This window comes from Sphingomonas sp., from assembly GCF_019749955.1.
Lineage (GTDB): Bacteria > Pseudomonadota > Alphaproteobacteria > Sphingomonadales > Sphingomonadaceae > Sphingomonas.
In genome coordinates, this window is record NZ_JAIEPC010000012.1 from 1 (window position 1) to 55,639 (window position 55,639).

The 55,639-nt window shown below is 64.2% G+C and carries 55 protein-coding genes, 1 tRNA gene and 2 pseudogenes; 35 read left to right on the forward strand and 23 right to left on the reverse strand.

Features of this window, described 5'->3' with window-relative positions; all coding sequences use genetic code 11:
- A pseudogene (locus tag K2W81_RS03840) lies at positions 1–263 on the forward strand (isocitrate lyase); the annotation flags it as partial.
- A 108-nt stretch (positions 264–371) separates the two neighbouring features.
- On the opposite strand, the gene K2W81_RS03845 reads toward K2W81_RS03840, so the two are convergent.
- The 5 genes from K2W81_RS03845 to K2W81_RS03865 all read right to left on the reverse strand — a co-directional run bounded on the left by K2W81_RS03845 (position 372) and on the right by K2W81_RS03865 (position 3,747).
- Positions 372–761, reverse strand: coding sequence for a type II toxin-antitoxin system death-on-curing family toxin (locus K2W81_RS03845; RefSeq protein WP_294101541.1), 390 nt, complete (start codon positions 759–761; stop codon positions 372–374).
- Between the two features lies 1 nt (position 762).
- Positions 763–990, reverse strand: coding sequence for an AbrB/MazE/SpoVT family DNA-binding domain-containing protein (locus K2W81_RS03850; RefSeq protein WP_294101542.1), 228 nt, complete (start codon positions 988–990; stop codon positions 763–765).
- Positions 991–1,044: 54 nt separating this feature from the next.
- The gene (locus K2W81_RS03855) at positions 1,045–1,704 is read right to left on the reverse strand and encodes a DUF4893 domain-containing protein (RefSeq protein ID WP_294101544.1); all 660 of its coding nucleotides are present in this window, start codon (positions 1,702–1,704) and stop codon (positions 1,045–1,047) included.
- A 65-nt stretch (positions 1,705–1,769) separates the two neighbouring features.
- Positions 1,770–2,555 (reverse strand): 3-hydroxybutyrate dehydrogenase, encoded by a 786-nt coding sequence (locus tag K2W81_RS03860; RefSeq protein WP_294101546.1) that lies wholly within the window; start codon positions 2,553–2,555, stop codon positions 1,770–1,772.
- The gene (locus K2W81_RS03865) at positions 2,545–3,747 is read right to left on the reverse strand and encodes a patatin-like phospholipase family protein (protein ID WP_294101548.1); all 1,203 of its coding nucleotides are present in this window, start codon (positions 3,745–3,747) and stop codon (positions 2,545–2,547) included. Before K2W81_RS03865 ends, K2W81_RS03860 begins: the two co-directional genes overlap by 11 nt.
- Before the next feature lie 130 nt (positions 3,748–3,877).
- On the opposite strand from K2W81_RS03865, the gene K2W81_RS03870 reads away from it, so the two are divergent.
- The 4 genes from K2W81_RS03870 to K2W81_RS03885 are packed head-to-tail and all read left to right on the forward strand — an operon-like array spanning position 3,878 to position 6,163.
- Positions 3,878–4,807 (forward strand): neutral zinc metallopeptidase, encoded by a 930-nt coding sequence (locus K2W81_RS03870; RefSeq protein ID WP_294101550.1) that lies wholly within the window; start codon positions 3,878–3,880, stop codon positions 4,805–4,807.
- A 53-nt stretch (positions 4,808–4,860) separates the two neighbouring features.
- Entirely contained in the window at positions 4,861–5,433 is a 573-nt protein-coding gene (locus tag K2W81_RS03875) for a GNAT family N-acetyltransferase (protein WP_294101551.1), read from the forward strand.
- Positions 5,434–5,477: 44 nt separating this feature from the next.
- On the forward strand, positions 5,478–5,708 hold the full coding sequence (locus K2W81_RS03880; RefSeq protein WP_294101553.1) for a type II toxin-antitoxin system Phd/YefM family antitoxin: 231 nt from the start codon (positions 5,478–5,480) through the stop codon (positions 5,706–5,708).
- Positions 5,705–6,163: a PIN domain-containing protein gene (locus K2W81_RS03885; protein ID WP_294101555.1), complete on the forward strand. Its 459-nt coding sequence runs from the start codon at positions 5,705–5,707 to the stop codon at positions 6,161–6,163. Before K2W81_RS03880 ends, K2W81_RS03885 begins: the two co-directional genes overlap by 4 nt.
- A 7-nt stretch (positions 6,164–6,170) precedes the next feature.
- Here K2W81_RS03885 and K2W81_RS03890 read toward each other — a convergent pair whose 3' ends face one another.
- Positions 6,171–7,160: an NADP-dependent oxidoreductase gene (locus K2W81_RS03890; RefSeq protein ID WP_294101557.1), complete on the reverse strand. Its 990-nt coding sequence runs from the start codon at positions 7,158–7,160 to the stop codon at positions 6,171–6,173.
- A gap of 145 nt (positions 7,161–7,305) precedes the next feature.
- Between K2W81_RS03890 and K2W81_RS03895 the strand changes: the two genes are divergently transcribed.
- Positions 7,306–7,381: transfer RNA gene (locus tag K2W81_RS03895), tRNA-Ala, on the forward strand.
- Between the two features lie 8 nt (positions 7,382–7,389).
- Here the strand turns inward: K2W81_RS03895 and K2W81_RS03900 are convergent.
- From K2W81_RS03900 to K2W81_RS03935, 8 genes are all read right to left on the reverse strand, one after another.
- Positions 7,390–8,670, reverse strand: coding sequence for a sugar MFS transporter (locus tag K2W81_RS03900; protein WP_294101559.1), 1,281 nt, complete (start codon positions 8,668–8,670; stop codon positions 7,390–7,392).
- A 9-nt stretch (positions 8,671–8,679) separates the two neighbouring features.
- Positions 8,680–10,185 carry a tryptophan halogenase family protein gene (locus K2W81_RS03905; RefSeq protein ID WP_294101562.1) on the reverse strand — a complete coding sequence of 502 codons (1,506 nt, stop codon included), beginning with the start codon at positions 10,183–10,185 and terminating at the stop codon, positions 8,680–8,682.
- On the reverse strand, positions 10,178–11,107 hold the full coding sequence (locus K2W81_RS03910; protein WP_294101565.1) for an alpha/beta hydrolase-fold protein: 930 nt from the start codon (positions 11,105–11,107) through the stop codon (positions 10,178–10,180). The genes K2W81_RS03905 and K2W81_RS03910 overlap by 8 nt, the downstream gene beginning before the upstream one ends.
- Positions 11,104–13,134 (reverse strand): glycoside hydrolase family 97 protein, encoded by a 2,031-nt coding sequence (locus tag K2W81_RS03915; RefSeq protein ID WP_294101683.1) that lies wholly within the window; start codon positions 13,132–13,134, stop codon positions 11,104–11,106. The genes K2W81_RS03910 and K2W81_RS03915 overlap by 4 nt, the downstream gene beginning before the upstream one ends.
- Positions 13,135–13,162: 28 nt before the next feature.
- Positions 13,163–14,791, reverse strand: a complete 1,629-nt coding sequence (locus K2W81_RS03920; protein ID WP_294101567.1) for an alpha-glucosidase — start codon at positions 14,789–14,791, stop codon at positions 13,163–13,165.
- On the reverse strand, positions 14,791–16,590 hold the full coding sequence (locus tag K2W81_RS03925; RefSeq protein WP_294101569.1) for an alpha-amylase family glycosyl hydrolase: 1,800 nt from the start codon (positions 16,588–16,590) through the stop codon (positions 14,791–14,793). Before K2W81_RS03925 ends, K2W81_RS03920 begins: the two co-directional genes overlap by 1 nt.
- On the reverse strand, positions 16,587–18,101 hold the full coding sequence (locus K2W81_RS03930) for a tryptophan halogenase family protein (protein WP_294101571.1): 1,515 nt from the start codon (positions 18,099–18,101) through the stop codon (positions 16,587–16,589). Before K2W81_RS03930 ends, K2W81_RS03925 begins: the two co-directional genes overlap by 4 nt.
- Positions 18,102–18,167: 66 nt before the next feature.
- Complete coding sequence (locus tag K2W81_RS03935) at positions 18,168–20,888, reverse strand: TonB-dependent receptor (protein WP_294101573.1); 2,721 nt, start codon at positions 20,886–20,888, stop codon at positions 18,168–18,170.
- 275 nt (positions 20,889–21,163) lie between these two features.
- Between K2W81_RS03935 and K2W81_RS03940 the strand changes: the two genes are divergently transcribed.
- From K2W81_RS03940 to K2W81_RS03950, 3 genes are all read left to right on the forward strand, one after another.
- Positions 21,164–22,186: a LacI family DNA-binding transcriptional regulator gene (locus tag K2W81_RS03940; RefSeq protein WP_294101574.1), complete on the forward strand. Its 1,023-nt coding sequence runs from the start codon at positions 21,164–21,166 to the stop codon at positions 22,184–22,186.
- 62 nt (positions 22,187–22,248) lie between these two features.
- A complete protein-coding gene (locus K2W81_RS03945) occupies positions 22,249–23,490 on the forward strand; it encodes a carbohydrate porin (RefSeq protein ID WP_294101577.1) in 1,242 nt (413 codons plus the stop codon).
- A gap of 262 nt (positions 23,491–23,752) precedes the next feature.
- Complete coding sequence (locus K2W81_RS03950) at positions 23,753–25,258, forward strand: MFS transporter (protein ID WP_294101580.1); 1,506 nt, start codon at positions 23,753–23,755, stop codon at positions 25,256–25,258.
- Here the strand turns inward: K2W81_RS03950 and K2W81_RS03955 are convergent.
- A complete protein-coding gene (locus K2W81_RS03955) occupies positions 25,255–25,650 on the reverse strand; it encodes a hypothetical protein (protein WP_294101583.1) in 396 nt (131 codons plus the stop codon). The two genes, K2W81_RS03950 and K2W81_RS03955, sit on opposite strands and share 4 nt — an antisense overlap.
- A 111-nt stretch (positions 25,651–25,761) precedes the next feature.
- Between K2W81_RS03955 and K2W81_RS03960 the strand changes: the two genes are divergently transcribed.
- Together K2W81_RS03960 and K2W81_RS03965 are read left to right on the forward strand one after the other, a co-directional pair.
- Positions 25,762–27,561, forward strand: coding sequence for a diguanylate cyclase (locus K2W81_RS03960; protein ID WP_294101586.1), 1,800 nt, complete (start codon positions 25,762–25,764; stop codon positions 27,559–27,561).
- 46 nt (positions 27,562–27,607) lie between these two features.
- Entirely contained in the window at positions 27,608–28,372 is a 765-nt protein-coding gene (locus K2W81_RS03965) for an NUDIX hydrolase (protein ID WP_294101589.1), read from the forward strand.
- A gap of 199 nt (positions 28,373–28,571) precedes the next feature.
- On the opposite strand, the gene K2W81_RS03970 is transcribed toward K2W81_RS03965, so the two are convergent.
- Both K2W81_RS03970 and K2W81_RS03975 read right to left on the reverse strand, forming a co-directional pair.
- Positions 28,572–29,120, reverse strand: a complete 549-nt coding sequence (locus tag K2W81_RS03970; protein ID WP_294101591.1) for a hypothetical protein — start codon at positions 29,118–29,120, stop codon at positions 28,572–28,574.
- 265 nt (positions 29,121–29,385) lie between these two features.
- Positions 29,386–30,123 (reverse strand): Bax inhibitor-1/YccA family protein, encoded by a 738-nt coding sequence (locus K2W81_RS03975; RefSeq protein ID WP_294101594.1) that lies wholly within the window; start codon positions 30,121–30,123, stop codon positions 29,386–29,388.
- A 194-nt stretch (positions 30,124–30,317) separates the two neighbouring features.
- Here K2W81_RS03975 and thpR point away from each other — a divergent pair, with 194 nt between their 5' ends.
- Positions 30,318–30,860, forward strand: a complete 543-nt coding sequence (gene thpR, locus K2W81_RS03980) for an RNA 2',3'-cyclic phosphodiesterase (protein WP_294101597.1) — start codon at positions 30,318–30,320, stop codon at positions 30,858–30,860.
- Positions 30,861–30,928: 68 nt separating this feature from the next.
- Entirely contained in the window at positions 30,929–32,500 is a 1,572-nt protein-coding gene (locus K2W81_RS03985; protein ID WP_294101600.1) for an MFS transporter, read from the forward strand.
- Positions 32,501–32,652: 152 nt separating this feature from the next.
- Here the strand turns inward: K2W81_RS03985 and K2W81_RS03990 are convergent, their stop codons facing one another.
- Both K2W81_RS03990 and K2W81_RS03995 read right to left on the reverse strand, forming a co-directional pair.
- Entirely contained in the window at positions 32,653–33,189 is a 537-nt protein-coding gene (locus tag K2W81_RS03990) for a superoxide dismutase family protein (protein ID WP_366932203.1), read from the reverse strand.
- Positions 33,190–33,280: 91 nt separating this feature from the next.
- Complete coding sequence (locus K2W81_RS03995; RefSeq protein ID WP_294101603.1) at positions 33,281–34,639, reverse strand: NAD-dependent succinate-semialdehyde dehydrogenase; 1,359 nt, start codon at positions 34,637–34,639, stop codon at positions 33,281–33,283.
- A gap of 101 nt (positions 34,640–34,740) precedes the next feature.
- Here K2W81_RS03995 and K2W81_RS04000 point away from each other — a divergent pair, with 101 nt between their 5' ends.
- The 11 genes from K2W81_RS04000 to K2W81_RS04050 all read left to right on the forward strand — a co-directional run bounded on the left by K2W81_RS04000 (position 34,741) and on the right by K2W81_RS04050 (position 42,755).
- Positions 34,741–34,986 (forward strand): exodeoxyribonuclease VII small subunit, encoded by a 246-nt coding sequence (locus K2W81_RS04000; protein ID WP_294101606.1) that lies wholly within the window; start codon positions 34,741–34,743, stop codon positions 34,984–34,986.
- Between the two features lie 7 nt (positions 34,987–34,993).
- Entirely contained in the window at positions 34,994–35,893 is a 900-nt protein-coding gene (locus K2W81_RS04005) for a polyprenyl synthetase family protein (protein WP_294101608.1), read from the forward strand.
- Positions 35,890–36,396, forward strand: a complete 507-nt coding sequence (gene coaD / locus K2W81_RS04010; protein WP_294101611.1) for a pantetheine-phosphate adenylyltransferase — start codon at positions 35,890–35,892, stop codon at positions 36,394–36,396. The genes K2W81_RS04005 and coaD overlap by 4 nt, the downstream gene beginning before the upstream one ends.
- Positions 36,397–36,492: 96 nt before the next feature.
- Positions 36,493–37,269 carry a peptidylprolyl isomerase gene (locus K2W81_RS04015; RefSeq protein WP_294101613.1) on the forward strand — a complete coding sequence of 259 codons (777 nt, stop codon included), beginning with the start codon at positions 36,493–36,495 and terminating at the stop codon, positions 37,267–37,269.
- A gap of 20 nt (positions 37,270–37,289) precedes the next feature.
- Entirely contained in the window at positions 37,290–37,910 is a 621-nt protein-coding gene (gene tsaB / locus K2W81_RS04020; protein WP_294101616.1) for a tRNA (adenosine(37)-N6)-threonylcarbamoyltransferase complex dimerization subunit type 1 TsaB, read from the forward strand.
- Positions 37,907–38,389: a GNAT family N-acetyltransferase gene (locus tag K2W81_RS04025; RefSeq protein ID WP_294101618.1), complete on the forward strand. Its 483-nt coding sequence runs from the start codon at positions 37,907–37,909 to the stop codon at positions 38,387–38,389. The genes tsaB and K2W81_RS04025 overlap by 4 nt, the downstream gene beginning before the upstream one ends.
- 101 nt (positions 38,390–38,490) lie before the next feature.
- Positions 38,491–38,910 carry a MucR family transcriptional regulator gene (locus K2W81_RS04030; protein ID WP_294101620.1) on the forward strand — a complete coding sequence of 140 codons (420 nt, stop codon included), beginning with the start codon at positions 38,491–38,493 and terminating at the stop codon, positions 38,908–38,910.
- 119 nt (positions 38,911–39,029) lie between these two features.
- Positions 39,030–39,452 carry a Fur family transcriptional regulator gene (locus K2W81_RS04035; protein ID WP_294101621.1) on the forward strand — a complete coding sequence of 141 codons (423 nt, stop codon included), beginning with the start codon at positions 39,030–39,032 and terminating at the stop codon, positions 39,450–39,452.
- Positions 39,436–40,281, forward strand: coding sequence for a 1-acyl-sn-glycerol-3-phosphate acyltransferase (locus K2W81_RS04040; RefSeq protein ID WP_294101623.1), 846 nt, complete (start codon positions 39,436–39,438; stop codon positions 40,279–40,281). The genes K2W81_RS04035 and K2W81_RS04040 overlap by 17 nt, the downstream gene beginning before the upstream one ends.
- A 230-nt stretch (positions 40,282–40,511) precedes the next feature.
- Positions 40,512–41,831: a tRNA (N6-isopentenyl adenosine(37)-C2)-methylthiotransferase MiaB gene (gene miaB / locus K2W81_RS04045; RefSeq protein WP_294101626.1), complete on the forward strand. Its 1,320-nt coding sequence runs from the start codon at positions 40,512–40,514 to the stop codon at positions 41,829–41,831.
- Positions 41,832–42,053: 222 nt separating this feature from the next.
- Positions 42,054–42,755, forward strand: coding sequence for a hypothetical protein (locus tag K2W81_RS04050; RefSeq protein WP_294101629.1), 702 nt, complete (start codon positions 42,054–42,056; stop codon positions 42,753–42,755).
- 278 nt (positions 42,756–43,033) lie between these two features.
- Here the strand turns inward: K2W81_RS04050 and K2W81_RS04055 are convergent, their stop codons facing one another.
- Positions 43,034–43,327: a type II toxin-antitoxin system RelE/ParE family toxin gene (locus K2W81_RS04055; protein ID WP_294101631.1), complete on the reverse strand. Its 294-nt coding sequence runs from the start codon at positions 43,325–43,327 to the stop codon at positions 43,034–43,036.
- Complete coding sequence (locus K2W81_RS04060) at positions 43,324–43,581, reverse strand: type II toxin-antitoxin system ParD family antitoxin (protein ID WP_294101634.1); 258 nt, start codon at positions 43,579–43,581, stop codon at positions 43,324–43,326. Before K2W81_RS04060 ends, K2W81_RS04055 begins: the two co-directional genes overlap by 4 nt.
- Positions 43,582–43,810: 229 nt before the next feature.
- Between K2W81_RS04060 and K2W81_RS04065 the strand changes: the two genes are divergently transcribed.
- The 9 genes and pseudogenes from K2W81_RS04065 (at position 43,811) to K2W81_RS04105 (ending at position 51,252) form a co-directional block, all read left to right on the forward strand.
- Positions 43,811–44,806, forward strand: a complete 996-nt coding sequence (locus K2W81_RS04065) for a PhoH family protein (RefSeq protein WP_294101636.1) — start codon at positions 43,811–43,813, stop codon at positions 44,804–44,806.
- Positions 44,803–45,093 (forward strand): type II toxin-antitoxin system VapB family antitoxin, encoded by a 291-nt coding sequence (locus K2W81_RS04070; RefSeq protein WP_366932204.1) that lies wholly within the window; start codon positions 44,803–44,805, stop codon positions 45,091–45,093. Before K2W81_RS04065 ends, K2W81_RS04070 begins: the two co-directional genes overlap by 4 nt.
- Positions 45,090–45,464, forward strand: a pseudogene (locus tag K2W81_RS04075) (type II toxin-antitoxin system VapC family toxin); the annotation flags it as partial. The gene K2W81_RS04070 and the pseudogene K2W81_RS04075, both read left to right, overlap by 4 nt.
- 32 nt (positions 45,465–45,496) lie before the next feature.
- The gene (gene ybeY / locus K2W81_RS04080) at positions 45,497–46,009 is read left to right on the forward strand and encodes an rRNA maturation RNase YbeY (protein WP_294101641.1); all 513 of its coding nucleotides are present in this window, start codon (positions 45,497–45,499) and stop codon (positions 46,007–46,009) included.
- Between the two features lie 10 nt (positions 46,010–46,019).
- Positions 46,020–46,940 (forward strand): hemolysin family protein, encoded by a 921-nt coding sequence (locus K2W81_RS04085; RefSeq protein WP_294101644.1) that lies wholly within the window; start codon positions 46,020–46,022, stop codon positions 46,938–46,940.
- A 40-nt stretch (positions 46,941–46,980) separates the two neighbouring features.
- The gene (locus tag K2W81_RS04090; RefSeq protein ID WP_294101650.1) at positions 46,981–48,231 is read left to right on the forward strand and encodes a hypothetical protein; all 1,251 of its coding nucleotides are present in this window, start codon (positions 46,981–46,983) and stop codon (positions 48,229–48,231) included.
- A gap of 263 nt (positions 48,232–48,494) precedes the next feature.
- Entirely contained in the window at positions 48,495–49,820 is a 1,326-nt protein-coding gene (locus K2W81_RS04095; protein ID WP_294101652.1) for a sorbosone dehydrogenase family protein, read from the forward strand.
- A gap of 90 nt (positions 49,821–49,910) precedes the next feature.
- Positions 49,911–50,366 carry a hypothetical protein gene (locus K2W81_RS04100; RefSeq protein ID WP_294101656.1) on the forward strand — a complete coding sequence of 152 codons (456 nt, stop codon included), beginning with the start codon at positions 49,911–49,913 and terminating at the stop codon, positions 50,364–50,366.
- 172 nt (positions 50,367–50,538) lie between these two features.
- Positions 50,539–51,252: a trans-aconitate 2-methyltransferase gene (locus K2W81_RS04105; RefSeq protein ID WP_294101659.1), complete on the forward strand. Its 714-nt coding sequence runs from the start codon at positions 50,539–50,541 to the stop codon at positions 51,250–51,252.
- A gap of 78 nt (positions 51,253–51,330) precedes the next feature.
- Here K2W81_RS04105 and K2W81_RS04110 read toward each other — a convergent pair whose 3' ends face one another.
- The gene (locus tag K2W81_RS04110) at positions 51,331–52,290 is read right to left on the reverse strand and encodes a tetratricopeptide repeat protein (protein ID WP_294101662.1); all 960 of its coding nucleotides are present in this window, start codon (positions 52,288–52,290) and stop codon (positions 51,331–51,333) included.
- A 3-nt stretch (positions 52,291–52,293) separates the two neighbouring features.
- Entirely contained in the window at positions 52,294–52,707 is a 414-nt protein-coding gene (locus tag K2W81_RS04115) for a VOC family protein (RefSeq protein WP_294101665.1), read from the reverse strand.
- Positions 52,708–52,784: 77 nt separating this feature from the next.
- Here K2W81_RS04115 and lnt point away from each other — a divergent pair, with 77 nt between their 5' ends.
- Both lnt and metK read left to right on the forward strand, forming a co-directional pair.
- Positions 52,785–54,347 carry an apolipoprotein N-acyltransferase gene (gene lnt / locus K2W81_RS04120; protein WP_294101668.1) on the forward strand — a complete coding sequence of 521 codons (1,563 nt, stop codon included), beginning with the start codon at positions 52,785–52,787 and terminating at the stop codon, positions 54,345–54,347.
- 71 nt (positions 54,348–54,418) lie between these two features.
- Entirely contained in the window at positions 54,419–55,639 is a 1,221-nt protein-coding gene (metK, locus tag K2W81_RS04125; RefSeq protein ID WP_294101671.1) for a methionine adenosyltransferase, read from the forward strand.

Here is a 55,639-nt window from a genome sequence, read left to right on the forward strand (position 1 = left end):
CGCTCGCCGGCTTCCACCAGCTCAACTACGGCATGTTCGAGCTGGCGCGCGGTTACAAGGATCGCGGCATGGCGGCCTATAGCGAGCTGCAGCAGGCCGAATTCGCCGCCGAAGTGAACGGCTACACCGCGACGCGCCACCAGCGCGAAGTCGGCACCGGCTATTTCGATCTGGTCGCGCAAGCAGTCGCGGGCGGCGAAAGCTCGACCACCGCGCTGGCCGAATCGACCGAGGCGGCACAGTTCGCGACCGAAGCGGCCTGATCGCTAGCCTTTCAGTTTCGGGCCGACGCGAAAACGCGCGGTACCGCTTTCCTGGGGAGGAAAGGTGCCCGCCGGAGGACGACTCCGGCGGGCATTTTCATGGGCAACTCAGGCGGAGATATGTTCGCGGAACCAGTCGGCAAGCGCCTCGACGGTGAGTTCACCCGCCGCGAGCGCCAGAAAGGTCGTCACCATTTCAACGTCACTACATGTCAGCTCATACCCATTGAGGACAAGGAAGGTTTCGCTCACGACCGCTGCCGTCCGCTTGTTGCCATCAACAAACGGATGGTTTTTCGCGATCCAGAACGCATAGCTCGCGGCCAGCTCGGCAACGTCAGGCTCCCCATAAGCGACGAGGTTAAGCGGACGCGCCATAGCGCTTTCGAGCATGTTGAGATCACGCACGCCCGAAGCCCCGCCATGTTCGGCAAGCTGCTCCTCGTGCGCGGCCAGCGCGACCTTCAGGTCGACCCAGATCCAGTCTTTGTCGACCATATCACTTGGCCAGTTCGCGCAGCGCATTGCGGCGGCGCGCCATCACCTCGCGCGCAACCGCCATCTGATCCTCAAATTCAGGATCGGTCCGCGAGAGCGAGACGCCCTCGGGCGTTTCGACGACGCTCAACTCATCCCCCAGTGACACACGCAGGCGCGCCAGCACGTCCTTGGGCAGGATGACGCCGGTGGAATTCCCGATCTTGATGAGCTTGAGTGGCTTGTTCATACAAAAGTTATAACATTCAGCCACGCCCTTTGCAACCGGCGCGTTGCCAAACGCCTAGCGCGGCATCGTCGTTGCGGCGGGGCTCGGCGGCGGCACCGCAGTGCTGCCCTCAGGCACCAGCTCGACCACGTCGAGGATCGATTCGAAGCGCGGGTAGGGCAGCACCAGCCGCCAGCGCTTGTCGCCAACGCGCTCGACATAGCCAACCAGATCGCGCGAGGCATCGCGGCCATATTGCATCGCGCGCCGCTCGTCGCCGATCACCAGCGTGCCGAGAAACACTGCGCGCGACGCCGTATCGCGGAAGAACGCTCCCGCTGGACGCTGCGCGCCTTCGAGCTTGTAGAAGGTTGGCAGCGTGCCATCAGTCCCGACCCGACAGGCAAAATCGGGATAGCTCGTGAATTCGGCCATCGCCGTGCCCTTGGCGCCGAGCTTGAAAACGCGGCAGCGATAGCGCCCGGCCGGCGGTATCGCGCCCGAATAGGCGCGGTCGGGGTCGAACAGCGCGCCGCCTGCAACGATCTTGTCGACATTCGCCTTGCGCGCGTGATCAAGCGCTTCGATCCACGCCTGCCGCCAGTTGCGCAGCCGCGTCCGGTCGCTCGCCGTTGCCACGCGCCGCCAGTCGAGTTCCTCGGCGTCCGCTGCTTGTACGGGGGGCACCAACGCGGCACCCGCCAGCAACATTGCCGACACAATCATCCTACGCATTATTCTCCCCCGGCCGCGCGCATAATCAATCACGCGGAATCGGGATTGCCAAGGCGTTTCAACGGTCAGGCGGCGGTCCAGCCACCATCGATCGACAAATTGGTTCCGGTGATCGATTTTGCCTCATCGCGGCACAGATAAAGCGCGAGCGCGGCGACCTGTTCCGATGTCACGAATTCCTTGGTCGGCTGCGCGTCGAGCAACACGTCGTTGATGACCTGCTCGCGGGTCAGCCCGCGCGTCGCCATCGTATCGGGGATCTGCTTTTCAACGAGCGGGGTCCAGACATAGCCGGGGCTGATCGCATTGACGGTAATCCCGAACGTCGCAACTTCGAGCGCAACAGTCTTGGTCAGCCCGATGATGCCGTGCTTGGCCATGACATAGGCCGACTTGTTGGGGCTCGCGACCAGCGAATGCGCCGACGCGGTCGAGATGATCCGGCCCCATTTGGCTGCCTTCATGTGCGGCACCGCCGCGCGCATCAGATACCAGGCCGATGTCATGTTGATCTTGATGATCGCTTCGAACTTGTCGGCCGGGAACTCCTCGATCGGGCTGACATGCTGGATGCCGGCATTGTTGACGATAATGTCGGGGCCGCCCAGTTCGGCATGGCAGCGCGCGACCATCGCGGCGATCGCATCGGGATTGGTCATGTCGGCCGCGTCGTAAAGCGCCTTGGCACCGCTTATCGCTTCGAGCGCGGCACGCTCGGCCTCGATAGCGGCGGCGTCGCCAAAGCCATTGATCATCACGCTGGCGCCTTCGGCCGCGAAGGCCTTTGCGTATTCAAGCCCGATGCCAGACGTCGAGCCGGTAATGATCGCGCTTTTACCTTTAAGGAACATTTGCTGACTCCACAGGTCGGGATTTGCAAGGATTGCTGTGCTTCACGCCATTCAGCGCGCAGAGATCAAACGCCGCCGTCGTCCCATCGGCGATGTTATGGGCGATGAGTTCGGCGCCGAGCATTGTCTGCTCGATCGCGATAACGCCCGCCATCCAGTGTTCGTGCATCGTCCGCGCCGAAAATTCGAAACCGCGCGATCCGCCTTCCCATTCAGTGGGGCGGTGGATGAGCTGGACGAGGCTGACCGGATGTTCGTCGGCCATCGCGGCCAGCGCAGCGACATCGGGGTCCTGGGATAATTCGGGCGGCAGCTTTGCCAGCACCTTGTTGATCGCCTCGCGCTCACGGCGCAGCTTGATCACCTGGTCAGAAATCTGGCGCGTGCGGCTTGAATAGCGGATTTCCTGCTGGCGCGTGACGACGTCCATGATCGTTCGTGGCTGCTCGGCGTTCGCTGGAAACAGGTCGACCTGGAATGCCAGCAACGGCTCCCGTTGATTGTCGAGCACATGGCTGAGCGGGGTGTTCGACACCAGGCCGCCATCCCACCACCAGCGCCCGTCAATCTCCACCGGCGGCAGGCCCGGCGGCAGCGCGCCCGATGCCATGATATGGCGTGCATCGATCCGGTCGGTGGTGGTGTCGAAATACCGGAAATTGCCGCTTTCGACATCGACCGCACCCACCGAAAGCCGCATTGGGCCATCATTCACCAGATCCCAATCGATCAGATCATCGAGCGTCTTTTTAAGTGGCGTCGAATCATAATAGCTTAGCGCCGCGATCGATCCGGGGGTGGCGAAGCTTGGGTGCAGCAACCTTGGGCTGAAAAACCCCGGCACGCCGCCCGCCATCACCATGCCCGCCGACCATTCATGCAAAAATTCGCGGACATGATCATTGGGAAAGATCGGAAAGCTCGGCAGCGCGCTGGTCAGCCTGTCCCAAAAGCTGCGCAATTGCGAGACGCGGCGTTCGGGCGGATTGCCAGCGACGATTGCCGCGTTGATCGCCCCAATGGAAATGCCCGCGACCCAATCAATCTCGATCTCGCTGGCCGCCAGGCCTTCGATAACGCCGGCCTGAAAGCTGCCCAGAGCACCGCCCCCCTGTAGCACCAGCGCGACGCAATCGGGGAGCGGCATTGCCTTGGCGCGGCGCTGACGGCGGGGGGAGTCGGGGGTGGCCATGGCCGCTTCCTTGGCCCCATTCGCAGGGCCAATCAACGCCCGTTCGGCGACCAGCGTCCCAGCCGCGTCTGATCGCTTGCAACACCGCACCGAGTTGCGCATTCATGCCGCTTAACCACAGGGGGCGATGATGCGGCTCGACGATTTCGACAATGATATCGAAGTGGGCGATCAGCGCGGCCAGGGCGGCGGCGGATTCGGCTTTGGCGGCGGCGGGGGCGGGGGCGGCGGGCTGCTGCTTGGGCTGCTGCCGTTGGTGTTCAGCCGCTTCGGCTGCGGCGGCGTGGCGGTGCTCCTCGCGGTACTGTTCTTCGTCGGCGGCGGTCTGCCGTTGCTGTCGACCGGCGGCGGCGCGCCGAGTTCTGGCCCGGTCGCCTCCGCACCGCCCGCTGGCACTGGTCAGGGCGGCGCGGCCGAAGCCTGCCGTGTCGATGCTGCAAGCAAAGCCGCTTGCGACGCCTTCAGCTCCGCCAACCGCACGTGGCGCGCGCTGTTCAAGCAAGCGGGCCAAGCCTATGACCCGCCGATGCTGCAATTTTATGGCGGCTCGGGCCGGTCGGGCTGCGGCGCCGCACAGGCGGCGATGGGGCCATTTTATTGCCCCGGCGATCAAGGCATTTATCTCGACACGAGCTTCTTCGATGAACTTGCCAATCGCTTCGGCGCGAAGGGCGATTTTGCCGCCAATTATGTGATGGCGCATGAATTCGGCCACCACATCCAGAACCTGCTCGGCACATCGGACAAGGTGTCGCGCGCGCAGCGGCGCGCAAGCGAGCGCGAGGGCAATGCGCTGTCGGTACAGCTCGAACTTCAGGCCGATTGCTATGCCGGGGTCTGGGGTGCGGTGAACAAGGATCGGCTCGATCCGGGCGACATTGAGGAAGGGCTGACGGCGGCGAACGCGATCGGCGACGACACGCTGCAACGCGAAGCGCAAGGCCGCGTCGTCCCCGACAGCTTCACCCACGGCAGCAGCGCCGACCGGATGAAATGGCTCAAGCGCGGGCTCGACACCGGCGATCCGAACCAGTGCGATACTTTCAGCGGGGCGAATTGATCGAGCCTACGCTGATCCGGCACTTTGCGACGGGTTGGGCGCGAACGCGTCGCGTGCCGCCGCCGATTGTTGAAGGGCATGCGCTGCGGATCGAGGTGGGTCAGCCCGACCAGATTCGCCGCTTCGTGTTCCCCGACCCGCCCGCCGGTATCGCCGAGGTTGGCGCGCGGATCGACCAACCGGGCATCTTCCTCAAGACATGGATCGTCCCAGAGGCCGTCCAAGCCCTGCTGCCGCCGTGCTGGCATGTCGAGCAGACCGGTACGATGATGACGCTCGACGCGCTGCCGACGGGCGCCGCCCCGCTCGCCGATGGATTCGCGCTCAACCTGGACGATCTTGGAGATGTCGTCGCGGTTCGCGTAACCGCCGCCGCTGGCACGCCCACCGCGCGCGGCTTGCTGACCGTGATCGACGGCTGGGCGCTCCACGACCGCATCCACGTCGAAGCACCCTATCGCCGCCTTGGCCTTGGTCGGGCGGTGATGCAGTCGCTCGGCGCCGAAGGCGCGCGTCGCGGGGCGCAGCACGGCATCCTCGCCGCCACCGACATGGGGCGAGCGCTCTACCAGTCGATCGGTTGGCAGGCACGCGCCCCCTGGACCACGGCGCAGATCATGCCGTGACAGCAGCGGTTGCATATTTTAGGCTTTACCACTAAATTGCTCGAATGGACCGAGCGATCTCAGCAAGTGATGCCAACCAACGCTTTTCAGAAGTGTTGCGTGAGGTAGCTGAAGGCGAGAGTTTCACCGTCATGTCGCGGGGCCGGGCCGTCGCTCGTGTGCTTCCCGTGGACCGCGAAAGCGAACAGCGGGCAATTGAACGGCTGCTCGCGTTCGTCGAAACCCTGCCTTTCTGCACAGCGGGCGATTGGACACGCGACAATTTGTACGAATGAAGCGCGTTGCGCTGGATACGAACATCCTCGCTTATCTGGTTGGGGTCAGGCGTGCTGCCGAAGATGACGGCAAAATTCACGCCATCCGGCGGCTGATTGCCGATCTCGCGCGTCAGACGACCCTCATTGCGCCGGCGCAAACGCTCGGAGAGTTGATCGTCGTGCTTCGGCGCGCAGGCAAAAGTGCCGAAGAAGCACGGGCCATCGTTCTTGAAACTGCTGATGGCTTCGGCACGGCGGCAAGCGAGCGTCAAACCATGGTCGCGGCGACCGACCTGATGGTCGACCACCACTTCCAGTTTTGGGATGCGCTGATCGTAACTGCCGCGATCGAGGCCGGATGCACGTTGCTGTTTTCGGAGGACATGCAGCATGGCTTTGTCGTGCGCGGGTTGACGATCGTCAACCCGCTCGCGCCCGTCCGCCACCCAAAGCTTGCGGCACTCGTCAGCTAAGGCTTGGTCAAACCCGAACCAGCATCTTGCCCTTGTTGCCGCCGCTGAACAGACCAAGAAAGGCGTCAGGCATACTCGCCAGCCCTTCGTGAATCGTTTCTTCGCGCACGAGCTGGCCGCTCTGGAGCCAGCCGCCCATCTCGTTGTAGAATTCGCCCGCCCGGCTCATGTAATCGCTGACGATGAAGCCCTGGATGCGGATGCGCGCGCCGATGATCCGCGCGGCAAAGCGTAGCTCGGTCGGCGCGCCGGTGTTGTACATCTCGATCATCCCGCAAATCGCAAAACGCGCGCGTTCATTGGCGAGGCCGAGCGCGGCATCGAGATGTTCGCCGCCGACATTGTCGAAATAGACGTCGATGCCATTGGGCGCGACGGCGGCGAGCTGCTTGATCAGCGGCGTGCCGTCCTTGTAATCGATCACCGCATCGGCACCGAGCGAGGACACCCACGCGCATTTGTCGGCGCCGCCGGCCGAGCCGATCACGGTCATGCCCTTGGCCTTGGCGATCTGCACCACGGTCGAACCGACCGCCCCCGCCGCTGCCGAGACAAACACGACATCGCCGGGCTTCGCACTCGCGACTTCGAGCAGGCCGAAATAGGCGGTCATCCCCGGCATGCCGAGCTGGCCCAGAAACGCCTGCGGATCGACGCCGAGCGCGGGCACGCGCTGGGCCTGGCTGGCCGGGATCACTGCTTCGTCGCGCCAGCCCGCCATGTGCAGCACCAGATCGCCCACGGCAAAGCCCTCTGCCGCGCTCTCGGTGATTTCACCGACCGCGCCGCCCTGCATCGGCTCGCCGAGCACGAAGGGGGGCGTATAGCTTTTCACATCGTTCATCCGCCCGCGCATATAGGGATCGACCGACAGCCAGTGGTTGGCGATGCGGATCTGACCTGGCTCGAGCGCGGGCGACGCGACATCGATCAGCGCGAAGTTATCGTGCGTCGGGGTGCCGTTCGGACGTGATGCCAAAGTCCATGCCTGTGCCATGCGCTCTCTCCTCAATTTATGATTTCGCCGCCGAGCCTAGGCGCGAAGCGTTGCAGCATGCAACGCAAAAAAGGGGCTGATGGAGCGCGCTGCCGCGCAGTTGCATCGGCGCGAAACTGCCGGTAATGGCGTCCGCTCCGGCGGCGGGGCTGTAGCTCAGATGGGAGAGCGCTGCAATCGCACTGCAGAGGTCAGGGGTTCGATTCCCCTCAGCTCCACCACCGCCCGATCATCCAATCGCCGGGCGGCGCGCATAAATCCCGTAAGCCACAATGATCGCATAGCAGGCCGCCGGCAAGATCAACGCGAACCGCAGGTTGCTCGCATCGGCAATCAGCCCCGTCAGCGGCGGGATGACCGCACCGCCGACGATCGCCATCGCGATGATGCCCGATCCTTCGGCCGCGCGCTTGCCGAGGCCTTCGCTGGCAAGCGAAAAGATCGTCGGGAACATGATCGCGTTCATCAACCCGATCGCCAGCATCGACCAACCCGCGATCTGGCCGGTCGTGCTGGCCGTAACCAGAATGAGCGTGATCGATCCCGTCGCCACCGCCGCGAGCACTAGCCCTGGCGAAACGAAGCGCAGCACGACGGTGCCGATGAAACGCCCAAACATCGCGCCGCCCCAATAGAAGCCGACATAAGTCGATGCCGCGACCGCGCCGATGGCGAACACATCGGCCTGGACCAGATAATTGACGATCAGCGATCCGATCGCGACTTCGGCCCCGACATACAGGAAAATGCAGGCCGCGCCGAAGCCGAAGCGTGGTCGTCCGAGCAGGTTGAACGCCCGCAACACGCTGCCGCTATCCTCCACCACATTGGGCAGGCGATTGCGCCGCGTCCACACCACCCCCGCGACAATCACCAGTGCCAGCGCCAGCGCCAGATAGGTGTTGACGACGACCTGCGTCTCCGCCGTGCGATACGCGTCGAGCGCGGCACCGCTGAGCGTCTTCGGATCGACCTTCGCGAGGCTGCCGAGGATGAGATAGCCGCCGACAATCGGAAAGATCGTCGTGCCGAGCGAATTGAAGGCCTGCGCAAAGGTGAGGCGGCTCGACGTCGTCGCGGGCTTGCCGAGCAGCGAGATCAGCGGATTGGCGACCACCTGCACCGTTGTGATGCCCGCCGCGAGCACGAACAGCGCGAACAGGAACACCGCAAACGTCCCCGACTGTGATGCCGGGATGAAGAGCAGACACCCCGCCGTCATGATGACGAGCCCGATCGACGCGGAGCGCATATAGCCCGTCTTGCGCACGATCGCGGCGGCCGGAATCGAGAAGATGAAATAAGCGGCGAAGAACGCCGACTGCACCAGCAACGCCTGAAAATAATTGAGCGTGAACAAATCTTTGAGCTTCGGGATGATCACGTCGTTCAGGCTGGTGATGCCGCCGAAGATGAAGAACAGCGCGAACACGAAAATCTGCAAGTCAGGCGCGTTCACGCCTTCGCTGGCGGCGTCGGATTGGGTTGGCGCGGACGGGGCTAGAGCCATCAAAAATCCTTACGAATGTGGTGCGCCAAGCGCGGCAAGTTGTTGGTGATGCGGGGCGAAATTGCTGGCGCAACGCGCCATGAAATCGTCGATCCTCTCCATGTCGGCGCCGCCATCGACCACGCGGAGCTGCGCGTCGGGTGGGTAGCTACCATAGCCTGACAACAGGCAATACCAGCTCATCGGCGAATAATAACCCTCGATCCGCTGACGCGCGACTTCGGCGACCATATCGCCGCCTGAATACCAGCAATGCAGCAATGCTTTGAGCGAATCCGACAGATGCGTGTTTGCCGCATTGTCGCGCCAATAGCGCGTGTCGGTGCGCTGATTCACGCGGTAATGGCAGACGATATAGTCGCGGATCCCGTCGTAACGCGCGGCAATTGATGCATTGAACTTGTCGCGGTGGCGCGGCGTGAAGCCTCCTGCAGCCCACGCGTTGATAAAGCCCTCGACCGTCGCCTGGACAATGTGGAGCGCGGTCGCCTCGAGCGGCTCGATAAAACCCTGCGACAGCCCGACCGCCAGGCAATTGGCGGTCCAGCTCGTCTCGACTCGACCAACCTTCATCTTCAGGTGGCGCGCGGCTGGCGCGTCATCGGTCAGCCCCAGATGCGCGCGCAGCTCGGCTTCGGCCTGCTCGGGCGTCAGATAGAGCGAGGAATAGACATAGCCATTGCCGGTGCGATTGGTGAGCGGAATGTCCCAGCACCAGCCCGCCGACAGCGCGGTCGCCTTGGTATGCGCGTTGATCGCCTCGCCCATGCGCGGGGTCGGCATCACCACCGCTGAATCGTTGAACAGATTGTCGGCGAACGACCGGAAGCGCGCACCGAGCGCTTCCTGTGCGATCACGCTCCTGAAACCGCTGGCATCGACGAACAGGTCCGCTTCGATTGCCTGCCCATCCTCGGTCATCAGCGCGGCCACCTGCCCATCGGCGCCGACGCGGACCTCGGTTACCCGCAGCGGAAGATGGACCACCCCGCGCGCGGTGGCATGATCGCGGAGGTAAGCGCCGACCAGATAGGCATCGAAATGATAGCCATAGCTCGGCTCGAACGGGAAATTCTCGCTCGGCTTCGGCCCGCGCTGCTCGGCGGCGAGGCGCGCGGGCAGATAGAAGCGATCGGGATGCGCCTCGGCGGCGATGCCCTGTCGCCGCGCGACGGTGTGGCTGAAGAAGGATTCGCCGGTGTGGACATCGAGCGCGCCGGGGAATGGGTGGAAATAGCTTTCGCACCCTGCCCGCTCCGACCAGCCGTGAAAGGCAATGCCATTTTTGTAAGTCGCGTTGCACGCCGGCATCCAGTCGCGCTCGGCGATGCCAAGCCGGTCGAAGAAGGCCTTCAACTGCGGCGTCGATCCTTCGCCGACGCCGATGATGCCGATGTCGGGACTTTCAATGACCGTAACGCGCGCGCGGGGCCAGGCGTGGGCGAACAAATTGGCCGCCATCCAGCCGGCAGTCCCGCCGCCGAGCACGACAATGCGACGCGCGCCTTCAGTCATTCACATGCGGGCCGAGCAACCAGCCGAAAATCTCGTCGAGCCGCGCATTCCAGGCATTTTCCTCATGCGCGGTGCCGGGGTAGCTGCGCGTCTCATAATCTTGCTGCGGCCGCCAGCCGACCCTGATCAGCGTCGCGTCCACCGCCGTTTGCCACGGCCCATAATATTGGTCGAGCGTTTGGTCGCCATGATCGAACCATATGTAGCGCCCCGACGCCGGGCCAAGCCGCTCGGTCAGATATTTGGTCCATACGCCGTTGATCTCGGCCCGGTTTTCGTCGGCACGGACCGGGTCGATCAGCGGCCAATGGGTGGAGACGCAACCCGCTTTGCCGAAAACCTGCGGATATTCGGCAATCGCATAGAGCGAGATCAGCCCGCCCATGCTCGACCCCACGATCGCGGTATGGTCGCGGTCGGGCTTGGTCCGGTACCTTCTGTCGATCATCGGCTTCAGTTCGCCGGTCAGAAACTTCAGATAGGCGTCCGACCGGATCGGCCCTTGCACGAACGGCTGACCATAGGCGCGAACGGCGGGCGACAGCGCCTCATACACGCGCTGCGGCATGTAGGTGCGCGCCCGATCGGTACCGTGACTGTAGATGCCGACGATGATCACGGGATCGATCTGCTTCGCCGCCACCAGCCGCATGACCGACTTGTCTGCCGCCCATATCTTGTTGAAAATAGACTTCTTCAGAAAGAATAGATTCTCCGCGTCCTGCATATAGACCACGCCGTAGCGCTGCTTGCCGCCAGCATAGCCAGGCGGGAGCCAGATCGTGACGTGCGACGGGCCGATGTTGACGGAGCCGAATTTGGGCAGATCGACGAAGCTGCCGGTGACGGCAACCGGCGCCTTCTTCGCCAGCACGGGACCCGCGAAAAGCATCGCCAGCAGCAGGATCAGCGCACGGATCATTTCTTCCCCTTTGGCGCCACGAAGCGGATCGCCTGCCCGCCGCCGGGTGCCAGCGCGAGCGTCAGCGTATCGGCGGCGGTGACTTTGCGGCTTTCGATCACGATCGCATGGCGCTTGTCGGTGCGATAGTCGGCATCGGGCGCATCGCGATAGATTTGCGCGATATAGGTCTTGCCGGGATCGAGGAAGTCGAGCTTCGCCGTCAGCGTCCGCGCCTCTTCATCGCCGACCGCGCCGAGGAACCAGTCCGCGCCGCCGCGCACCTTGCGCGCGATTACCGCATAATCGCCGGGTTCGCCCGCCAGCACGCGCGTGTCTTCCCAATCGGTCGGCACATCCTTGATGAACTGGAATGCGGCCATGTGCTGCGCGTAATTTTCGGGCGTGTCGGCGGCCATCACCACGGGCGAATAGAGCACGACGTAAAGCGCGAGCTGCTTGGCTTCGGTCGACCATATGTCGCTGTTGTCCTGGCCCGTGAGGCTCAGCACGCCGGGGGTGAAATCCATCGGCCCTTCGAGCATGCGCGTGAATACCAGATTGGCTTCATGCTCGGGAGGGTTCTTGTTGCCCCAGGCGTTATACTCCATCCCGCGCGATCCTTCGCGTGCGACCCAATTGGGATAGGTTCGGTGCAGCCCGGTGCCCTTGATCGGCTCATGGCTGTCGATCGCGACCTTATACTTGGCGGCGGCTTCGAGCACGCGGATGTGGTGGTTCGCCATCCACTGCCCCTCGTGCCATTCGCGCAAGGGCGTGCCATCGGCATCGACGCGCTCGATCTGGCCGGCGTCGGTGACATAGCCGGTCTTCACGACCATCTCGTTGTGATCGGCGGCGAATTTGAACGCCGCGTCGAACTGGTTCTCATAATGACTCGCTGAACCACCGGTCTCGTGGTGGCCGATCAGCCGCACGCCCTTGACCTTGCCATAGGCCGCGAGCGCGTCGGCATCGAAATCCGCCGTTGGCTGGGCGAAGTTCATGTCATTGCCATTGCCGAACCAGTCGCCGTCCCAGCCGACATTCCAGCCCTCGACAAGCACACCGGCAAGGCCATTGGCAGCGGCGAAGTCGATATAGCGTTTGACATTGGCGGTCGTTGCGCCGTGCTTGGGCCCGCGTGCCCAGCTCCACTCGCCCTTGATCAGGTTCCACCACACGCCAACGAACTTGCCGGGCTTGAACCAGCTCATGTCGCCGAGCTTGTTGGGCTCGTTGAGGTTGAGCATCAGGTGGCTCATGTAAATGCCCGGCGCATCATCGGCGAGGATCAGCGTGCGCCACGGCGTATGCCAAGCACCGACACGCGTGACCTTGGGGCGCCCGGCTCCGGCGGTCAGCGCCGCGCGCAGCGTGTTGCCCTCGGTCCGCGCGACCGCCATCCCCGAATAATCGACCAGCGCGGCTTCGTGCAAAGCCACATAGGTGCCGTCGTCGAGCTTGATCGTCACGGGCGTGTCCGCTGTGCCGACCGCGGACAGCGGCGTCTTGTTGTAGAGATATTCCTCGCGATTCCACAGGAAGGCGGGCTTCCACCACGCGGTGCCGCCGCTCGCAAAGGCGAATTCGGTCAGCTCGTCAGCGATATTGGCAGTCTTGAGCGCGGCTTGTTCCGGGAAATCATAGCGAAAGCCGACGCCGTCGTCGTAAAGGCGGAAGACGACGTTGAACTGGCGGCCAAGCGCACCCTTGTCCTTGAAGCGCACCGTGAGTTCGCGGAAGTGATTGCGGATCGTGCGCCATTCACCCCAGGGCTGTTCCCATGTCGCATCGGCGTCACGCGTGCTGGCAGAGACAAACATCAGGTTGCGTTCGATCTTGGGCTGGTCGGTGAACAGGAAACCCAGCCGCGAGGGATTGATTACCGGCTTGCCCCGACGGCTTACGGTATAGAGGACGCGCCCGTCGCCATCGACGTACAACGCCGCCGAGACGATATTACCCGGCGAGCTCACCTGCGCGACGGGCTTGTCCTGCGCCAGCGCCGGACCACCGGTCAGCAGCATCGCCGCCAGCGCCATCATCATCCGCCGCCACATCGTCATTCTCCTGTTACGCAACATGGCGCGCGACCAGACCGGCAAAACCACCGAGCCGCCAGTCATTCACCAATCCCACTGATTCGATCACCCGCCACGCGCCGGGTTGCGCGGGCTGCCAGTCGACCGGCGCCTCGCCCAGATTGAACACGCACAGCAACCGCTCGCCCGCGACCGCACGTTCGAACGCGAGGATGTTGTCGGCGGCTGCCACCACACGCATGTCGCCGACCAGCAACGCATCGCTCGATTGGCGCAGCGCGACCATCCGACGCGTGAGCGCGAGCATCGATTCCGGATCGTCGTCCTGCACCGCCACCGCCAGCGCCGCGTGTTCCTCGCCAATCGGCAGCCACGGCTTGGCCTCGCTGAAGCCTAGCCCGGCGCTGCCCCCGCACCACGGCATCGGCGTGCGCGCGCCATCGCGGCCCAAGGTCAGCGGCCAGTTGGCGATCGCTTCAGGGTCGCGCAACTCGTCAAAGCCGATCGCGACTTGCGGCAGCCCGAGTTCCTCGCCCTGATAGATGAAGACATCGCCGCGCAGGCACAGCAGCAACAGCATCGCCATCCGCGCATAGGCATCGCGCGCATGCGGCGGCGCCCAGCGCGACACGGCGCGCGGCGCGTCGTGGTTCGAAAACGCCCAGCTCGGCCAGCCCATGCCGGGCACGTCGGGCCAGCATTCGGCGGCTTCGCGCACCAGCGCGGGCGTCAGCTGCGCGGCATAGAGAAAGTCGAAGCCATAGGCCGAATTGAAGCGCCGATCATAGGCGGTGAACGCCTTCATCTCGCGGTCGCTGTCGTTGCCGCCGACTTCGGCCACCGTGAAGCGCTCGCCATAGCTATCGAGCAGGCTGCGCAACCGCTCGATAAAGCCCGGGATGTCGGGATGCGACTGGTTGTGGATGTGCAGTTGGAAGTCGAACGAGCGCGTGCGAAGACCATTGCCGGGCGGCGCGGGCGGATTATCGGTCAGCGCCGGATCATGCATCGCGAAATTGATCGCATCGACGCGGAATCCGTCGACCCCACGATCGAGCCAGAAAGCGGCGGTATCGAGCAATGCCTGCTGCACATCAGGATGATGCACGTTGAGCTGCGGCTGGCTGCTCAGGAAATTGTGCATGTAATATTGGCGGCGGCGCGCGTCCCAGGTCCAGGCCGGGCCACCGAACACCGACTGCCAATTGCTCGGCGGCGAGCCATCGGGCTTGGCGTCGGCCCAGACATACCAGTCGGCCTTCGCATTGCTCTGGTCGCTGCGGCTCTGCGTAAACCAGTCATGCTGGTCCGACGTGTGCGCATAGACCTGATCAATGATGATCTTGAGCCCGAGTTCGTGCCCGCGCGCGATCAGCGCGTCGAAATCGGCGAGCGTGCCGAAAATCGGATCGACGTCGCAATAATCGCTCACGTCATAGCCGAAGTCGTTCATCGGCGACGGGAAGAAGGGCGACAACCACACCGCATCAACGCCGAGCGACGCGATATGCTCAAGCCGTGCGGTAATGCCCGGCAGATCGCCAATCCCGTCGCCATTCGAATCGGCGAAGGAGCGCGGATAGACCTGATAGATCGTCGCCCCGCGCCACCATTCGCGCGTCAATCTCGGTCGGGGCTGTCGGGCAAGCGCGTCAGTCATCAGGGGCGTTCTGCCTTGCAGATCATGAAGTCGAGCGGGGCAAGCGTGATCGCGACGCTGCCGGGTGCGATCGGCGCTGCGGGGCAAGTGCCACGCAAGGCGCTGAACCGGGTGGTCGCGGGGTCAATCGCGACATTGGCGCTGATCGGCTTGGTGGTCGTGTTGAACACGAGGAGGACCTCCTGCCCGCTCGCCGCGTCGATCCGCGATACGGCAAAGACGCCAGCCTCTTTGCCGACCGCGCGCACGACCGTGCGCCCCCGCGTCAATGCGGGATGCGCGACCCGCAGCTTCGCGAGATCGGCGATCAACCTGTAGAGCGGATGCGCTTCGTCGAAATTGGCCTGTGCGGTGGTCGATTTGGTGCCGAGCAGGACATTATCGTTATAGACCGCTACCTTCGACGCGAACATGTCCTCGCGCGCGTCCTGATCGCCACCGTCGCCGACAAAGCCCTGCTCATCGCCCGAATAGATCGTCGGCACGCCGCGCAAGGTCAGCAGCATCGCGTGCGCGAGCTTCACCCGCGCGAACAGTTCGTCGTCCGAGATGCCCGGTCGCGCTTTGCGAAGATGCGTCCCCAAGCGCGCAATATCGTGATTGCTCAGAAAGGTCGGCATGTGTCGCGCGGCATCCGGGCCGCCCTCGAACAGGATATCATTGGCGAACAACCGCTCGAGCGCTTCCGATCCACGATTGGTGCCGAGCGATTCGACCACGGCCCAGGTGAAGGCGAAGTCGAGCGAATCATAGCGATCGGTGCGGTTATACCGCGCCAGCGTCGCGCTGTCGGTGCCGTCGACCATGACTTCGGCGAAGATGTGGAAATTGGCGATGCCGCGCGCCTTGGCGCGGGCTTTCATCGCCGGGACGAAGGCCTGCCAGAATTCGGAATTGACGTGCTTCGACGTATCGATGCGAAAGCCGTCGATACCGAAATCGTCGACCCATTGGCCGAAAATGTCGATGAACCCTTGCGCAACGCGCGGATTTTCGGTGGCGACATCGTCAAGCCCGACAAAGTCGCCATAGACGACGCTTTCGCCCTTCCAGTACGAATTGCCGCGATTGTGGTAATAGCGAATGTCGTTGAGCCAATCAGGAACCTTGGCGTGTTCCTCGCCCTTGGGCACGAAGGGCTGATAAGCGAAGTTCATGTCGGTCAGCCGCGCAAAATTCTCCGGCGTCTGCACGGCATCACCCAAGAAGCCCGGGTTGATCGGCGCACCGCCAGCGGCACCTCGGCGCGAAAAGGGGTAGTCGGCCTTGCTGCGATAGGCGCAGTCGCCGGGGCAGTCGCGGTATTGGATGACGTCAGCGGTGTGATTGACGACGATGTCCATATACACTTTCACGCCGCGCGCGTGCGCTGCGTCAACCAGCGCCTTGAAATCGGCATTGGTGCCGAAATGCGGGTCGACCTGCGTAAAATCGGTGATCCAGTAACCGTGGTAGCCCGAGGATTCCTGTCCCGGCGGCCCCTGCACGGGCTTGTTCTTGAAGATCGGCGCCACCCAGATCGCGGTCGCGCCGAGATTCTGAATGTAATCGAGCCGCTTGATCAAGCCCTTCAGGTCGCCGCCGTGGTAGAAGCCCTTGGCCGCCGGATCGAACCCCGTCTTCAACCGGTCGCCGCTCAGGCCGCCCCGGTCGTTCGCCGGATCGCCATTTTCGAAGCGATCGGGCAGCACGAAATAGATGACTTCGTCTTCGGGCAGGCGCGCCCGATAATCCTGCGCGATCGCAGGCACCGCTGCGGTCGCCGCAAGCAGCGCGCTCAGCAACAACCGGCGGATCATGCCGCCACCTGCTGATCGGCAGCGCAGTGCCGCGCGATGAACTCGGCGTGGTCGGGCAGGCGCCCGACCACTTGATCGACATGGCGTTTGGCGAGGCTCATAAATTCGGCAAGCTCCTCGGGGGAAAGCTGGTCGGCGAGTGGATGATAGCCGGCAGGTGTTACACCCTGGCCGACCAGCACCTGCAACCAGCCGACTTCGGTGAACAATTCCTCATGCTCGCGAAACAGCCGCCCGTTCGCGCGAAACAGGTCGAGCTTGGCGGCGAGACTGTCGGGGATCGCCATGTCGCGGCACGCCGCCCAGAACCCACCGTCGCGGGCGTTGGCGTGGTAGTGCAAGATCAGGAAATCGCGGATCGCGCGCCATTCGAAGTCGGTCTGGCGATTGAATTCGGCGATATCGGCGGCGTCGAACCCGCGCGTCGGGAAGAGCTGGAGTAGCCGTGCGATCCCGGCCTGCACCAGATGGATGGAGGTTGATTCAAGCGGCTCCATAAACCCCGCCGCCAACCCCAGCGCGACGCAATTCTTCACCCAGGCAGCTTTCCGCTTGCCCGTCACGAACTTCAGCGGACGCGGATCGGCGAGCGGCGCGCCGTCGAGGTTGGCCAGCAATGTCTCAGCCGCCATATCGTCGCTCACGAAATCGCTGCAATAGACATAGCCATTGCCGGTGCGGTGCTGGAGCGGGATCCGCCATTGCCACCCGGCATCCCGTGCCGAAGCGCGGGTAAAAGGTGTCAGCGGGGCGACGCGCGCGCACGGCACGGCAAGCGCACGATTGCACGGCAGCCAGTGCGACCAATCCTCATAGCCCGCGTGCAGGGCCTCTTCGATCACCAGCCCGCGAAAGCCCGAGCAGTCGATGAACAAGTCGCCGTCGATGCGCGCACCGCTCGCAAGCGTCACGCCTTCGACAAAGCCGTCGTCGGGGCGTAGGTGGACCGCGCCGATCCGCCCCTCGGTCCGCACCACGCCGCGCGCTTCGGCATAACGGCGCAGAAACGCGGCATAGAGCCCGGCGTCGAAGTGAAAGGCGTAATCATAGCCGCTCGGCAACTGCCCCGGTCGGTCACCGGGCGGCGCAAAGCGATGGCGCGCGGCGGCCTGAGCGGCGGACGAGAAGTCCCACAGCGATGCCGCGCCGCCCTGCGCCCGGTGCCGCAGCCAATAATGGTGGAAGGGCAGCAGCCCAAGCGGCCGCCCGACCGACCCAAAGGCGTGGATATAGCGGCTGTCGGCGCCACTCCACCCGGCAAATTCGATGCCAAGCTTGAAGGTACCTTGTGTCGCCCGCACAAAGTCAGGCTCGTCGATGCCAAGCCCGGCGTTGAACAGCTTCAATTGCGGGATGGTCGCTTCGCCGACACCCACGGTGCCGATCTCGTCCGATTCGATCAGGCGGATATCGGCAATCGCGCCCACGAACCGCGCGAGCGCGGCAGCCGCCATCCAGCCTGCCGTGCCGCCACCGATGATGACGATATTCCGCCGGCTGGCCTCGTTCATCATCACACTCTTCGCAAGGTTACGCCCGCTGCCGCACTGCGGCAGCGGGACGGTAAGCCAGGTTCGTCAGAACTTGAAGCCAGCGCCAAGAAAGTAGCGACGGCCATAGACCTGATAATCGCGCACCAGCAGCGGATTGCCCTGAACGATGGTGGCAAAGCGCTCGTTGGTCAGATTCTGCGCCTGGAAGAACACCGACACCCCGGCCAGCGGACCAACCCTGCCAAAATCATAGCCGACCTGAGCGTCAACGAGGGTTTCAGGAACAGCGGTACGCACTTCGCGGTTAGCGCCAAAGCCCGACACCTCGGCGAGGAAGTCCGAGCGATAGCGCACACTGCCGCGCACCGAGAAGCCATATTGCTCCCAGAACAAGGTGCCGCTTGCGGTCCACTTCGAATAGCCGGGGATCGCCTGGATCGCACCCAGATCGTTGCGGATACGCGAAATGCTATAACCGCCGCCACCGGTGACGCCGAAGCCGGTAAGCGCCGGGGTGATCACTTCGAACGGGATCGTCGTCGACAGCTCAACGCCGTACAGCTCGCCGCCCCTGGTATTGACCGGCGCGTTCAGGATGCCGATCGTCGGGGTGCCCACCGGCGTGTTCGGTGGCGTCGGAAAGCCACCATAATTGAAATTATTCAACCGACCGCCGAAGATATAATTTTCGAGCTGCTTGTAAAACAGCTGCACGGCGATGAAGCCTTTGCCGCCAAAATATTTTTCGAAATTGAGGTCAAAGGCATTGGCACGATAGGGCTGGAGCAACGGGTTACCGCCGCTACCCTGGATCAGCTGCGTCTGAGTGTTGTAACCATACTCGATCGCGACGCGCAGATCGTCGAGCCGCGGACGCTGGATTTCGCGTGCTGCCGCAAAGCGGACCACGAAGTCGTTCGGGAAGCGCGCCGAAATGTTGAAGCTCGGCAACAAATCGGTGTAGTTTGCGCCCAGGCTGATCTGCTGGCGCTGGCCACCGGGGAAAACCAGACCCGAAGACCGTTGATTGGTCGTCACGATCTGCAAGCCGAAATTGCCGGTGATCTGTGCCGCCCCAAGCTGCCCCTGCAGATTGCCCTGGATATAGGCCTGCATCAGCTTTTCGGAAATTCTATAGGCCTTGGCCAGAACATCGTTCGCGGTGGTGCGGCTTTCCAGCGTCAGAACGCCGGCGTTGAGCAGCTGGCGGGGATCATAGCTGACGACCGGTCCGAGCCCGAGATAGGAGAGCTGCGTCGGCCGCTGCAGGAATTGCGTCGGGATGGCGAGCGAAGTCGCACCATTGGCCAATCGGATGAACGATTCATCAGGAGTCAGCGATTTGTTGCGATCGATATAGCCCAGGCCGAACTCAACCGACTTGATGAAGAAATCGCTGCCGAATTCATGTTCGACCTTAAGCCGATACTGTTTGAGATCGTCCTGCACGATGCGGTTGTTGAAGTAACCCGCCTGCGGCACCGTGCCGCCGCCCCAGCCGAGCGGATCGGTCAGCCGGACAACATTGGGATCGCTGTAGTTGAGCGTGCTGGAATAAAACGCACCCGTCGGGCGCAGCTCGAACCCGATCGAACCGGCCGGGCTGGTGCCGAGCGGAAAACCGGGCCGTGCATCGTCGCCGTTGAAACCCGTGCCCGAATAGCTTTCAAAGATCAGCTCGTTGCGATCGGTGCGCGAATAGCCGAAGTCGAACGACGCGCTCCAGCCGTCATTGCCCTTCCAGGCGATATTGTAGCCCAGCGACGTCAGCTGTGCATTGCGCTCGGCGGGATCGTTGCGAACCACCCCGCGGACATTGTCGAACCTGCCCGACGTAACGACGCCGTTCACGACCCGCGTGTTGGTGGCCGGCAACACGTTGAAGCCGCCGCCGAAACCGAGCGGCAATTCGATGCCGCGACCAATCGAGTTATCCCTGAAATCCGAATAGAAACCATCGAGCGTCATGGTCAGTTCGGGGCGCGGGCGCCACTGCACCGTGCCGACGAAGCCGAAGCGGCTGAGCTGGTTCGAGCGCACGAACGACCGATTGCCGCCGATCAGAAACGGTGCGCCCGCCGAACCATTGCCAGCATAACCCCAGCTGTTGAATTCCTGAAACTGATCGGGCTCGTTGAGATATGACGCTGCCAGCGAAATGCCGAGTGTGTTGTTGAAGAACTGATCGACATAAGTGGCGTTCACGCGATAGCCGAAGTTTGTCGATCCGGCGTTCAGCGCCCCAAGCTCGGCATTGACGCCGCGCGCACCGATGGCGATCACGCGCTTGTTGACGTCGAGCGGGCGGATCGTGCGGATGTCGACCGTGCCGGCCAGGCCCTGACCGATCAGCGAAGCGACCGGCGTTTTGTAGACCACGACCTGACTGACGACTTCCGACGGATACTGGTCGAATTCGACCGCACGCGCGTCGCCGGTCGAGGTCTGTTCGCGACCGTTGAGCAACGTCGTCGACAGATCGGGACCAAAACCGCGGATCGAGATGACGTTGGCACGGCCATTGAGGCGCTGCGTCGTCAAACCGGGCAGGCGCGCAATCGATTCGGCGATCGATGCGTCGGGCAGCTTGCCGATGTCCTCGGCCGTCACCGATTCGACGATCTGGTCGATCTTCTTCTTGGTGTTGGTCGCGCTTTCGAGTGACTTTTTGAACCCGGTGACGATGACATCGTCTTTTTCCGCTGCGGCTGCATCATCGGCGGGGGCCGGCGCGGTCTGGGCAAAGGCAGCTGAGGCAGTCGTTGCCATCAAGCCGATCGCCAGCGCGCGCAGACCGCCGCGCATCGTTTTTTCAGCGAAAGCGGATTTGCTACGGATCATCTTCTTGTTGCCCCTCCTGATGGCCCATCTCCGCTTCTAACGGTAGATCGGGGCCGTGGTGATCGAAGCGCCTATATGCGCCCCAAATTTCTTCGTGTGCCTGAATGTGGCTATGCGGCCACAAAGCCAACAACATTACATACGTATTCAATAAGCCCCTTCCCCCTGCCGGGGCGGGTGGTTAGCGTGGCGCAACGACCAGGGAGACTGGCGGCACAGGAGAGGCGCAGCGCCGCCGCATGAAGGAAAAACCGACCTCTTTCGATATCGCGCAGCTCGCGGGCGTGTCCCAGCCGACGGTGTCGCGCGCGCTGTCGGGTAGCCCTTCGGTCAGCGAGGCGACGCGCAAGCGGATCGAGGCGATCGCGCGGCAGTTGAACTACACCGTCGACAAGAACGCGTCGTCGCTGCGGCGCGGCCAGTCGAACACGCTGGCGCTGCTGTTTTTCGAGGATCCGACGCCTGACCAGTCACTGATCAATCCGTTCTTCCTGTCGATGCTCGGCATGATCACGCGCACCTGCGCGTTGCGCGGCTATGACCTGCTCACTTCGTTCCAGCAGATGTCGAGCGACTGGCACGTCGCTTATGAAGACAGCCACAAGGCCGATGGCATCATCCTGCTGGGTTACGGCGATTATGAGGAGTATCGCGCGCGGCTCGACATGCTGATCGCGCAGCGCACGCATTTCGTCCGCTGGGGATCGGTGCAGGCGGGCGAGCCCGGCACGGTGATCGGCTGCGACAATTTTTCGGGCGGGCGCGATGCAGCGGCGCATCTGATCGCGAACGGCCGACGGCGGATTGCCTTCATCGGCCAGGCATCGAGCCATTACCCCGAATTCGACGATCGCCATCGCGGATCGTGCACCGCGCAGCGCGCCGCCGGGATCGAACCCGATCCGGCGCTGGTGGTCGATGCGCTCAACACCCAGCAGGCGGGCTATGACGCGGTCGGTGTCCTGATCGCGCGCGGAACCCCCTTCGACGCGATCTTCGCCGCATCGGACACAATCGCGATCGGTGCGCTGGCAGCACTGGAAGAGGCAGGGCTGCGCGTCCCCGGCGATATCGCGGTGGTCGGCTTTGACGATATCCCGGCAGCGAGCCTCACCCATCCGCCGCTGACGACGATCGCGCAAAATTATCTCGCGGCGGGCGAAGTGCTCGTCGACACGTTGCTCGGGCTGATCCGCGACGAACCGGTGGCCAGCGTCACCCTCCCCGGGCGGCTGGTCGTGCGGCGCTCAAGCGGCACCTGAAGGGGACGCAGGTACGCCGCCGCCGCTGGTCGAATCTGGTCGCAACGATTATGCCCACCAGCATGCGAGGGGCCAGCATCCAATCGCGCTCGCGTACCCTGCTCAGCGCCGCTTTGGCGCTCGCCTGCGCGACACCCGCCATCGCGCAGGACCAACGCCCAAGCGGCGGACCCAAATCGGCGAACGAACGCATGGTCGAGGAGAAGACCAAGCCGATTGTGCTGTCGGCCGTCTATACCGCCGAGGTCGACGGCAATGTCGACGGTGGCCTCGCGCGCGGGGTGCGCTATCTCGACAATCTCGACCTGCAGATCGCCGCCGACGCCGACCGGCTGATCGGCTGGCGCGGTGCGCGCGCGTTCGTCTATCTGCTGTATAACAACGGTACGTCCTTCTCGTCATCGCTGGTCGGCGACTATCAGACGGTGTCGAATATCGAGACCGGCATCCGCGCGCTGCGCCTGTTCGAGGCATGGATCGAGCAGGATATCGGCGCATCGGCCTCGATCAAGGCCGGGCTGTACAATCTCAACTCGGAATTCGACACGACCCAGAGCGGCGCGCTGTTCCTGCTGTCGTCGCACGGGATCGGGCCTGATTTCTCGCAATCGGGCCAAAATGGCCCGTCGATCTTTCCGGTGACGTCGCTTGGCGTGCGCGGCGAGTTGCGGATCGGCCAGCGCTGGCGCGCGCGCGTCGCGGTGCTTGACGGCGTGTCCGGCGACCCTGCGCGGCCTGCGCGCACGGCGGTCAGTCTGTCGGGGAGCGATGGCGCGCTGATCGTCGGCGAGGTCGATTACCGGCGCGGCGGCACCAAGGCAGCGATCGGCGGCTGGGCTTACACATCGCGCTTCGATGACGTGCTCGCGGGCGCGGGGGCGCCATCGGGGCGCGGCAATCACGGCGCCTATGCGCTGGTCGAGCATCGCCTGCACGGCGGCATCGACGATGATCCGGCGGGGCTGTCGGGCTGGGTCCGCTTCGGGATCGCCGACCCACGGTATAATCCGGTGGTGAGCTATTTGGGCGGCGGCATCGTCCAGAGCGGCATTGGCAAACGCCGCGACGATCAGGTCGGGGTCTCGATTGCGGTTGCCAACTTCAGCGAGCGATACCGCCGCGCGCAGGCGCTGGCGGGCACCCCGTCCGATCGCCGTGAGGTGATCTTCGAGGCGACCTACAAACTCACACTGACGGACTGGCTGAGCGTCCAGCCGGATCTGCAATATGTCGTCAACCCCGGCGGCCAGCCGACGGTCGGCGATGCAACCGTGATCGCGCTGCGCGTCAGGATCGGGCGCTGACGCAACGCTTGTGTTTGCTCACTCATTCTCAGACCGTTCGTGCTGAGCTTGTCGAAGCTCCGCCCTTCTTCTTCGACCTGATCGCAAAAGAAGGACGGCCCTTCGACAAGCTCAGGGCAAGCGGGTTGTGTGGGGCGACAATTGCTGCAACCTCACAGGCCACGCACGCCACGCATTCGAATTCAGTCAGCACCGGGATTGCCGCTAGGCGCTCACCCTGCCACGCTTGCTGCAACAAAACAGAAAAAATCGGGGAGATACCGTGAGCGAGCGGCCACGCCAGTCAGCCTTGGGGCTTTGGAACATCTCATTCGGATTCTTCGGCATCCAGATCGGCTTTGCGCTGCAAAACGCGAATATGAGCCGGATTTTCCAGACGCTGTCGCCGGATGACCCCAACATCCTCAACAAGCTGCCCGCGCTGTGGGTCGCCGCACCGCTCACCGGTCTGCTGGTCCAGCCGATCATCGGGCACATGTCGGACCGTACCTGGCTTGGCGCGCTCGGGCGACGGCGGCCCTATTTCCTGACCGGGGCAATCCTCGCCGCGCTGTCGCTGTTCATCATGCCGCTCGCGCCCGCGCTGCTGTTTGCCGCCTTCATGCTGTGGATACTCGACGCCTCGCTCAACATCTCGATGGAGCCGTTTCGCGCGTTCGTCGGCGACATGCTGCCCAAGGATCAGCATGCGTCAGGCTATGCGGTCCAGACGGCGTTTATCGGTGCCGGCGCGGTGGTTGGCTCGATCTTCCCCAAATTGCTCGAATGGGCGGGCGTCGCCAACACGGCTGCTGCGGGGACGATTCCCGACACGGTGCGCTACGCTTTCTGGTTCGGCGGTGCCGCGTTGCTGATCGCGGTCGTGTGGACGGTGGTGTCAACACGCGAGTACAGCCCCGACGAAATGGCGGCGTTCGACGGCGGCCATACACACGACCAGGGCGAGACAATCCGCCTGCTCGCCGCGCGCACGCTGACGAGCAGTTTTGCGTGGGTCGCGGGCGGTATCGCGGTATTACTCTTCGTCTATCGCTTTGCGCTCCAGCAGGAAATGTACCTGCTCGGCGGCCTGCTGATCGCTTACGGCATCGCGAGCATTATCGCGATCCGGCTCGCCCGCGCCGGGCGCGGGGCGTCGATGCTCGGGCATATCGTCGGCGACTTTTCGGGCATGCCGGTGCTGATGAAGCGGCTCGCGCTGGTCCAGTTCTTCAGCTGGTCGGCGCTGTTCATCATGTGGATCAACACGACCGCAATCGTCGCGCAATATTCCTATGGGACAAGCGACACGACGAGCGCGGCGTTCCAGCGCGCGGGCAATTGGGTCGATGTGCTGTTCGCGACCTATAATGGCGTCTCGGCGGTTGCAGCGCTGACATTGCTGCCACTGCTCGCGCGCCGGTTCGGCAAGGTACGCACGCATATGATCGGCCTGCTCTGCGGCGCGGCGGGCTATGCCAGCTTCTTCTTCATCCGCTCGCCCGAACTGCTGCTGATCAGCGAAGTCGGGATCGGCATCGCCTGGGCGTCGATTATTGCGATGCCCTATGCAATCCTCGCCTCGTCACTGCCGCAGGCCAAGCTCGGCATTTACATGGGGCTGTTCAATGTTTTCATCGTCATCCCGCAACTGTTGGTCTCGACGCTGATGGGATCGGCGATGAAGGCCTGGTTTCCGGGGCAGCCGATCTGGACAATGGCATTTGCGGCCGGGGTGATGGTGCTCGCAGCCCTCGCGACGCTGCGCGTGCAGGAGGAAGCACGCTAACTGCCCACCGGCGGGGGCACGAGGCCGATCGCTTTCATCGCCACCGCCTGCACGGTCATCACCACCAGCCAGTGCAGCGCCTCGCTGATCACGCCGCCCACAGCCACGCGGCGATGCGCGAGGCTGATCGCGACGGCGGGCAGCACGAACCCCGCCCAGATCACGACAGCGCTGCCGATCGCCATCACCCAGGGATCGGCCTTGGGCGGGGCGAGGATCAGCGCCCCCGCCAGGATCGCCGCCAGCCAGAATTCGCCTGCCGCCGCCAGCGCGACGGTGCCACCACCAATCCGCCCGCCACCGCCGAGCGTTACATGCCACGCATAGCCAATCGCCAGGCCAATGATCGTCGCGACCGCGATCGGCAGCAGATTGAGCAGAATATAGATCATATGTTGCGCCTCTCGCTGCCGGGGTGCCCGATCACACCCCCGTCAAATTTACCCTAAACGCTTCGCCCGCCTCAAAGAATAGCTTAACCAACGCGCGGTATAGACTGCGGCATGATTGCGCGCATTTTACAAGCGAACGGCACTGATCGATCGGTCTGGGCGCGCGCGGCGTGGCTCGGCAGCGGCTATTTTGTCGCTGCATCGGTGATGATGCTGATGACCCGGTTCGACGGCGGACTGGCGACTTTGTGGATCGCGACCTCGCTGCTGGTCGCCGAACTCAGCAATGCCGATCGCCAGCGTCGGCGCGCCACCATTGCGGCGTGCTTTGTCGCGAGCTTTCTGGCGACCAGCCTGTTCGGCTTCGGTATCGCCGTCGCCCTACCCTTTGCGCTGATCAATGTCGGCGAAGCCGTCGTCGCAACGCTAGTGCTCCGGCGGTTGCGGCGGGCCAATTCCTTCCTCTACTCATTCGAAGGCATTATCGCCTTTGCGCTGGTCGCGGGCCTGATGGCGCCCGCAATCGCAGGCTTGCCGGGCGCAGCGATTGCGTCGCTGGTGGTCGGCCAGCCCCTTGGTGTCGAATTCCGGTCGTGGCTGGTCGGTCACGGGCTCGGCACGCTGACCTGCACCCCCGTATTGGTGCTGCTGCTGCGCGGCGACATTGCGCGCTGGTGGCACGATGCTACGCCCGCCCAGCGGATCGAGGCAGCGATCCTGCTGACGACCATGGCGGGGTTCAGCGGGTTCGTGTTCAACGTTTCGACCGTCCCGCTGCTGTTCCTGCCGATTCTGCCGTTGATGGTGATCACTTTCCGGCTCGAACAGGTCGGCAGCGCGCTGGCGGTGGTCATTCTTGGCGTCGTCGGCGCCACGCTGACGGCGAGTGGGCACGGCCCGCTTAATCTGGTCGATGGATCGGTGACGGATCATGTCCGGCTGTTCCAATTATATCTCGCGGTCACTGTGTTAACAGTGCTGCCGGTTGCCGCCGAACTCACCCAGCGCCGCGACATCTTCCGGCGGCTGCACAACAGCGAGGCGCGCTACAAGCTGATCACCGAAAGCTCGACCGACATGATCGTCACGCTCGATCGCAGCGGCACCATCACCTATGTCTCGCCGTCGGCGCGCGAAGTCACCGGATTCGACGGCGCCGAGATGATCGGTCACATGCCGCACGACTTGGCCTGTGGCCCTGACCGCGCGACGATGGGCGCCGCCATCAATCAGGCCAATGCCCGCGCCGGCAGCCCGACCACGGTCGAATATTGCGCGCGCGCCGCATCGGGCGAGGCGCGCTGGTATGAAGCGCATACCCGGGGCACCTTCGACGACGCGGGCCAGTTGTCGGGCTGGGTGACCGCGATTCGCGACGTATCGGTGCGGAAGGCGCTTGAGCTCAAGCTGGCGCATGCGGCGTCGACCGATCCGCTCACCGGCCTGTCCAATCGCCGCCGGTTCGACACACTGCTCGACCGCAAGATCGACGATCGGCGCCAGAACAAAAGCTTTGGCTGCATCGCGCTGTTCGACATTGATTTCTTCAAGCGGGTCAACGACGCACATGGCCACGCGGTCGGCGATCTGGTGCTCGAAACCTTTGCTGCGGCCGCTGTGCGCACGGTGCGCGGCAACGACCATGTTGCCCGGTTGGGCGGCGAGGAATTCGGCCTGATCCTCGATGGCGCCACCCTCGACGATGCCGTACGCATCTGTGAGCGCGTCCGCCAGGCGATTGCGGGCGACATCACGCGCGCGCCGAGCGGGGCCGAAGTGACGGTCACGGTTAGCGCGGGCGTTGCCGAAATTACCCCGACCTCGTCGCGGTTGCAGCTGATGCGCGCCGCCGATGAGGCTCTATACCGCGCCAAAGCGGGTGGTCGCGACCAGCTCGCGCTTGCGGCCTGACGCGAAAGGCGCTGGACCCCCGCCGCCCCTGCCCTAGGGTGGGCGCATGAGCGATACCGTTTATGCCGATCCGATTCCGGCCGCCACGCTGGTGCTGTTTGGCGCAAGCGGCGACGGCCCGCCGGAGATCCTCATCGTTGAGCGCGCCGCCGCGATGGCCTTTGCCGGGGGCGCGTTGGTGTTTCCGGGCGGGCGCGTCGATGCCGAGGACCGCGCGCTCGCGCTCCGCGACTTGTCGGGCGACGAACACGGCGCCGCGCGCATCGCCGCGATCCGCGAGATGATCGAGGAAGCGGGGGTCGCCGTCGGCCTGACGCCGCAGCCCGACGCGCTCCAGCTCGCCGCAATCCGCAGCGGGCTGCATCACGGCGCCGCCTTTGGCGAATTGCTGGTGGCGCATGGCCTGCGGCTCGACCCGGCGGCACTGACGCCGTTCGCACGCTGGTGCCCGCGCCATGCCAACATGCGCATTTTCGACACGATGTTCTTCGTCGCGCGCCTGCCCGAGGGCGCGCCTGCGCCCGTGGTCGACGCGACCGAGAACACCCGCGTCTTCTGGGCAAGCGCGCAAGCCGTGCTCGATGATGCTGATGCGGGGCGGGTGACCATCATTTTCCCGACGCGCCGCAATCTTGAGCGGCTCGCGCAATATGCCGGATTCGAGGATGCCGTCGCCGATGCGGTGCACCACGGCACGCCGATGATCACGCCGTGGACCGAAAATCGCGATGGCGCCGACTATCTCTGCATTCCCGACGACGCAGGCTATCCCGTCACCGCCGAGCGGCTGAGCGACGCCAAACGCGCTTAGTGCATCGCTGCTCCACCGTTCGCCCTGAGCTTGTCGAAGGGCCGTTCTTCTTTTCCGGCGGTCCGAAGAAGAAGGACGGTGCTTCGACAGTGAACAGGCGAAACGTCCCCCGGACGTTTCAGTCAAGCCCGGGGGGCTTGACGACCTGATCACCAGCACGAACGGATCAAGGGAAATCCCAATCCAACGCCCGTAAGGGTTAGTGCATCGCTGCCGAATCGACCTTTTCGACCCAATAAGGGAAGAAGGCAGGCTCGCGCGTTGACCAGCCCTGCGCGGTCGCGGCGGCTTCGCTGATCGACTGGAGCAGCTTGCGGCGCATGTCGGGTTGCAGATGCGGCATCGCCGCCGCCGCGCAGAAAGCGGCCGGGAGCCATGGACGGACCTGCGCGCCGATCAGCCGTTCATAAAGGAAGCGATAGGCGGAAAAGCTCGTCAGCCGCCCCTGGCCGAGATCGAACGCACTGAGCGTGACCAATTGGCCGAGAAAGGCATCAACGCGGTCGAGTCCGCTTTCGGCCGGCACGGTCGCACGGATGTCGGGCAACCGGTCGTAAAGGCGGTATTGCGCGCGAATGCTCGCAGCCTCGACAACGTCGCGCGACCAGCGCTGGAGTGCATCCTCCCGGTCGAGCCCGATGTCGAGCGAACGGCGGACATAGCGCTGCGTGGCCGAGGCGAACCCCGCAAATTCCTTCATTTCGGCGAGGGTCATTGCCCCGGCGGCTGGCTTCATCCGTGCGCTCATGTCGTCGTCCTATCGGCTCCATTTGACGCGGGCATCATGCCCCGTGGTTGGTTAACGCCGTGTTGACGATCACCAGCCCCGCGTTGGCAAAGACATCATATCTGCACATCCTATGCAATTAGATTACGCTGTACCGCACAAAAAGCTTCGATCGTTACATCTGTAACGAGCCATTTGCTGGCAAACGCGCATGTCGCACTGCCACGAAAAAGGCCCGGCGAGTCTCCCCGCCGGGCCTTCGATGTCAGGCTGATCGCCCGTTCGCTTAGTTGCGGCTGCTGCCGAACAGGCGAAGGATGAACAGGAACATGTTGATGAAGTCGAGGTACAGATTGAGCGCCGACATGATGATGCTGCGGCTTTCCCATTCGGTGCCCGCGACCTCGGCGTAGAGCGCCTTGGTCCGCTGCGTATCATAGGCCGTCAGGCCAGCGAAGATCAGCACGCCGATCACGCTGATCACCAGCGACAGCGGCCCCGAGTGCAGGAACACATTGACGAGGCTCGCGACAATCAGGCCCACCAGCCCGACGATCAGGAAGCTGCCCAGCGCGGTCAGGTTGCGCTTGGTGGTGTAGCCATAGAGGCTAAGCCCCGCAAAGCCCGCTGCCGTCGCGAAGAAAGCGCCCGCGATCGACGTGCTCGTATACTGCAGGAAGATCGTCGACATCGACAGACCCATGGCGACTGCAAAGCCCCAGAACATCGCTTGCAGCGTTGCGGGCGACATCCGTGCCTGGCCGAAGCTCAACGCGAAAACGAAGCCGAGCGGCGCAAGCTTCAGCGCGAAGCCGATCAGCGGCGCCGTGCGAAAGACTTGCTCGGCCATACCGCTGGCCGCAAAGCCCAGCGCGATGATGCCGGTGAGCAGCACTGCCGACGCCATATAATTATAGACCGACAGCATGTAGGACCGCAGCCCCGCGTCGTACGCGGCACTGCGCGCGTCGGCGCCCGCCGAATATGCAGCGGCGTTCGGCCGGGGATCAGACCAGTTTGCCATTTCGAACCAACTCCTTTGACCGGCCCAATGCCGGTTGTTACGAATATCGGGGTTTCGGCGGCGTCTTTCAAGCGAAACCCGCGATTGCCCTTTCCCAAGCGGCTTATAGAAATGCGCCTATTCCTCGCGGCTTAACGCCAAGTGAATGATGGGCCCAAGGCCAGCGTCGGCACAAACTTTGGGATTTGCCAATAATGCATCGACTTTTCATTGGCTTGCAACCCCCGGCCGTGATCCGGATCGCGCTCCGCGCGGTGATGGCCGATGTGCCCGCCGCGCGGTGGCAGCATGATGATCAGCTCCACCTGACCTTGCGCTATATCGGCGAAGTCGACGCGCGAGTCGCCGATGAGGTGGCGCTGGCGATGAGCCGCGTGCAGGCCTGCATCCCCGACGTGGCGCTCGCCGGGGTCGGCCGATTCGACCGCGACGGACGCACCGACACGCTGTGGGTGGGGCTGCGTCCGACCGAGCCGCTCGCCGCGCTCCACAAGAAGGTCGATCGCGCGCTGGTGGCGATCGGCCTGCCGCCGGAAGGGCGCGCGTTCGTGCCCCACATCACGCTCGCGCGGCTGCCGCGCAGTCAGGGCGCTGGTCCGGCAATCGATGCTTTCCTCGCCCGGCACGCCGCGCTGTCGAGCGAACCCTTCGTAATGCCGCACCTAATCCTCTACGAAAGCCATCTCGGCACCGGCGGATCGGCGTACGACATCGTCGCGCGCTGGCCGCTGGGCTGAGAAAAGCGCTTCCGCTTCGGCGCTTCGCTCTGCTAGCCGCAAGGCAGCGCAATTGATCGGGAGCCGACATGGACGAACCAGCCACGGGAACAACGTCTGACGGTGTCCCCAGGACGCCGACCTATGCCTGGTATGTCCTTGCCATCCTGTTCTTCGTCTACGTCCTGAATTTCGTCGACCGGCAGATTATTTCGATCCTGGCCGAGGACATCAAACGCGACCTGCACCTGCGCGACGAGGATCTGGGCTTCCTCTATGGCACCGCGTTCGGCGTGTTTTACGCGCTGTTCGGCATTCCGCTCGGGCGGCTCGCCGACAATTGGCACCGCGTCCGGCTGATGACCTTGGGTCTGGCTTTGTGGTCGACGATGACCGCGCTGTCAGGGTTCGCTCGCAGCGGCACCGCGCTGGCGGGCGCGCGGATCGGCGTCGGTATTGGCGAAGCGACCGCAAGCCCGTCGGCCTATTCGCTGATTTCCGACTGGTTCCCGAAGCGGCTGCGCGCGACCGCACTCGCGATTTATTCGGCCGGACTGTACGTCGGCGGCGGCATTTCGCTCGGCATTGGCGGATTGATCGTCAAAGGCTGGAATCAGGCCTATCCGGGCGGCGGGCCGCTCGGGCTGGTCGGCTGGCAGGCAGCGTTCCTGATCGTCGGCCTGCCCGGATTGCTGCTCGCGCTGGTGATCTTCACCTTGCGCGAACCGTCGCGTGGCCAGTCGGAGGGGCTGCCCGCGCCACCGCCGCACCCCGCGCCGTTTCGCGCTTTCCTGAACGAGCTTGTCACGATCGTGCCGCCGCTGACGCTGATCGGCGCGGCGCAGGGCGGCGCGCGGGCCTTCATCAACAACGTCGCCGGACTCGCCTTGATTGCGGGTCTTGTCAGCGGCCTCGTCGCGCTTGGCGAGCCGGTGCCGCAATGGGTGGCGATCGGCATTGGCGTCTATGCCGTTTTTTCCTGGGCGAGTTCGCTCAAGCGACGCGACGCGCCGACGTTCGCGCTCATCGTCGCCAATCCGGCGTTCCTGTTTACCGTCGTCGCCTATGGCTTGAACGCGTTCCTCAGCTACACGGTCACCTTCTGGGCGCCGCCCTATGCCATCCGCGTGCTGGGCGCGACACCGGCCGAAGCGGGGTTCATCATCGGCGGGATGGGCGCGATGTCGGGCTTTCTGGGCGTGACGATCGGCGGGCTGGTCGCTGATCGCCTGCGCCAGCGCAATCCGGCGGGGCGGCTGCTGGTGGTGATCTTCGGCGCGGTCGTGCCCTCGCTGGCGATCGCGAGCGCCTTCACCACCACCAACATCACGCTCTTCTACCTGATGCTGTTCCCGGCACAGGCCTGCGCGAGCTGCGCGCTCGGCGCGGCGGCCGCCACCACGCAGGATCTGGTGATGCCCCGGATGCGCGGCACGGCGACGGGCACCTTCCTGATCGGCACCACGTTGCTCGGGCTCGCGCTCGGGCCGTATCTGGCGGGTCGCGTCTCGACGCTGTCGGGCAGCTTGTCGGTCGGGGTGTTGTCGATGCTGGTGACGGTGCCCGTCACGCTGGCCGCCGCGATCATGGCCTATCGCCTCGTCCCCGCCGCCGAAGCCAATCGCGAAGCGCGGGCCAGGGCAGCGGGTGAGGTGATTTAGTCCGGCTCATCTACCGGGTTGTCCCACTTCCCCGTTTGCCCTGAGCTTGTCGAAGGGCCGTCCTTATTTTCCACCGGCGGGAATAAGAAGGACAGTGCTTCGACAAGCTCAGCACGAACGGATTGAGGGTATGCCCTTCAGCCCCATAGGGCCTAGCTCTTCGCGAAAACCCCGCACGCCACGCGCGCGCCGCTATTGCCCGAAGGGTCAGTGACCAGATCATCGGCCTTCGCATGCACCACCATCGCGCTGCCATCGGCGTCGACCAGGCCATCGAACAGCGCGCCCGGCACCACGACACCCACGGTGCCGCGCCCGTCGGTGCTGATCACCAAATTGGGCAGATCGCCTTCATGCGGCCCCATCGCGTTCATCGATCCATGCTTGGTGCCGGTCGGGTTCCAATGCCCGCCCGAGGTCATGAAATCGGGGGCGTCGCAGCGCCCGACGGTGTGGATATGGACACCGTGATCACCCGGCGTAAAGCCGCGTGCGTCGACCGTCACGCGCATGCCGCCGACGACTTCGCGCACCGTGGCGCGCCCCGCATCGCGGCCATCGGGCGTCTTCAACAGCGCCACCGCAGTCCGCCCCCCGGCGAGCGGCGCGCCCAGCTTCTTCGCCGCGAACCCGGCCATCGCCGCCCCGCCCAGTGTGACCATCATCAGCCCGGTGATTGCGATCCGCATGCCTTGTCTCCTCATTGAGTCTCACGCCGTGATGCCAGCTTAGCCTGCCCGATGCGCCCGCCATAGCCTCGTTCCACAAGGCCGCACCATTTCAGGCGATCATCACCGTTTTCAGGTTCATGAACTCGTGCAGCCCCCACGGGCCAAGCTCGCGGCCATGACCCGATCGCTTGATGCCGCCGAACGCGACTTCGGGCGAACTGGCGAGCACCTGATTGATCGCGGTCATCCCGGCTTCGATGTCGCGCGCAAAACGGTCCTGCTCGGCCGGATCATTGGTCCAGACACTCGACCCAAGCCCGAACGGCACGTCATTCGCCAGCGCAATCGCCGCGTCGATGTCGGCGACCGCAAAGACCATCGCGACGGGGCCGAACACTTCCTCCTGCGCGACCGGATGATCGGGGGGCACATGCGTCAGGACGCCCGGGGTCATATAAGCGCCCTTGCCCGGCAATGGTTCGCCACCGACCAGCTTGGCGCCCGCCGCCTGAAACTGTGCGAGCTGACCGAGCACGGTGTCGCGCTGCTCGTCGCTCGACAGCGGGCCGATATCATTGGCGGCATCCATCGGATCGCCGACCTTCACCGCCGCCATTGCCGCCGTGAAGCGGTCGAGAAAGGCGTCGTGGATGTCGGCATGGACGATCATCCGCTTGCCGCAGATGCATGACTGGCCCGCATTCTGGATACGCGCGGTCACTGCTGCCGCAACCGCCTTGTCGAGATCGGCAGAAGGCATGACGATGAACGGGTCCGACCCGCCGAGTTCGAGCACGACTTTCTTCAGCACCCGCCCCGCCGTCTCGGCAACGCGCGCGCCCGCTTCCTCGCTCCCCGTCAGCGTGACGGCGGCGATGCGCGGGTCTTCGATCACGGCCTGCACCGCGCTGCTGCGAATCGCCAGATTCTGGAACAGCCCGGCGGGCGCGCCGCCAGCGATCACCATTTCCTCGATCGCGGCGGCACAGCCTTGGGTCAGCGACGCATGTTTCAACAGGCCGACATTGCCCGCCATGATCGTCGGCGCGAGGAAGCGGACGACCTGCCAATAAGGGAAATTCCACGGCATCACCGCCAGCACCGGGCCGATCGGCAGCCATTGCTGGCGCGCGCGACCGCTGGCGAGTGGCACGTCGATATCCGCCAGCATCGCCGGGCCATTCTGCGCATAATAGCGCAAGCCGCCCGCGCATTTCTGCACCTCGGCAAGCGCCGATTTCAAGGTCTTACCCATTTCGCGCGTCGCGATTTCGGCAAGGGCGTGGGCGTGGGCATCGAACTGCTCGGCAATCGCTTCGAGCAGCGCGGCGCGCGTCCCGAGGTCGGTCGTGCGCCACTCGTGCCAGGCGCTGGCCGCGCGCGCGATCCGTTCCTCAACCTCGTCGGCGGTCAGTTCGCGAATCGCGTCGCCGGGGGCGCCAGTGGCCGGGTTAATGCTTTGAAACATGCTCTTCCTCTTCCCGATTTCGTACGCCAAACGCATCGCAATGCTTTGCGGGTCCGTGCTGCTTCTTGACCCTCCTCGCCTGCCTGCCCCATAGCAGCAAGATGGAACCGGCACTGCCCATCGAAGAAATGGCGTTTGAGGACGCGTTGCGCGAACTCGAACGCATCGTAGCGCGGCTCGAAAGCGGCGATGAACCGCTCGACGCGTCGATTGCTCTTTACGAACGCGGCAATTTGCTGCGCCAACGCTGCGCCGAACGGCTCGACGCGGCGCAGGCGCGCATCGAAGCGATCCGGCTCGATCCGGACGGCCGCCCGACCGGAACCACATCCTTTGCCGCGGGCTGATAGCAAGATGGGGGAGGCCTCGATGTCGTTGAAAGCGGCGCTTGCCGACGTATCGGATGAAGTCGATCGTCGGTTCGACGCGTTGCTCGAAGTGCCGGACGATCCACGCGCCGATCTCTACCGGGCGATGCGCCACGCAGCGATTGGCGGCGGCAAGCGGCTGCGCCCACTGCTGACCCACGCCACGGCGCGGCTGTTCGGCGTCGACCGCGATTGTTCGGGACGCGCGGGCCTCGCGATCGAATGCATCCACGTCTATTCGCTGATCCATGACGATCTGCCGGCGATGGACAATGACGATATGCGGCGCGGCAAACCGACCGTGCACAAGGCCTTCGACGAAGCGACCGCGATTCTGGCGGGCGATTGCCTGCACGCGCTCGCCTTTGAAGTGCTGTCGGACCCGGCGACGCATGCCGATCCGTTCGTGCGCGCCGAATTGGTGCTCGATCTCGCCCGTGCGGCGGGGCCATCGGGCATGGCGGGCGGCCAGATGATGGATATCGAGGCCGAACGATCGAACTTCGATCTGCTCGCCGTGACGCGGCTTCAGGCGCTCAAGACCGGCGCGCTGATCGCCAGCGCGGTCGAAGCGGGGGCGATTCTCGGCAAGGTGCCGCCCGAGGGGCGCACGAGCCTGCGCGGCTATGCCCGCGACGTCGGCCTTGCGTTCCAGATTGCCGACGATCTGCTCGATCACGAAGGCGACGAAGCCAAGATGGGCAAGCGGCTCCACAAGGATGCCGATGCCGGCAAGGAAACCTTCCTGTCGCTGCTCGGCGTCGACCGCGCGCGCGAACAGGCGCGGATGCTGGTCGATCAGGCGTTGACGCATTTGCACAGCTATGGCGCCGAAGCCGATCTGCTGCGCGACATCGCGCGCTTCACGCTGGAACGCGACCGTTGAGCGTCCGGACCGGCGTTTACCCGGGCACCTTTGACCCGGTGACGCTGGGGCATATGGACATCATCCGGCGCGGTGCAAAGCTGGTCGATCGGCTGGTTGTCGGCGTTGCGACCAATCCTTCGAAGTCGCCGATGTTCTCACTCGACGAGCGGATGGAGATCATCCAGCGCGAAGTGGCCGATCTCGAAGGCGAGATTCACGTCGTCAGCTTTGATTCGCTGCTGATGGACTTTGCCGAACGCGAAGGGGCGACGGTCATCGTCCGCGGCCTGCGCGCCGTGTCGGACTTTGAATATGAGTTCCAGATGACGGGGATGAACCAGCAAATCAACGACGGTATCGAGACCGTCTTCCTGATGGCCGATGTATCGCTCCAGCCCATTGCGAGCCGCTGGGTCAAGGAAATCGCGATGTACGGCGGGCCAATCACCAAATTCGTGCCGCCCCGCGTCGCAATCGAAGTCGCGGCGCGCGTCAACCGGATCGGCCGCCTCGGCAGCTGATCGCGCCGATCGGGTCAGTGCGCCGATGTTAGCGTTGGCGCGCTTGGCGATTTGCTCTAAGCGCGAGCCTGTCCGGGTCTTGGTTATGGGGATGTGATGCGTTTTCTTGTCTGCTTGATGGCGGCATTCGGCTGGTTCGTCGCCAGCCCCGCGACGGCGCAATATGTGCCGAGCGTCCACCCCGCGCCCAATGTGAGCGACAAGGAAAACCTGCTTTATCTCGACCTGTCGACCGGTGGCCGTGTGACGATCCTGCTGCGCCCCGATGTCGCGCCGCTGATGGTCGATCGCATCAAGACGCTGACCCGCAAGCATTTCTACGACGGGCTGCTGTTCCACCGCGTCATCGAAGGCTTCATGGCCCAAACCGGCGACCCCAAAGGCAATGGTACCGGCGGATCGGACATGCCCAATGTGAAGGCCGAGTTCAATTATCTGCCGCATGTACGTGGTGCCGTCTCGGCGGCGCGCCCCGGCGCGCGGGATGGCGCCCCACCCGAAGAAGTGGCCGTCGCCGAAAACGGCGCCAACAGCCAGTTCTTCATCGTGTTCGAACCGACGCTGAAGCTCGACAATAAATACACCGTGTTCGGCCGTGTGATCGACGGCATGCAATATGTCGATGCGATCGAGCGCGGCGAACCGCCGATCACCCCGTCGCGCATTCTCCACGCCTGGATCGCCGCCGACAATCCACCGGCTTATGTCGCGGCGCCGGTGACGCCGTCCGCACCGCCCGCCGATCTTGGCCCCGAAGTCGTGCTGCCCGGTGCCGCCCCTGCCAAGCCCACCGCGAGCGCGCCGAAGCCCGCGACCGCGCCCGCCAAGTCCAAGCCCAATGCCCCCGGCGCCAAGCCGCGGCCGCGCCGCTGATCCTCGCCGACGCCGGTTCGATGCGCACGCTCGTGATCGAAACGGCGACCGCCGCCTGTTCGGTGGCGTTGCTCGACGGCGACAGGCTGATCGCCGAAAACCATGCAATTGTCGGGCGCGGCCACGCCGAACAACTGCTGCCGATGATCGCGGCGCTGCCCGACGGCGGGCGCGCACCGCATATTCTGGTCGATTGCGGCCCCGGCAGCTTCACCGGCATTCGTGTCGGGCTGGCAGCGGCGCGCGCGCTCGCTTTCGGTTGGGGCGCAAAGCTCAGCGGCTATTCGTCGCTGCCGTTGATTGCCGCGGCGGCCTTTGCCGATGAACCGGGGCTGCCGATGCTTGCGGTCGTGATCGAGGGCGGGCATGGCGAAGTCTTCATGCAGTCGTTCACCGCGCCCCTTGCCGAGCATGCGCCGCAGCAATCGCTGCTCCCGCACGCCGCGCTCGCCGCCATTGGCAGTCTGCCTGCGATCGGCAGCGGGCGGCGGTTTTTGGCACCGCTGACGGCGGCGCTTGCCGGCCATGACCGTCTGCCGCGTGCCGCCGATGCGCGGCTGCTGCCGGCGGCCTACAGGACGCTCGCTCCCAGCCCGATCTATGGACGTGCCCCTGATGCCAAGCCGATGGCGGCGGCGTGAGTTCGACGCTCAACCTGATCGAGCTGCGCAGCGGCAGCGCGGCGGACCTGGGCACCGTCGACGCGATTATGCGGCGTGCCTTTGATCCCAAATATGGTGAAGCATGGACGCGCGGCCAGTGCCTGGGCATCATGGCGATGCCCGGAGTCTGGCTGACGCTCGCAAGTATAAATGGCGTAACCGTCGGCTTTGCGATCACCCGCGCGATGGGCGAAGAGGCGGAGTTGCTCCTGCTCGCAACCGACCCACGCGTGCGGCGAAACGGGGTAGGCGGTGCTCTTTTGCGATCTGTCCTGAACGATGTCCGCGAGCGTACCGTCAAATCGCTGTTTCTCGAAGTACGTGCCGACAACGATGCGATCGAGCTCTATCGTCTTTTAGGGTTTACCAAAGTCGGTGAACGTCGGGGATATTATCGCGGCCAAGGCGGTCAATTGTACGATGCCTGCACTTTTCGTTGTCAGATCGTGCGAGTTTGACAGGAGTCACTCTGATTTTTGCTTGCGTAACGCCGCGCTTGGTACGATAGGCGCAGTGTCAAGGCCCAAAGATGGCCTTACGTATTCAAAAAGGAAACAAGATGGACGCCCGTAACGACATGCAGGAAACCTGGATCACGCTCACCGCCGATATTGTCGCCGCCCATGTCAGCAACAACAGCGTCGCCGTTTCCGACTTGCCGGTCCTCATCGCCAATGTTCACGCTGCACTGGCCAATCTCGGCGATCCGGTGGTCGAACCTGAAGTCAAGCAGGAGCCTGCCGTTTCGGTGCGCGCGTCGATCAAGCCCGACTACATCGTCTGCCTTGAAGACGGCAAGAAGCTGAAGATGCTCAAGCGCCACCTGATGACGCATTACCAGATGACCCCTGAGCAGTACCGCGCCAAGTGGAACCTGGCCGCCGACTATCCGATGGTCGCGCCCAACTATGCTGAGCAGCGTCGCACGCTCGCCAAGAAGATCGGTCTCGGTACCAAGCGTCGCAAGGTCGTTCGCTAAGCCGACACGCGCTCCCGCCCTTGATCGCGATGATCGGGCGGGAGCACTTTGCGCCGTCGCGCTTCGCCGCTAGAAGATGCCGGGCAGAAAATGCCGGACAAGGGAATCGGGCGAAGGCTTTGGCGCGAAAAATCGATCTGGAAGCGCTGTGCAACCAAAAGGGGCTGCGGATCACCGATCAGCGCCGGGTGATCGCGCGCGTGCTGTCCGACGCCGAAGACCATCCCGACGTCGAAAAAGTCTATGAGCGCGCCTCCGCCATCGACCCCGGCATTTCGATCGCGACCGTCTATCGCACCGTCCGGCTGTTCGAAGAGGCCGGCATTCTCGACCGGCATGATTTCGGCGATGGCCGCTCGCGCTACGAACCCGCACCCGAAGCGCATCACGATCATCTGATCGATGTCGAGACCGGCAAGGTCATCGAATTCGTCGATCCCGAACTCGAACAATTGCAGAAGCTGATTGCCGAACGGCTCGGCTTCCGCCTCGTCGACCACCGGATGGAACTTTACGGCGTTGCGCTTGACCGCAAGGGCTGACGCCGCCGGCTGGGCTCGCTTTATCCTGCGCACGCTCCTGCTGGCCGGACTGGTGATTGCCTGCGCGATCCCGCACGGGCTGTGGCGCCTGTTCCGCCTGTCGTCGCCGTGGCCGCGCTGGTTCATGATCGCGACCACGCGCATTTGCGGCGTGCGGCGCCGGTGGGTCGGCGTGCCGCTGAAGCGCGAAGTGTTCTTCGTCGCCAATCATTTGAGCTGGCTCGACATCCCGGTGATCGCCAGCGCCAATGGCACCGCCTTCATCGCCAAGGCCGAGCTGGCCGATGCGCCGATCGTCGGCTGGCTGGCGAAGATGAACCGCACCGTGTTCGTCAGCCGCGCCGACCGGATGGGGGTCGCCGAACAGATCAACCAGCTCCGCGAAGCGCTTGCCGATGTCTGGGCGATCACGATTTTCCCGGAAGGGACAACCACCGACGGCCTGTCGTTGCTGCCGTTCAAGCCGAGCCTGCTCGCGGTGCTTGACCCGCCGCCGCCGGGCATTCTCGTCCAGCCGATTGCGCTCGATTATGGCGCGGCCGCGCAGGAAATCGCCTGGGTCGGGGTCGAAGAGGGACAAGACAACGCCTTCCGCGTGCTGAACCGCAAGGGCAGCTTCCCGGTGACGGTCCATTTCCTCGAACCCTTCAACCCGCGCGACTATCCGGGCCGCAAAGCCATCAGCGCCGAAGCGCGGCGGCGGATCGCCGAGGCGATGGAACGCATCCTCGGCAAGCCGCTGCGCCCGTTTCCGGGCCACGACGCGCTCGCGACGGTGCCGCCGGGGGTGGCTTATGAGGTGCCAGCCGAGACTTCAGTAGAGGGTTGAGCACGCCAGGTTCACGCGAAGCCCGCGAAGGTTCGCGAAGGGCGCGAAGCCAATTCACGCCGATCGACCGGGAGACCGCGACGAAAGTCGGCTAACGGCTGCGCCGCAAGTCCCGCCCTCTTCGCGAACTTCGCGCATCTTCGCGCCCTTCGCGTGAACCAATCAACCTCCGCCCCAAGCGCCAACGTCGCCATTTGTCCCCCCGCGCCCACCCCGCTATAGCCCCGCCAATGAACGCTCCCCCCAAAACCTTTCACGTCAAGTCCTTCGGCTGTCAGATGAACGTCTATGACGGCGACCGGATGGGCGAGCTAATGGCCGCGCAAGGGCTGACCGCGACCGACGACCAGTACGCCGCCGATCTCGTCATCCTCAACACCTGCCACATCCGCGAAAAAGCGACCGAGAAAGTCTATTCGGACATCGGCCGCCTGCGCAAACACGGCGACAACCCGATGATCGCCGTCGCGGGCTGCGTGGCGCAAGCCGAGGGCGAAGAGATCGTCCGCCGCGCGAAAGTCGATGTCGTCGTCGGCCCGCAAGCCTATCACAACCTGCCCGATCTGGTCGCGCGCGCGAGCCGGGGCGAGGCCGCGCTCGACACCGACATGCCGGTCGACATGAAATTCGGCCACCTCCCGGCGCGCCGCCGTGTGCCGCCGAGCGCCTTCCTGACGGTGCAGGAAGGGTGCGACAAGTTCTGCACCTATTGCGTGGTCCCTTACACGCGCGGCGCGGAGGTATCCCGCCCCTCCGCCGCGATCGTCGACGAAGCCAAGGCGCTGGTCGACGCGGGCGCCAAGGAAATCACGCTGCTCGGCCAGAATGTGAATGCGTGGGAGGATGAAGGGCCCCAAGGTCGACTGGCCCTGCACGACCTGATCGCCACGCTCGACCGGATCGAGGGCCTCGCGCGCATCCGCTACACGACGAGCCACCCCAACGACATGGCCGACGGCCTGATCGCCGCGCACCGCGACGTGGCGAAGCTGATGCCATTCCTCCACTTGCCGGTGCAAGCCGGCAGCGACCGCGTGCTGCGGGCGATGAACCGCAGCCACTCGCGCGACAGCTATCTGCGCCTGCTCGACCGCGTCCGCGCCGCTCGCCCCGATATCGCGCTGTCGGGCGATTTCATCGTCGGCTTCCCCGGCGAGACCGAAGCCGATTTCGCGCAGACGCTGAGCCTGGTCGACGCGGTCGGCTATGCCCAGGCCTATAGCTTCAAATACAGCCCCCGCCCCGGCACCCCCGCCGCGACAATGGCCGACCAAGTGCCGCCAGACGTCATGGACGACCGCCTCCAACGCCTCCAAGCCGCGCTCAACCGCGACCAGGCGGCGTTCAACGCCGCAACGGTGGGGCGGCGGTGCGACGTGCTGCTGGAGCGTAAGGGCAAGCTGGAGGGCCAGCTGATCGGCAAGAGCCCGTGGCTGCAATCGGTGCATCTGGTGGGGGATGCAGCGATCGGGGACTTGGTTGAGGTGGAGATTGTGGAGGCAGGCGCGAATTCGGTGATGGGGGAGCGGGTCGGGCCGACCCAGCCATAACCTAAACCGTCACCCCGGACTTGTTCCGGGGCCCACCGTGACGCACAAGCAATTTCTGGTGCTTTGCGTCCTGGTGAGGGGGAATCTGTTGGGTATTTCCGGGGTCGCAAGCCTGAAATTGAAGGCGTTTGGCGCGCTTTTGGCGGTGAGGGCCTGGGCACGGGTGATGCGTGTTCAGCGCATAGCGAAGGAAGCTCCGTGATGCTCCGAAGGACTCTGGCGTTGGGCTTTTTTGCGGCCGTTGCGGGCGTGATAACAGTGTCCGGCTGCGGGCTTGGAACGCCGTCGGAGGAACTTCGCTATCGGCTGACGGTCGAGGTTGATACGCCTGAGGGCCTGAAGACCGGATCGAGCGTGATTGCGATACGCGGGGTAAAGAACCCTGATTGGGTAACTCCTGAAGCGCGGGGTACGCGAGCTTCGTTTCAGGGCGAGGCGGCTGCGGTGGATTTGCCCGGCGGTAAGACTTTGTTTGCATTGCTTGAGACGGGCAGTGGGTTGAGCGATGCGGCGGAATATCCTTGGTTCGCCTTTGCCGATCGGTTGAAAGATTCGCCTGATTGGCTGGAAAGCATACGGCGGATGCGTGGATGGAAGGGCGAGGTGGCGGCGATTACCGGCACTGAACAATTGCGGGAAGACAATCAGATCAAACAAGTGCCGGTGTTACCCAAGCTAGTACAGTTTAAGGACATTCGCGATCCCAAAAGCGTGGAACGGGTAGATACGGCGAACCTTGCTGCCATTTTTGGTGCAGGGGTTAGTCTCCGACGTATCACCGTCGAAGTGACCGATGACGCGGTCACGACCGGGCTTGAGCGACGGTTGGGGTGGTTGCGGCAAATGGAGAGCCACAATTTTGAAAAAGATGGGTCTTTTAGTGCAAAGTACCCTCGTGATCTCATTGGTTTGAGGACGCTGTGATATGACAATAAGTAGAGATCTACTTCTCGCGATACTCGCCCTGGACGCCTATACTTGAAGCTATTTTTCCGGGCCCCACTGTTCCGCAGTTGAATCGACCTCAAGAATTAAGAATTCCAGGGACACAATACCTAATTCCGGGCCGTCAGTCGCCAGCAAGAATTCCGGGGACACGAATTCCGGGGACACAATACCTAATTCCGGGCCGTCAGTCGCCAGAACAAGGGTGGGGGGGCACAATAGCTAATTACCGCCCGCAAAGCGTTGCGCCCTAAAATTCACTCCGACAAAATCGCCTCATAATCCCGCGCGCCGTGCAGAATATGGAAGACAACCACCCGGCTCGCCTCTGTTCGATAAAACACCGCATAGCTCCCGAACACCCGTCGGCGCACGCCCTGCCGCTCATACCTCGGCACCAACGGAAAGCGGTTCGGGAACTCGGCCAGCCTCTCGCACTGTTCCCGCAAGTCGCGGATAAAGGTCAAAGCGCGGGCTGGATTGTCCTGCGCGATATAATCGCCGATTGCCTCAAGATCGCTTTCGGCTTCCGCCGTCAGGACGACGATCATTCAGCGGCGTCGGCCAAGCCGCGATACTTCGCTTCGAGCCGGTCGAACACTGCGTCCACAGGCCGGGTCCGCCCAGCCGCCGCATCATCCAGCCCGCGCGCAATCGAGGCATCGAGCGCCGCCAGCCGCGCCTCGCGCTCCTGCACCAGACGAACGCCCTCGCGCAGCACTTCGCTCTTGGAATTGTAACGACCGGTTTCGACAAGCTTCGTCACGAAACCCTCAAGCTGGATACCTAAGTCGGCACTGATCATTGGCTCATCTCCGTGACGGGAACCTAGCGGTTTATCAACTATTATCAAGATCGCGCGCGCACTTTCCCCCTGTCCCCCACGCCGCCGATCTGCCAAACTCGCCAACGGATGCAGCACGCCCGCCTCTCCTGCGCGACCCCCGGCTCGATTGGCCGGTGCGGCCCGTCGACAGCGCGCAAGCCGTTCCGATCCCGCCTGTTTTCAGCCTCCTCCTGCCCCAAGGAACCGCATGAGCCGCAAGCCTGTCCCCGCGCAATCCGGTGATCGCAGCCGCGCCGAGCTGACCTTCGATCGGCCCCAGCTGATGCCGCAGCTGTTTGGCGAGTTCGACAAGAACCTGTTGCTCCTCGAAAACCGACTCGGCGTGTACATTACCGCGCGCGGCAACAAGGTCGGGCTCGAAGGGACCGCCGAATCGGTGGCGGCGGCGCGCGATGTGCTCAATGGCCTCTACAACCGCATCATCCGCGGTGAGATCATCGATACCGGCCTGATCGAAGCGGTGATCGCGATGTCGGCCGAACCGACGCTGCACGGCATCATCAGCGCGGAGGCCTCCGCCCCGCCCTCGATCATGATCCGCACGCGCAAGAAAACGATCGTCCCGCGCACCGTCGCGCAGGCGCATTATATGCGCGAGCTGCTCAACAACGACATCATCTTCGCGCTCGGGCCAGCGGGCACCGGCAAGACCTATATCGCGGTCGCGCAAGCCGTCGCACAGCTGATCACCGGCAGCATCCAGCGGCTGATCCTGTCGCGCCCGGCGGTGGAGGCGGGCGAGAAGCTCGGCTTCCTGCCCGGCGACATGAAGGAGAAGGTCGATCCGTACCTTCGCCCCTTGTACGATGCGCTCAACGATTGCCTGCCCGCCGAGCAGGTCGAGCGGCGGATCGCGAGCGGTGAAATCGAAATCGCGCCGATCGCCTTCATGCGCGGGCGCACGCTGGCCGACGCCTTCATCATCCTCGACGAAGCGCAGAACACCACGCCTGCGCAGATGAAGATGTTCCTCACCCGCTTCGGCGAGAACAGCCGCATGGTGGTTTGCGGCGATCCCAAGCAAACCGACTTGCCCGGCGGCATGAACGCGAGCGGCCTGAACGACGCGGTCGGGCGGCTTGAGGGGGTGGAGGGCCTGTCAATCTGCCGCTTTGGTGCTGGCGACGTGGTGCGGCATCCGATTGTCGGGCGGATTGTGGAGGCGTATGAGGGTGCATCATGAACGCCCCCGCCGACCCGCCCAGCCGTGCCGAACAACAGGCCTTATCTGCGCCCTTTCTTGTCGAGGATGCGGAAGTCGTGCGGCTGATCGCGCGCCTTGCCGATGAGCGCGGCACGCCGATGGCGGAGATCGTCAAGCTGGCGGTGAAAGACTATTTCGACCGGCATTCGCGCGGCAGCCCGGCGCCCGATTGGTTGCAGAAATTTTGGCAAGATCACCCGCTGCCTCTGCCGACAGGCTTGAAGGCCGACAAGCGCTTCTATGATTCGTTGAACGATGAACTGTGACAATCTTCGTCGATGCGTCCGCGATCGTTGCCATGATCGCGAAGGAGCCGGAGGCTGGCGCCTTTGCTGAATTCTTGAACAACGACCCGCTTCGGATAACGTCGCCGCTCGCGGTTTGGGAAGCTGCTCGTGGCGTGCAAAGTGCGCGCGCGGTGCCGCTGACGGAAGCACGCGGGCTTGTGTTCGACTTCATTGCAGCCGCCGAGTTGCAGATCGTTGCGGTCGAGCCTGCCGATGCGGACCTAGCCTTGGATGCCCATGCGCGATTTGGCAAAGGCGTTAATCCTGCGGCGCTGAACTTCGGGGATTGCTTCACTTATGCGGTCGCGCGGCGACACGAAGCGGCCCTGCTGTTCAAGGGCGACGATTTCACCCAGACGGACATCAAGGATGCAACGCTGATATGGTCATCGTTGAACTCAGCCGCGACGATGCATGGGGAACCGTCGTCGAGTGGGAAAGTCTCGCACGGTCCGCCGCAAATGCTGCGATCGCCGCCACCCCCTATGGCGAACTCATCACAACCTCCGCCACGATCGAAATCTCGGTCCGGCTCACCACCGATGCCGAGGTGCAGGCGCTCAACCGCGACTATCGGCACAAGGACAAGCCCACCAACGTGCTGTCCTTCCCGATGATCCAGCCCGATCTCATCGACACCGTCACCCAGAATTCCGACGATGGCGAAGTGCTGCTCGGCGATATCGTGCTCGCCCATGAAACCTGTGCGACCGAAGCCGCCGACAAAGGGCTCAGCCTCGCCGATCACGCGACGCACCTGATCGTCCACGGCACGCTGCACTTGCTCGGTTACGACCATATCGACGATCGCGCTGCGCAGGCGATGGAGCAGATCGAGCGAGATGTGCTACACAGTCTCGGACTCCACGATCCATATCACGACCAAGAGGACTGAAATACCACCTATGCCTGATGGCCAAAGTAGCGGCGCCGGGGATGCCGGCACCCACGAAGGCGGGTTATGGCGCTCGTTCCGCGCGCTGATCTTCGGTGATCCCGGCGACGACTCGCTCCGCGCGCAGCTTGAAGAAGCGATTGACGCGCATGAGGATGATCCCGCCCCCGACACCAAAGGCGATTTGTCGCCGCTCGAGCGCCAGATGGTGCGCAACCTGCTCCATTTCGGTGAGCGCGACGCGGGCGACATCGGTGTGCCGCGCGCGGACATCGTCGCGGTGCCCGAAAGCATCAGCTTTGCCGCGCTGGTCCGCCAGTTCGCCGATGCGGGGCACAGCCGCCTGCCGGTCTATCGCGACGAACTCGATACGATCATCGGCATGGTCCACATCAAGGACGTGTTCAACATCCTCGCGACCGGCGCGCCGCACCCCGACTCAATCGCCGCGCTGATCCGCGAGCCGCTGTTCGTGCCGATGTCGCGCGGCGCGCTCGATCTGCTGGCGGACATGCGCAACAAGCGCGTCCATCTGGCGATCGTGCTCGACGAATATTTCGGCACCGAAGGCCTCGTGACGATCGAGGATCTGATCGAGGAAATCGTCGGCGATATCGAGGATGAGCATGACGAGGCGCCGCAAGCTTTGCTCGTGCCGATCGATGGCGGCAGCTGGGAAGCCGATGGCCGCGCCGAGCTGGAGGATGTCGCCGAAGCGATCGACCCGCGCCTCGCCGAAACCGACGACGATATCGATACGATTGGCGGGCTCGCGGCCGTGCTCGCGGGGCATGTGCCGGTGGCGGGCACCTGCCTCGACCACCCGAGCGGCTGGCGGTTCGAAGTCGTCGCCGCCGACACCAAGCGCATCCAGAAGCTGCGGCTGCATCCGCCAACGCACCGCGAAGAGGGATTGGCCGAAAGCGGCTGAACTGGTATCCCTGCGTCCATAATTGGTCGGGGGATTGAAGATGCGCGGATGGACGTTGCTGGCCAGTATCGGTGTCCTCGCGGCGCTGACCGGAACCGTCGCGGCGCAGCGCAAGCCTGCCCCCAAGCCCAAGCCCGCTGCCGCCAAGCCCGCTGCGCAGATCGTGACGCCGCCCAAGGCGCGCTATGCGATGGATATCGGCACCGCATCGGGGCTTGCGGGCATGATGGGCGGCGGCAAGCCGAGCATGGGCGACATGATGCGGATGGCGTCGGGCGGCGGCGACAGCGAAAGCCACACGCTCCACCTGCGGCTCGGGTCGGTGCTCGCGCCCACCGGTGGCGGCCCCAAGGCCGATCATTATTTCCTGCCGCCCGCCAATATGGGGCCTTCGGTGCCGCTGGTGACGCCGGTGATCCAGCCGACCGGCACGCCCGAAATGCCGCAGCAGTTTGAACGGCCCCGGGGGCGGCTGATCCTGTTCTGGGGCTGCGGCGCGCATGCCCCGGCCAATCAGCCGGTGATCATCGATTTCGCCAATCTGGCGGCGGGCCAGGTCCCGCCCGACCTGTTCACCAGCCGCGTGACGTTCGATCGCGGGCCGAGCGTCAACAACAGCCGCACCTATGGCGAATGGCCCAATGCGCGCTCGGGCCGGATGCCGCAGGCGGGGACGCTGCTCGGCCAGCACCGGATCGCGGGCAATTATGCGCCCGAAATCGGCTTTTCGCTCCAGCAGGATTATATGCCCGGTATTCAGCTGCGCACAACCATGCCCGCCGATGGCACGGTCGCGCTCAACTGGAGCCCGGTCAACGCCGCCACCGGCTATTATGCATGGCTGATCGGCGCCAATGGCGCGGGCCGCAAGGGCCGCAACGACACCGGCGACATCGTCTGGTGGTCGTCGTCGAACAGCCGCGATTTCGGCGGCGCGCTATGGGACTGGATCAGCCCCGGCGTGGTCGCGGGCCTCGTGCGCGACGGCACGGTGATGGCCCCCACGACCACCAACTGCGTCATCCCCGCCGAAGTCCGCAAGGCCACCGGCGAAGGCATGTTCGGCAATCTGATCGCTTATGGGCCGGAGGAAAATTTCGTCTATCCGCCGCGCCCCGACAAAGGCCCGTGGAATCAGGAATGGACCGCGCGCGTGCGCTTCCGCTCGATGACGTCGTTCCTGCCCGGCATGGAGATGGGCGACGCCCGCGGGTCGGACAATCGCCGCGATCCGCCCAAGAAGCGCTGCAAGCCCAGTCTGCTCGGCGCGGTGACCGGGCTGGGCTGCTAGAGTAAGATGACTTCACCTTGACCCGTTCGTTTCGAGCGCAGTCGAGAACCAGGCCAAAGGCGGTGCGGCCGCGTTTCTCGATGTCTCGACGTCGCTCGACAGAGCCTTCGCTCGAAACGAACGGATGGGGGGTGATTCAGTCCAAAGCCATCCCGCGCTAAAGCCTCTATCACTCCCAAAAATAGGCAAACCGCGCTGCGCTTTCATCGCCCGTCGTGCGTTTCCGCTTTGCGCGCGCCGACGGGAAGGATAGTTCTGCCGCCATGCTAAGACATATTCTCATCGTTTCGGGGCTGATGGCGCTGGCCGCAATTGGCTGGTGGATTTGGGCGAGCCAGCCCGATCAGGCCAAGCTCAGCCTTGCCGCCGTCCAGGGCGCGCAGCCGAAGATCACCGCGCCGCGCCCGCAAATGATCCCGACGATCAAGGTCGCCGATGCGGTCGGCTGGCCGGCCAATGCCGCGCCGACTCCGGCGGCGGGGCTGAAGGTCAATGCCTTTGCCACCGGGCTCGATCATCCGCGCTGGATGTACCGTTTGCCCAATGGCGATGTGCTCGTCGCCGAAACCAATTCGCCGCCGCGTGATGTCGGCGGCATCACCGGGCTGGTGATGGGCTATTTGCTGAACAAGGGCGGCGCCGGCGTCCCCTCGGCCAACCGCATCACCCTGCTGCGCGATGCCAATGGCGATGGCGTGGCCGAGCTGAAGACGGTGCTGATCAGCGGGCTCAACTCGCCGCTCGGGATGACCTTGCTCGGCGGCCAGCTCTATATCGCCAACACCGATGCGCTAGTGCGCGTGCCGTTCGTGCCGGGCCAGACCAGGATCACCGCCAAGCCCGAAACCGTCGTGCGCTATCCCGGCGGCGGCAATCACTGGGCGCGAAATGTCATTGCCAGCGCCGACGGCAGCCGCCTGTATGTCGCGGTCGGATCGGCAACCAACATCGCCGACGACGGCCTCGACAAGGAAGAAAATCGCGCCTGCATTCTCGAAATCGATCCGGTCGCGAAGAAGTTCCGCCCCTTCGCCACCGGGTTGCGCAATCCGCAGGGCCTCGCGTTCGAACCCGTCAGCAGGCGGCTGTGGACGACGGTCAATGAACGCGACATGCTCGGGTCGGACCTCGCGCCCGATTATATGACCTCGGTCGGCTTGGGTGATTTCTTCGGCTGGCCGTACAGCTATTGGGGGGGCTATGCCGACGACCGCGTCTCGCCCAACCGGCCCGACCTGTATGAATATGCCCGGCGCCCCGATTATGCGCTGGGGCCGCATACTGCCTCACTCGGCCTCGCCTTTGCCAGCGACGCGAAGCTTGGGCAGCGCTTTGCCAGCGGTGCCTTCGTCGGCCAGCACGGATCGTGGAACCGGGTGCCGGTGTCGGGCTATAAGGTCATCTACGTCCCGTTCGATGCGCAGGGCTTTCCGCAGAAGAACGCCAAGCCGGTCGATGTGCTGACGGGCTTTCTCGATGCCAAGGGTCAGGCGCAGGGGCGCCCGGTCGGCGTCATTACCGATCGCACCGGCGCACTGCTGGTCGCTGATGATGTCGGCAATCGAATCTGGCGTGTATCAACGATGTAGCCTATCCTGTTGATCGCATGGGGCGATGGGGGTGATATTTGGGGGGGGGGTGATATTTTGGCAGTAAGGGTCGTTACCAATCCCGAACGCATGGCCGCGAACTGGCGGATCGCGATGTTTGGCCTCGCCAATTTGTTTCTCACCACCCACCGTGCGTTTCAAAGCACCGACACCGCGATCAACCCGACCGAGCTGCAAATCTATCTGACGGTCGCGGTCGCCAATGTCCAAAAGCTGATGCGCGAGCGCCAGATTCCCGAACAATTCACCGGCACCGACATTCTGCCGCGCGAATGGGTGGTGCCAATCTCGCGCAACGCGATAGCCTCAGCCACCGGCCTGCCGCGCGAAACGGTGCGGCGCCAGGTCGAAAAGATGATCGAGCGCGGCCTGCTGATCGAAGACCCGCGCGGCGGCGTGACACCCCCTGAAGGCATGGTCGAAAAGCTCGGCCTCGCGCCGATCCTCGAACCGATCATGACCGAATTTACGCGGACGGCGGAAATGCTGATCCGGCTGGGCGTGATCGACCGGCAGGAGGATTGAGGGTGAACGGGCGCGAGCGGCTTTGGTGCCGCTTCCATCCCATTGACCCGCCCCTCGCAATTTGGCTACCGACGCTTGCGCTGTCCCCACCCGACTCGCCGACGCTCGGGGAGCCTTGGTCACCTCAGTGAACCCGCTTGATTACTTGCGCCCGGTCGGAAGGCTGCGCGTGTTGCTCTACGATCGCCGCGCGCGATCGGAGCTGATCACGCGCTGGACCAGAAAAAACGCGGTCCATCAATCCAACACGGTCACATGGCTCGATCGTTACCCGCAACTGTTTGCCGCAGCGCAGACCGAACTCAGCGAAAACACTGCGCCTGCCATTTTGTCGTTTGGCTGCTCGAGCGGGGAAGAGGTCGTGAGCCTGCGTCGGTATTTTCCGAGTGCGAGGCTGGTCGGCGCCGAGATCAACGCCGTGCAGCTCGCGGCCTGTATGCATCTGGCCGCGGACCCACAGATGACGTTCATTCGCTCGACCCCTGCCGCGATCGCCGAACTTGGTCCTTATGACGCTATTTTCTGCATGGCCGTGCTGCAACGCTTGCCTCACGAAGTTGAACGGCGCGGTATCCGCAACATCGCGAAGCGATATCCTTTTGCGCGCTTCTCCGACGAGGTCAAATTCCTGGCGGACCAGTTGCGACCAGGCGGGCTGCTGGTGACAGACCACTGCCAATACCGCGTGGAAGACGTCGATGCGCCGCTTCGGCCCGTTGTGAATGCAACGCTCTCTCTGGCCAAAGGCCCCCGCTTCGATCCCAGCGGTGAAATGATCGCACCGCAGCCCGTGGTCGCCCGGATGTTCCGCCGATTTGACGCGCGCGGCGGGCATGCGGAAGGGGAGATGATCCGGCTGGGCGTGATCGAGCGGATGGAGGACTGAGGGGGTGGGCGGCTTGTGCGTGGCAACATTCGCAGCACGACGAATGACTGTCGGGGGCCAGTGCAGGCCGACCTCCCACTATTTTTCCTTTTCGCCGCCGGCCCGCACACCCAGCATCAGCTTCAGCAATGTCTGCTCGTCATTTTGATCTGACTCACTCGCAACACTGACAGCAACCTTCTGATAGCCGATCGCCTCGTCGAGAACGGTGAAATCGCCGCGCTTATGTGCGGACATCCAATCGGCGAACAGCCACTTTGCCAGAAGCGGCGCGGCGTCGCGACGACCGCCCTTGTAAGCCTCCTTCAGAAGTGACGCCGCTTTTGGCTGGCTGCGCGCAACGCCGTCTCCGTTCCAATAGATTTGCCCCAGCACGAATTGTGCGTTCGGCTGACCTTGAGCGGCGGCCAGCTCGTACCAATGGCGGGCCTGTACAATGTCTCTTGGGACTCCCAAGCCCTCCAGATAGAAGTTTCCTAGGTCAGTCTGCGCATTCGCCTCGCCGAGGTCGGCAGCTTGGCGGCAGAGTGCGACCCCCTTCGCCTCATCCTTCGGCACCCCTTTTCCGGCAATGTAGAGATTGCCCAGTGCGCACATTGATCTGGCGTAGCCTCGATCAGCCGCCTGACGGTAAAGCGCTGCGGCCTTGGCCAGATCGCGCGTGGCACCAACGCCCTTCTCATAACAGAGCGCGGCGTTGTGAAGCGAATCCGCCCGCGATGCCGCGGCCTTGGCGTGCCAACCACATGCGGCAACTTCGTCGCGCAGCGCCGGTGGACCTAACGGACCAAGCAGCTCGCCCAGCATCTCTTGTGCGTCGGATCGGCCCTGAGCCGCGAGCGCTTCGAGGGCTGAGCGCGCATCCGATTGCCCGCTCAGCCACCGTTGCGCGAGCTGCACGACGTCGGTTCCCACCGGTGTATCCCCGGCAGCGGGCGATGCCTTCGAAGGGGCGTCATCAATACTGCCCACGGCGCAAGCTGGGGACGCCACGCACATCACCATGGCGGTTACGAGGAGGCGAAGTCCCTGCTTCACATCTCAATTCGCAAAAATCATCGCGTCGTCGGCAAACGCCTTGAACTCCAGCGCATTGCCGCTGGGGTCGCGGAAGAACATCGTGGCCTGTTCGCCAATTTCGCCCTTGAAGCGCATGTGCGGCGGGATGCCGAAGGAAACCCCCGCGTCGCTCAGCCGCGCGGCGAGGGCTTCCCAATCGGCCATCGTCAGCACCACGCCGAAATGCGGCACCGGCACGTCCTTGCCATCGACCGGATTGTGATGCGCCGGCGCGGCGGTGGGCGAGAGATGCGCGACGATCTGATGCCCGAACAGATTGAAATCGACCCAATGGTCCGAACAGCGCCCCTCTTCGCAGCCGAGCAGACCGCCGTAAAAGGCGCGCGCGGCGGCGAGATCATGGACGGGGAAAGCGAGGTGGAAGGGGCGGGCCATGGCCGCATCCTATCGCAGCCGGGCCTGCGCGTCATCGCTCTTGTTTGGCGAAACCTGACCGCATAGCGAGGGCGGCGATGATCGCGATTCTCTCCCGCCGACCCGGTCTTGCCGCGCTGATCCTCGGCGCGCTGGCCGCGACCGGATTCGCGCCGCTCGAGCTTTGGCCGGTGACGCTCGTCTGCGTCGCGCTGTGGCTCGCGCTCGTGCATGCCGCCCCCAGCGTACGCGCGGCATTGTGGCGCGGGTGGCTGTTCGGCTGGGCGCACCTCACGCTCGCCAATATGTGGATCGCGCAGGCATTCACTTATCAGGACGCGATGCCGCATTGGCTGGGCGCACAGGCGGTCGCGCTGTTGTGCCTGTATCTGGCGATTTACCCGATGATGGCGGCGGGGCTCGCGTGGCGCTGGGGCAAGGATCATGCGCCCGGCGCCGCGCCTGACCTGCGTTTCGTGCTGATCGCGGGCGCGGCGTGGATCCTCACCGAATGGCTGCGGAGCTGGGCGCTGACGGGCTATCCGTGGCCGCCACTCGCGACGATCTGGCTGCCGGTGCTCGGCGTCGCGTGGAGCGCGGCGTGGGTCGGCACTTATGCGCTGTCGGGGCTGACGGTAGTGGCGGCAGGCGCGCTGCTGCTCGCGCTGGGCCGCAAATGGACGCTTCCCGCGATCGTTGCCCCCGTGGTCATCGCGCTCGCGCTGACCGGGATCGTCACCCCGGCCACGCCCGCCGCGAGCGATCCGAACGCCCCGCGCATCCGCGTCGTCCAGCCCGCGCTCGATCAGGAACAGCGCCCGCGCCCCGATTATCCGGAAACCAATTTGCAGGCGCTGCTCGCGAACAGCGGCACCGCAGGCCCCGCCCCGCGGCTGGTTGTCTGGCCCGAGGGGGCACTGCGCCTGCTGATCGAGGAAGGCTATCCGCCCCAATTTTATGCGCGCGGTGACCCGGTGATCACGCGCAAGCGCATCGCCGCCGTGCTTGGCCCGCGCGACATCGTGCTGACGGGCGGCAATGCGGTGCAATTCAAGCCCGATGGCGAGATCGCCGCGATCACCAATTCGATCTTCGCGATCGACGCGAGCGGCACGACCCTCGGCCGCTACGACAAGGCGCATCTGGTGCCATGGGGCGAATATCTGCCGTGGCGCCCGCTCCTCTCGCAGATCGGCATTTCACGCCTCGTCCCCGGCGAGTATGATTTTGCCCCCGGCCCCGGCCCGCGCAGCCAGCCGCTGCCCGGCTTCGGCGCGGCGGGCATGCTCATCTGCTATGAAGTGATCTTCTCAGGCCAGGTCGTCGACGCCAAGCATCGCCCGGCCTTCATCTTCAACCCGTCGAACGATAGCTGGTACGCCAAATTCGGACCCGAACAGCATCTGGCGCAAGCACGGCTGCGCGCGATCGAGGAAGGGTTGCCGATCATCCGCGCGACGCCGACCGGCATTTCGGCGATCGTCGACGCCGATGGCCGCATCGTCGCCAGCGTCGATTGGGGCAAGCCCGGCGCCGCCGAAGCCCCCCTCCCCGCGCCGCATCCCCCCACGCTGTTCGCGCGCTTCGGCAACTGGATCGCGCTCGCCCTTGCCGTGCTGCTCGCCGCACTTGGTGTTGCCATCCGCCGCCGCGCGCGATAGGGGCGCATATAAGGAAAGCTTTATATGTGGTCCGTCAGGGCCGCATGGCGCTCAACCACAAGGGAATTCGCATGCGCTCTTCGTTTCTCTTCACCTCCGAATCGGTTTCCGAAGGCCATCCCGACAAGGTCGCGGACCAGATTTCGGACGCGGTCGTCGATCTGTTCCTGTCGAAGGACCCCTATGCGCGCATCGCGTGCGAGACGCTGACGACGACCAACCGCGTCGTGCTCGCGGGCGAAATCCGCTGCAAGGGCGTGTATGAAAATGGCGAATGGGCGCCGGGCTCGCGCGAGGAAATCGAAGCCGCTGTCCGCGCGACCGTGAAGCGCATCGGTTATGAGCAGGACGGCTTCCACTGGCAGACGTTCGATTTCGCCAACCACCTCCACGGCCAGAGCGCGCACATCGCGCAGGGCGTCGATGAAGCCGGCAACAAGGAAGAAGGCGCCGGCGATCAGGGCATCATGTTCGGTTACGCGACCGACGAAACCCCCGATCTGCTGCCCGCGACGCTCTATTACTCGCACCGCATTCTCGAGCAGATGGCGGCTGACCGCCACTCGGGCGCCGCGCCCTTCCTCGAGCCCGATGCGAAGAGCCAGGTCACGCTGCATTACGAAAACGAAGTGCCGGTCCGCGCGACCGCACTCGTCGTCTCGACCCAGCACGCGCCCGGCTATTGCGACGACGGCGCCGCGGGCAGCGACCCCGAGAAGTACGCCGTGCTGCGCGATTATGTGACCGGCGTGTTCAACCAGGTGCTGCCGGCCGGTTTCATCACCGACGAGACCAAAATCTACGTCAACCCGACCGGCCGCTTCGAAATCGGCGGGCCGGACGGCGACGCGGGCGTGACCGGCCGCAAGATCATCGTCGACACCTACGGCGGTGCTGCCCCGCACGGCGGCGGCGCGTTCAGCGGCAAGGACCCGACCAAGGTTGACCGCTCGGCCGCCTATGTCGCGCGCTACCTCGCCAAGAATGTCGTCGCCGCCGGCCTCGCGCGCCGCTGCACGATCCAGCTGAGCTACGCGATCGGCATTGCCGAGCCGCTGAGCGTCTATGTCGACACCCATGGCACCGGCACGGTGGCCGAAGCCAAGCTCGAGGAAGTCCTCCCCCAGCTCGTCCGCCTGACGCCGCGCGGCATCCGCGAGCATCTGAAGCTCAACGCGCCGATCTATCAGCAGACGGCGGCATACGGCCATTTCGGCCGCAAGGCAGAGGGCAATGCCTTCACCTGGGAAGCGACCGATCTGGTTGAGCAGCTGAAGGCGGCGGTGGCGTAA

What these genes read in the sequence shown, in the direction of transcription:
- K2W81_RS03845 (WP_294101541.1), bottom strand. Translation starts at nt 761, where the DNA reads ATGGTCGACAAAGACTGGATCTGGGTCGACCTGAAGGTCGCGCTGGCC.
- K2W81_RS03850 (WP_294101542.1), bottom strand. Translation starts at nt 990, where the DNA reads ATGAACAAGCCACTCAAGCTCATCAAGATCGGGAATTCCACCGGCGTC.
- K2W81_RS03855 (WP_294101544.1), bottom strand. Translation starts at nt 1,704, where the DNA reads ATGCGTAGGATGATTGTGTCGGCAATGTTGCTGGCGGGTGCCGCGTTG.
- K2W81_RS03860 (WP_294101546.1), bottom strand. Translation starts at nt 2,555, where the DNA reads ATGTTCCTTAAAGGTAAAAGCGCGATCATTACCGGCTCGACGTCTGGC.
- K2W81_RS03865 (WP_294101548.1), bottom strand. Translation starts at nt 3,747, where the DNA reads ATGGCCACCCCCGACTCCCCCCGCCGTCAGCGCCGCGCCAAGGCAATG.
- K2W81_RS03870 (WP_294101550.1), top strand. Translation starts at nt 3,878, where the DNA reads ATGCGGCTCGACGATTTCGACAATGATATCGAAGTGGGCGATCAGCGC.
- K2W81_RS03880 (WP_294101553.1), top strand. Translation starts at nt 5,478, where the DNA reads ATGGACCGAGCGATCTCAGCAAGTGATGCCAACCAACGCTTTTCAGAA.
- K2W81_RS03885 (WP_294101555.1), top strand. Translation starts at nt 5,705, where the DNA reads ATGAAGCGCGTTGCGCTGGATACGAACATCCTCGCTTATCTGGTTGGG.
- K2W81_RS03890 (WP_294101557.1), bottom strand. Translation starts at nt 7,160, where the DNA reads ATGGCACAGGCATGGACTTTGGCATCACGTCCGAACGGCACCCCGACG.
- K2W81_RS03900 (WP_294101559.1), bottom strand. Translation starts at nt 8,670, where the DNA reads ATGGCTCTAGCCCCGTCCGCGCCAACCCAATCCGACGCCGCCAGCGAA.
- K2W81_RS03905 (WP_294101562.1), bottom strand. Translation starts at nt 10,185, where the DNA reads ATGACTGAAGGCGCGCGTCGCATTGTCGTGCTCGGCGGCGGGACTGCC.
- K2W81_RS03910 (WP_294101565.1), bottom strand. Translation starts at nt 11,107, where the DNA reads ATGATCCGTGCGCTGATCCTGCTGCTGGCGATGCTTTTCGCGGGTCCC.
- K2W81_RS03915 (WP_294101683.1), bottom strand. Translation starts at nt 13,134, where the DNA reads ATGATGGCGCTGGCGGCGATGCTGCTGACCGGTGGTCCGGCGCTGGCG.
- K2W81_RS03920 (WP_294101567.1), bottom strand. Translation starts at nt 14,791, where the DNA reads ATGACTGACGCGCTTGCCCGACAGCCCCGACCGAGATTGACGCGCGAA.
- K2W81_RS03925 (WP_294101569.1), bottom strand. Translation starts at nt 16,590, where the DNA reads ATGATCCGCCGGTTGTTGCTGAGCGCGCTGCTTGCGGCGACCGCAGCG.
- K2W81_RS03930 (WP_294101571.1), bottom strand. Translation starts at nt 18,101, where the DNA reads ATGAACGAGGCCAGCCGGCGGAATATCGTCATCATCGGTGGCGGCACG.
- K2W81_RS03935 (WP_294101573.1), bottom strand. Translation starts at nt 20,888, where the DNA reads ATGCGCGGCGGTCTGCGCGCGCTGGCGATCGGCTTGATGGCAACGACT.
- K2W81_RS03940 (WP_294101574.1), top strand. Translation starts at nt 21,164, where the DNA reads ATGAAGGAAAAACCGACCTCTTTCGATATCGCGCAGCTCGCGGGCGTG.
- K2W81_RS03945 (WP_294101577.1), top strand. Translation starts at nt 22,249, where the DNA reads ATGCGAGGGGCCAGCATCCAATCGCGCTCGCGTACCCTGCTCAGCGCC.
- K2W81_RS03955 (WP_294101583.1), bottom strand. Translation starts at nt 25,650, where the DNA reads ATGATCTATATTCTGCTCAATCTGCTGCCGATCGCGGTCGCGACGATC.
- K2W81_RS03960 (WP_294101586.1), top strand. Translation starts at nt 25,762, where the DNA reads ATGATTGCGCGCATTTTACAAGCGAACGGCACTGATCGATCGGTCTGG.
- K2W81_RS03965 (WP_294101589.1), top strand. Translation starts at nt 27,608, where the DNA reads ATGAGCGATACCGTTTATGCCGATCCGATTCCGGCCGCCACGCTGGTG.
- K2W81_RS03970 (WP_294101591.1), bottom strand. Translation starts at nt 29,120, where the DNA reads ATGAGCGCACGGATGAAGCCAGCCGCCGGGGCAATGACCCTCGCCGAA.
- K2W81_RS03975 (WP_294101594.1), bottom strand. Translation starts at nt 30,123, where the DNA reads ATGGCAAACTGGTCTGATCCCCGGCCGAACGCCGCTGCATATTCGGCG.
- thpR (WP_294101597.1), top strand. Translation starts at nt 30,318, where the DNA reads ATGCATCGACTTTTCATTGGCTTGCAACCCCCGGCCGTGATCCGGATC.
- K2W81_RS03985 (WP_294101600.1), top strand. Translation starts at nt 30,929, where the DNA reads ATGGACGAACCAGCCACGGGAACAACGTCTGACGGTGTCCCCAGGACG.
- K2W81_RS03990 (WP_366932203.1), bottom strand. Translation starts at nt 33,189, where the DNA reads ATGCGGATCGCAATCACCGGGCTGATGATGGTCACACTGGGCGGGGCG.
- K2W81_RS03995 (WP_294101603.1), bottom strand. Translation starts at nt 34,639, where the DNA reads ATGTTTCAAAGCATTAACCCGGCCACTGGCGCCCCCGGCGACGCGATT.
- K2W81_RS04000 (WP_294101606.1), top strand. Translation starts at nt 34,741, where the DNA reads ATGGAACCGGCACTGCCCATCGAAGAAATGGCGTTTGAGGACGCGTTG.
- K2W81_RS04005 (WP_294101608.1), top strand. Translation starts at nt 34,994, where the DNA reads ATGGGGGAGGCCTCGATGTCGTTGAAAGCGGCGCTTGCCGACGTATCG.
- K2W81_RS04015 (WP_294101613.1), top strand. Translation starts at nt 36,493, where the DNA reads ATGCGTTTTCTTGTCTGCTTGATGGCGGCATTCGGCTGGTTCGTCGCC.
- tsaB (WP_294101616.1), top strand. Translation starts at nt 37,290, where the DNA reads ATGCGCACGCTCGTGATCGAAACGGCGACCGCCGCCTGTTCGGTGGCG.
- K2W81_RS04030 (WP_294101620.1), top strand. Translation starts at nt 38,491, where the DNA reads ATGGACGCCCGTAACGACATGCAGGAAACCTGGATCACGCTCACCGCC.
- miaB (WP_294101626.1), top strand. Translation starts at nt 40,512, where the DNA reads ATGAACGCTCCCCCCAAAACCTTTCACGTCAAGTCCTTCGGCTGTCAG.
- K2W81_RS04055 (WP_294101631.1), bottom strand. Translation starts at nt 43,327, where the DNA reads ATGATCGTCGTCCTGACGGCGGAAGCCGAAAGCGATCTTGAGGCAATC.
- K2W81_RS04060 (WP_294101634.1), bottom strand. Translation starts at nt 43,581, where the DNA reads ATGATCAGTGCCGACTTAGGTATCCAGCTTGAGGGTTTCGTGACGAAG.
- K2W81_RS04065 (WP_294101636.1), top strand. Translation starts at nt 43,811, where the DNA reads ATGAGCCGCAAGCCTGTCCCCGCGCAATCCGGTGATCGCAGCCGCGCC.
- K2W81_RS04070 (WP_366932204.1), top strand. Translation starts at nt 44,803, where the DNA reads ATGAACGCCCCCGCCGACCCGCCCAGCCGTGCCGAACAACAGGCCTTA.
- ybeY (WP_294101641.1), top strand. Translation starts at nt 45,497, where the DNA reads ATGGTCATCGTTGAACTCAGCCGCGACGATGCATGGGGAACCGTCGTC.
- K2W81_RS04085 (WP_294101644.1), top strand. Translation starts at nt 46,020, where the DNA reads ATGCCTGATGGCCAAAGTAGCGGCGCCGGGGATGCCGGCACCCACGAA.
- K2W81_RS04090 (WP_294101650.1), top strand. Translation starts at nt 46,981, where the DNA reads ATGCGCGGATGGACGTTGCTGGCCAGTATCGGTGTCCTCGCGGCGCTG.
- K2W81_RS04095 (WP_294101652.1), top strand. Translation starts at nt 48,495, where the DNA reads ATGCTAAGACATATTCTCATCGTTTCGGGGCTGATGGCGCTGGCCGCA.
- K2W81_RS04100 (WP_294101656.1), top strand. Translation starts at nt 49,911, where the DNA reads ATGGCCGCGAACTGGCGGATCGCGATGTTTGGCCTCGCCAATTTGTTT.
- K2W81_RS04115 (WP_294101665.1), bottom strand. Translation starts at nt 52,707, where the DNA reads ATGGCCCGCCCCTTCCACCTCGCTTTCCCCGTCCATGATCTCGCCGCC.
- lnt (WP_294101668.1), top strand. Translation starts at nt 52,785, where the DNA reads ATGATCGCGATTCTCTCCCGCCGACCCGGTCTTGCCGCGCTGATCCTC.
- metK (WP_294101671.1), top strand. Translation starts at nt 54,419, where the DNA reads ATGCGCTCTTCGTTTCTCTTCACCTCCGAATCGGTTTCCGAAGGCCAT.